A 56,994-nucleotide genomic window follows, 5' to 3' on the forward strand; every position below is an offset into this window, starting at 1 on the left:
GCTGGCCGCGCTACCGGCGACCGGCGGGGGGTTGGGCGCGAAGCTGAGCGCCGCCCGGACGGCTCTGCTGGCCGGTGTGCGGGTCAGGATCGGCTCGGGACTGCGGCCGGCGCCGGCGTCCGCGGCGCTGGCCGGTCACGGAACCGAGGTCGTCCTGGAGCCGGCCGGTTGACCGGCTTGCCGGGCGCGGTAGGCGCGCACCTTCGCGATCGACCCGCAGGCACGACCGCGCGGGCCGACCGCGGTCATGCCGCACCAGCGCTTGGTGGCGCTGCGGGTGTGGTCATAGAACACCCAGCCACAGTCCGGGCAGGCCTTCAGCCGCTGCCACTGGCCGGAGTCCAGCGCGTCGAGCACCGCGGCCAGCACGGTGTCGCGAGCCGGCCGGCGGCCCGGTCCGCCGAGGACCACCTGGGGCCCGTCCGGACCTGCCCGAACCGAGACGGTGAGCGGGTGCCGGCGTAGCTGGGCCTGCAGCCATCGCAGGTCCCGGGTGTCCGGTCGGCCGTTGCCGACCATGCGGCGGATGCCGTCGCGCACCTCGGTCAGCGACCGCAGGGCGGCCCGGTCGGGCGGCCTGCCGAGCAGCGGCAACCGCGCCCGCCACGATCTCCGATCGCGCCACAGCCCGGGCAGCTGGTCCACCGGCAGCCGGGTGCCGTTCGGGATCAGCCAGGTGTTGAGCAGGGCGCGCACCGTCTCAAGCTGAGCGGGCGCGCTCTCGTGCTCGGCCTGGGCCATGATTCAGGTTATCCCAATTGCCGAATTGCACCAGCTGTTACCGTCATCGCCGTGAAGACGGTTAACGCGGCGCTCGCCCGGAACGAGGTGTGGTGGCGGTGGACCGCGGCGGTCGGTTGCGCGCGGCTGCCCCCCGCCATGGCGCCGCTGGCGTCGGTCTTCGCGGGGCGGGAGGTATCGGGCTCCTACGCCTTCGGCGCGCTGCTGGCCGGCACGTACGCGTTGTGCGAATCGCTCGGGGCGCCCTGGCGTGGCCGCGCGCTGGACCGCTGCCCGCCGGCGGTTCGCGGCGTCCGGATGCGCAGGGCGCTGCTGGTGTCCGGGGCAAGCCTGGCCGGCATAGCGGCCGCGGTCTGGACGCACCAGCACCCGTGGGTGCTGGTGCTGCTCACCGCGCTGGCGGCGATCAGCACCTCTGGCGTCCCGGGCGGCTACCGGGCGCTGCTCACCGAGCTGGTGGAACCGTCGCAGATGCTGCCGGCGCTCAGCTGGGACGCGACCCTGCTCGAAGTCGAGTGGTTGATCGGGCCGGTCCTGGTGACTGCCGCGCTGGCCAGCGGCCAGCCCGCCGTGGCGTACCTGGTGATGGCGTGCTGGGCGTTGAGCGGCGCGCTGCTGACCGCGATAGTGCCGACCGGCGGCGTCCGGCCCGAAAAACCGCCAGCCGGACTGGCGCCGCTCGGCGGGGAGGTTCCGGCAGCGAGGCCTTCGACGGCAGCGGTGTCAGCCAGGAGGGCGGTGGAGCCGACGAAGCCGGTCCTGAAACCCGAACACGGCGCCTGGCGCCATCCCGCCGGCTGGCCGTCCTACCTCACTTCCGGCGCGCTCGGCACGGCCGAAGGCGGCTTCATCACCGCTCTTCCGGCCTTGCTGCTCGCGCTGCAGGCCAGCGCGGCCTCGGCCGGCTTGTTCGCCGCCCTGCTGGCGCTGGCCAGCATGATCGGCGGCGTCGGGCTGTCCCTGCTGCAGGCCCGGCTGGGCGCCGAGCCCGGCCCGCTCGCCGACTGGGCGCTGCTGCTGATGTGCGCCTTGCTGCTGCCGGCTGTGCTGGCTCCGTCGGTGTACTGGCTGGTGTTGCCGGTGCTGGCCGGCGGGCTGTTCATCGCGCCCGTGAACGCGCTGCGCAGCAAGGCGCTGGAGCAGGCGCTGCCGGTGTCGTTGCGGGGCGAGGGATTCTCGATCCAGTACGGCGCCAACGGCATCGGGACCGCGCTGGGCTCAGGGCTGATAGCGGCGCTGGTGATGCACAGCATCGACCTGGCGCTGGTGGTGGTGCTGGTGATCCCGGCGCTGATCAGCGCCGGTTCCCTGCTGATCGGGGCGCGCGCCCGGACAGCCGCCCGCTGAACTCACCGTGTTTCTCAAACCCTCACCGTGTTTCTGAAACTCACGGGGTCGAGGTGGGCGAGGCTGCCGACTCTGCCGGGGTGGCCGAAGTTTCCGCCGACGTTTCCGCCGACGAGGGCGACTCGGACGGCGACGCCGACTCCGAAGCCGAGGGCGACTCCGAAGCCGATCCTGATCCGGACGGGCTCGCCGAGTTCTCGACCGGGGCTGTGCTCGCGCCGCCCGACGCTTCGGCCCCCGAGCCGGCGGTGCCCGAGCCGCTGGAGCCGGGGGTGGACAGCGACGGGCTCGGCGACCTGCCGGCGCTGCCGCTGGGCAGCGTCCCGGCCCCTGGCGCGTACCGGGTGACGACCTCGAGCAACCGCCTCTGGTACCCGATCAGCCGGGCGTGGATCTCGGCGTAGGACAGGCCCCGCAACTGCCCGGCGAAGGCCTGGATCTCACGCCAGAGCGCCTCGATGTCGGCGGTCTCGGCCGCGCTGGGCACCGCGGGCATGCTCAGCACCAGCTGCACGGCCAGGGCCTGGGTGACGCACCTCAGGCACTGGTAGGTGACCGCCGCCGAGATGTTCTGGGGCACCACGACCTGGGCGTTGCCGAGGATCAGCAGCACCTGAAAGCTGATCGCGGTGGCCTTGCAGGCGGTGCAGCTGGCGAAGGCGTAGGCCTCGTTCTTGTTCAGCACCGTGTTCTGATCGGCCCACACCAGGGCGAACGCCACGTCATAGACCACCGTGCCGTCGCGGGTGTTCACCGCCAGCGCCTGGTTGTCACCCTCTCCGGGGGCCGGCGGCCGGTTGAACGGAAAGACCCAGGTGGGCGCGGGCTTGCCGTCCGCGGTGTCCGTCCGCGGCACCAGCACCAGCGACAGGGCCGGCTTCTCGGCGCTGGGAAGCGGGCCGGCGTCAGCGGGCCAGATCGTCACCGCCGAACCCTGCCGGCCCTCCGCCACGCCGGCCAGCCCGGTGTGCGAGGCCACCGGCAGCACCTGGCCGAGGGTGCCGCGCTCGTAGGACTGGATCGGGCGGTAGTTGCCCCGAGGCCACCAGACGAACACCAGCGCCAGCAGCACCGCGACCGCGAGCAGCCCCGCCAGGGCTCGGCGGCCCGGGCGTCCCGCGGTCGCCTGCCAGACCTTGCCGGTCAGTTGCCGGACCACCCGGACGAGCAGGTAGCCGATTCCCAGGATGGGCAGCCCCACGGCCACCACGGCCAGCGCCTTGAGCAGCCCGCCGGCCACGTCGAAGGCGCCGAACCGGTCCAGCATGGCGCTGAACTGCCGGTCGAAGCTCACCGCCGCGGTGGCGAGGATGCGGGGCAGGCTGAGCAGCGTGATCAGGACCACCAGGGCCAGCAGCGGGACGACCAGCAACACCCACAGCGTCACCACGGCCCTGGCCCAGGGCTTGAGGACCTTGGACTCCTCGTTGCCCCAGCGGCTGGGCAACAGCCCGAGCAGCGTCGGCTTGATCCGTTGGAACAGGTCCGGCACGCCGGTGATGTCGGCCAGCAGGTGGTAGCCGTCGAAGCGCACCAGCGGCAGCAGCTGCCGGATCATCTGCACCAGTTGGGTGCCGATCACCAGCAGCAGGGCATCCCAGCCGGTCAGGGCCCACAGCCCGAACATCGCCACCGACAGCAACGCGTTGAAGTACAGCCCGCCGAGGTCGGTGCGGATCCGGCCGCCGCGACCGAGCCGGTAGCTGTCGGTGACGTCGGTGTAGAACGCCGGCCACACCAGGTACAGCCCGGCGCCCATCGCGCCCGGGGTCGCGCCGCCGTAGCGAGCTGCCGCGGCGTGCCCGAACTCGTGAAAGCCGGCCGAGGCCACCGTGATCGCGAAGACGGTCAGCAGCAGGCCGGGCCTTTCGAAGGCCTGGTGCGCGGCCAGCGCCAGGCCCCGGTCCAGCAGCAGCCACTTGCACACCAGGACGAAGGCCACCAGCACCGCGAGGACCACCAGCGGGTTGAACAGCCATCCGAACGGCGCGGTGATCCGGCGGGTCACAGACGGGTCGGAGACCACCCACCGAAACCGCAGGCCCAGCAGCGGGTTGGACCTGCGCACCTCCGGTTCCGATCCGTCGGCCCGGCACACCACCCCGAGCGGGCGCAGCTTGGCATCGACCAGCATCCGGGCATCGGCCGCCGTGATCGAGCGGCCCGAGCCGGCGCTGACGTGGGCGGCGATCTCGTCGTAGCCGCGTTGCCCGTCAACCGCTTCCAGGGTCCGGTACAGCAGGTTCGTCAGCTGCAGCATCTGCCCATCGGCGCGGCGTACCAGCGAGGGCGCCTCGCGATAGCCCGAACCCGGCGTCTGCCCGATCAGCTGCAGCCCGGACGCCGGGACCGGCACCTCGATCGAGCCGTCGGACGCCACGGACCCACCGTCGGCCGGCTGACCGGCCGGAGCTTCGGGGCCTCCGCCGGCGGCTCCGCTCACTACGCTCACCCGGTTACCGCGCTCAGCCAGTTACTGCGCTCAGCCGGCGTCAGGACTGCTGGTCGATCGTGGAGTCCTGGTTTGCGTCGGCGGTGGCGTCGCCGGTGATGTCCTGATCGATCACGGCCGACTGTTGCGAGACCGCGACCGCGCTCGAGTCGATCGAACCGATATTGGCCGACACGGCGGCGTTGATCGGCGCCGCGGCATTGACGTTGGCCGCGATCGCGCCGTTGATCGGCGCGGCGATATCGAGGTCGCCGTTGAGGTCGACGTTGACGTTGAGCAGGTCGCCGTCCAGCGCGCCGGAGGGCGTGGGAACCGGAGTCGGGATCGCGGTGTCGGCCGGCTCGGCGCCCTGGTCGATGCTGCTGGTCTGGTCGGAGGCCGCGGCGGCGTCACCGGTGATGCCCTGGTGGATCTCAGCGGCCTGCACCGCCTGGGCGCCGGCCTCGGAACCCACTGACAGCACGTTGGCGCCCACCGACGCGTTGATCGGCGCGGCGATGTTGGCATTGGCCGCCACCGCGAGGTCGATCGGCGCCGCGACGTCCAGTGCCAGATCGAGGTTGGCGTTGAGGTCCAGCAGCGACATGACCTCCTTGTCGGGCAGCGCGGTGGCGCCCTCGGCAGCCAGTTCGTCCTGGGACATGGGGGTCAGTTCGGCCGCCATCATCAGCTCCTCTGCGCGGTCAGCGCGTCGTTTCGCCATTACTTACCTCGGGTTAACGACGCCTGCGCCGAACCGTTACGACCGACGCTCAGCGCAGGCTCTCGAAGTAGGCGGCCGACACCCGCTTGGGAACCGCCAGGGACCAGGCGTCGGGCACCAGCTCGGACAGCTCGTCGAGCTCGATCTCGGTCAGCCGCACCCGCGCCCAGTTGTAACGCAGGTCGGACGGGATCGGCAGCTCGAATTTCGCGGGCTCGGCGGCCACCAGCGCGGCGCGCTCCTCCTTGGGAAAGGCGAAGCCCATCGACAGCTCGTCGGGGGCGACCGACAGGTAGACGATCCGGCCGACCTTGAACTTGATCCGGTCCCGGATCAGCGCCTCGTAGGTGCCCGGCAGCGGCAACGCCAGCCGGCGGACATCCTCCAGCGTGACCATCGGCTCAGGCTAGGCCGGCGGCTGTTCGGCGACCGAGACGCCGCCCGGCGGCAGTTCGGCCGACGGTTGCCCGGACGGCCGCTGCCCTGGTGCCTGCTGGGAAGACGCCTGTTGCCCGGACGCCTGCTGGGCAGAGGCCAGCTGCTCCGACGCCGGTGGCGGGTCAGCGGCGGGCTTGACCGGGGTGCGGATCGCGGCCATTCCCAACGGGGCCGCGACCAGGCCGCCCAGGCCCAGCACCCACCAGACCTGGTGCCCGAGCTGGGTGAACAGCGCGCCGCCGATCATCGGCCCGATCGCCGATCCCATCGCGAACATGAACTGGAAGCTGCCGATGTAGCGGCCCCTCAGGTGCGCGGGGCCGGCCATCGCCGGGTAGGCGAACACCGTCGGCGCGCCGATCACCTCGGCGGTCGTCCAGATCAGGGTGCCGATGATGATGACCGCCGGCCCCAGGGGCAACCCGTAACAGGCGACCCCGACCCCGACCAGTGTGAACGCCAGGCCGATCGTCAGCTTCAGCGGCCATTTCTGCGACAACTTGGTGAGCGGCAACTCGAAGGCGATCACCATGACGCCGTTCAGGGCGACCGCGAAGGTGTACCAGAAGATCGGGACGCCTTCGGCCTGGACGTCCAGCGGCAGCGTGGACAGGTACTGGGTGTAGACGGCGGCGTTGATCAGCGTGGCGAACAGGTACAGCACGTAGCGCCGGTCCCGCAGGACGTCGGTATAACCGCCGGTCGGCTCGGACGCGTCGGCCCCGGCCGCCCGGATGGTCCGGCGGGGCAAGGTCGCCATCGCCAGGCCGGCGTAGATCAGCGCGATCAGCGCCTCGCCCCAGAACAGCAGGGTGAAGCTCTCGTCATCGAGGTGGTAGAGCGCGAACCCGAGCAGCGGGGCGACGGTCGTGCCGACGTTCAGCCCGAACCGGTACATCGCGAAGATCATCACCTGCCGGCTCTCGGGTGTCAGCTCGGAGAGCAGCGTCGCCGAGGCCGGCCGGAAGATCTGGCTGACCAGGCCCACCAACCCGACCGCGATCAGCAGCACCAGGTAGTCGTGCAGGTACAGCAGCGAGGCGATCAGCACTGCCGAGCTGGACATGCTGAGCACGGTGGCGTTGCGGGCGCCCAGCCGGTCGGCGAGCATCCCGCCGATCAGCACGCCGAGCACACCACCGATGCCATAGGCGCCCAACCCCAGCGCGGCCTGGGAGGCGGAGTACCCCTCGGCGATCAGGTAGAGCACCAGGAAGATGTTGAGAAAGCCACCCACCCGGTTGACGAACACGCCGCCGAAGATCGCCTTGACCGCGACCGGTGACTCGTTGAAGGTGGCCCAGATCCCGGCGGTGCCGGCCTGCTCCGACGTCTTTGTCGACATGCCACTCACTTCTCTTCCGGATCCCGGCACCCTGGGTGTGGCGGTTCTCCCCCGCCGCGAGCCAAGGCGTATTAAAGCGGATCCGCCAGCTATGGCGACTTTCAGCCTGGCTGAGAGCGTTTGCGGTGAGGTAGGCGCCCAGGTGGCCTAGGTCCAGTAGAGGATCCGCGCCTGCGGCAACCGGCGGGCCAGCTCGGTGTCGAACCACTGGCGCATCTCGGTCATCACCTCGCGCGGGTAGACGTACTTCACGCCGCCGAACTTCGACCGCTTCTCGCTGCGCTGCTCGGGGTCCATCTCCAGCCGGGTACGGGGGTACCACCGCAGCAGGACGTCCCGGCTCGCGGGGGTGAAGCGGTGGGTGATCAGCTCGACGCTCAGGTCGAGCCCGGCGACGCCTTCGACGGCGGCCGCGGCGGCGTCGAGCAGCTCACCGTAGGCCTGCCGCCAGCCGGGGACGGCCATGATCGGCGCGATGGTCAGCCCCACCCGGTAGCCGGCCTCAGCCATCGCGCGCAACGCAGCCAGCCGGGCCGGCAACCGGGTGGTGCCGCCCTCGAAGCGATCGGCCACCTCGGCGGCGTTGACCGAGAACCGGGCGCGGGTGCGCCGCCCGTGCGGCAGGTCGACCAGTGCGGCCACGTCATCGAACTTGGTGGTGAACCGCAGCTGCACCCCGTCGCCGAACTCGCCCCGCCCGACCCTGCCGATCGCGGCGGCCAGCGACCCGGTGACCGCCTCGATGCCCAGCGGGTCGGTGTAGCAGGACAGCTCGAACGTGGTGCCCTCGTGGCCGCGCTCGACGGTCCCGTTGGTGACGTTGCCACGCCCGGCGTGCGTGCCGATGCCGGCCAGCACCTCGTCGAGGTTGGCATAGACCCGGGTGATCGGCGGGCCGCCGAGCGATCCGGCCAGGTAGCAGTACTGGCAGTGCGCGGGGCAGCCCCGCGCCAGGTCGATCCGCCAGTCGGCGGACGGCGGGATCGGCTGGGGCTTCAACGCGCTCGGCGGCGCCACCACCACCGCGAGGCTGGACTTGGCCAGCGCGTAGGTCTGGCGCTCGGACTCGCCGCGCAACCCGGTGAGCCGGTCGCCGGGCAGCAGCTGGATATCGGTCACGCCGGCCGCCTCGCAGCGCCGGATGATCTCGCCGGTGTGCTCGAGGTCGGCGGCCGACCGGGTGATCAGCACCCGCTTCGGCGTCCAGATCCGGCTTGCGGCAGTGCTGGGTTCAAGGGTCTCGGTCATCTCTGGCATAACAACGTGGGCACCGGAGACGTTCCGGCCGCCGCGACACCGCATGAGCCGGAAAAACGGGCTATCCGTGGCGTTGCCCCCCCGGCAGGTACCTCGCTTCGATGGTGCCCCCTTGTCGTATCCTTCGCGCAGATGGGCGTCTTGACAGCCGTCCAGGGAGCACACAGCCAGGTGACTCTCAGGGAGCGTGACCATGACCGACGACAGCGACCGCTCGAGCCACCGGGGAGAACCCTCCGACGAGGACACCGGAACCAGCGCCGGCCAGGATCGGCTGGCCGAACACCTGAGCGCGCTGGCCAGGACGCTGGAGATGCAGCCGGACCTGCAGACGACCCTGGACGCGGTGGTGCGGGCCGCGGTCGGCACCGTGCCCGGCGTGATGGAGGCGAGCATCTCCGAGATCCAGCGCCGCCGGGATGTCAAGACCCTGGCGGCGACCGGTGAGCTGCCCCGGGCCGTGGACCACGCCCAGTACGACCTCGCCGAAGGCCCGTGCCTGGACTCGCTGTACCAGCAGCGGACGGTCCGGCTGGCCGACCTGAACGCCGAACAGCGCTGGCCCCAGTTCGTGGCCAGGGCTCGCCAGCTGGGCGTCGGCAGCATGCTCGCGGTGCAGCTGTTCGTCGAGGGCGAGAACCTGGGGGCGCTGAACCTGATCAGCCGCGAGGTCAACGCCTTCGACGACGAGTCCGAGCATGTGGCGCTGCTGTTCGCCAGCCACGCCGCGGTCGCCATGTCGGGCGAACGCGCTCGCGATCACCTGCATTCGGCGGTGTCGACCCGAGAGGTGATCGGCCAGGCCCAGGGCATTCTGATGGAACGGTTCAAGATCACCGGCGAGATGGCGTTCCACATGCTGATGCTGGCCAGCCAGGACAGCAACCGCAAGCTGCGTGACATCGCCGAGGAGCTGGTGTCGACCGGTCACCTGCCCGCGGCCTGACCGAGTCGCGGGCTCGCCGCGGCCCAGCGGCTAGGATGGAGCTGGCCAGCTCGCCTTTCGTCAGCAGGGGACGGGTCGGCGCCCCATTGTCGGAGTCGTCATGGCCCAGGTGCCAGGTCCGCACTATCAAGATGCCGCCGCGACCGCCGAGCGCGCCCGACTGATGCGCGAGGACGCCCGATCCGTGCGCGAGCGCAACCAGCAGTTGCTCCGGGCGAACGAGGAGATGCGGGTCCGGTTGCGCTCCCGCCGGCAGGCCCCGGCACCGCAGGTCGGACCCGACCGCTGAGCCGTGCTTGCAATCGGCACCACACCTGCACCGAACGCACCAGGCTTCAACATCAGCTACACTTTCGCCAGGTTTGGATAAGAGCCTCGCGGTCTGACTTCAGTCGCTTGAGGCTGGCCGCAATCCCTCCGATCACTTCGGAGCAATGCCATGACCATGACGTCACCGCACTCGCGCTTTTCCACGGCGCGCGTCACTTCTATAATGTCCTCCTCCACCACCGGCCGGTCAGCTACCGGAGCGCTGACGCCCAGCACCAGCTCGGACTCGGGCACCTTGATCATCGGTGTCGCCGCCCGGCTGGTGCGTTCGGCTGATCCGGAGACCGTGTTTGGCTCGCTGGCCGCCGCCTACGCCGGGCACACCGGCACCGAGTGCACGGTCGAACTGCTCAGCGGCAGCGTGGTGCGCCTGATCCAGGCCTCCGCGGCGCAGACCGCGGAGCCGGCCGTCAGCGAGCAACCGACGCTGTCCCCGGCCGCCCGGCAACTGCTGGCCGGCGACGGCACGCCGTTGTCGGGCCCGGACTGGTTCGCGCTGCCCATCGGCGCCTCAGCCAGCCAGGACACCAGCGCCGACATCCCGGTCGGCGCGTTCCACTGCCGGTTCACCAATCGCCGGGCCGAGCACGATCAGCTGGAGCCGGCCCGGTTCCTGCTCACACTCGCCACCGAGCTGCTGCAGGCCGAGCGCCGGTCGGCCAGGGCGGAGAACCAGGCGGTCAACCTGGAGGTCGCGCTGAACAGCAGCCGTGACATCGGCACCGCGATCGGCATCCTCATGAACGCCCACCTGGTGACCCAGGAGCAGGCATTCGGCATGTTGCGGACCGCGAGCCAGCACGGCCACCGCAAGTTGCGCGAGATCGCCAACGAGGTGATCTTCACCGGCTCGATCCCAGCACCCCCGGTGGGCCGTGCCGGAGCGCTCGCTCAGCCGCGCACGGTGGTGTCCCAGTAGCCGACCGGATGGGCCTGGCCCCGTTCGAGGAAGTGCTCGTTCAGGGCCTGGGCCAGCACGTCGTACTGGTACCGGTCGGCAGTCAGCAGGCCGAAGACGTAAGCCTCGGTCTCCAGGCTGCCGGCCGTGCCCCCGACCGCGACCTGGCGCAGCCAGAGTTCGTTGACCGACATGCCTGACAGGTCCATGCCGTCCCGCAGGCTCAGGTCGGGCCCCGCCGCGCCCGTTGTCATCATTCCTCCGAACCGTGCGATCGAAAATCGTGATGGCCCACCCTCGATAGTGCCCTGCCTGCGCCGCGAGCGCTTGGCGGGATGCGGTCAATGCCAGAACCTGCCATCGCTGAGCCACTGCGAAGTGACTGTCGGGGCGACGCCCGGGAGGGCGGGCGCACGCCGACTTCATGGGCGTTTCGCCCTCCCACCCCCGGTGTCGGTAGGGTCATCTCCTGGAGATGACCGGTGGCCAACAACGTGGGGAGGTGCCAGTGAGCGGGCCTGATGCTCTGATCGCCGGGCGCTACCGGTTGGTGAACCGCATTGCCAGCGGGGGTATGGGAATCGTCTGGCAGGCCTGGGACGAGTTGTTGCAGCGTCCGGTGGCGCTCAAGCAGTTGCGCCCGCAGCCCGGCCTCAGCGACGCCGAGGCCGAGCTGACCAGCCAGCGGGCGATGCGCGAGGCCCGGATCACCGCCCGGTTGCACCATCAGCACGCCGTGCCGGTGTACGACGTCGTCGAGTACGACGGCCTGCCCTGCCTGATCATGCAATACCTGCCCTCGACCAGCCTGCAGACCATCGTCAACGACCGGGGCCCGGTGCCGCCGACCGAGGCCGCCCGGATCGGGGCCGAGGTCGCCTCAGCGCTGGCCGCCGCGCACGCCGTCGGCATCGTGCACCGCGATGTCAAGCCGGGCAACGTCCTGATCACCGAGGACGGCAGCGCCAAGATCACCGACTTCGGCATCTCGCACGCCCTCGGCGACACCACCCTGACCTCTACCGGCATGGTCACCGGCACGCCCGCCTACCTGGCCCCCGAGGTCGCCCGGGGGGCGGAGTCCGGCTTCGCCTCCGACGTCTTCTCCCTCGGCGCCACCCTGTACGCCGCCACCGAGGGCACCCCGCCGTTCGGAACCGACCAGAACCCGATGGCGGTGCTGCACAAGGTCGCCTCCGGGCAGGTGAACCCGCCGCAACGCAGCGGTCACCTGACGTCCCTGCTGCTGCGGATGCTGGCCGCCGAGCCGGCGAACCGGCCGCCGATGATCGACGTCGCGAACACCCTGAAGGCGCTGCACCACGACAGTGCGGCGCCCACCGCGGTGGCGACCCTGCCGCTCAGCTCCCCGCCCCCGATCACGCCGCCGCCACTGAAGCCGCAGGAGCGGGCGGCGGTCAGACCCGGCCCGGCAGCGCCGGCCGCGGTGGCGCCGATCGGGGCCGGGTTGGCAGCAGCCGGCGCGTCGGCCGGCCCCACCCAGCGCATTGAGTCGGGTTCGTCGGCCGGCGGGACCACCGCGCTGCCGACCGGTCCGGTCGGACCTGGCGGACCTGGCGGCCGAGGGCCCATCTTCCCGCCGCGTGACGACGATTCCGAGCCCGAGCGCCGCGGTTCGACCGGCATGCTGATCTTCTTCGCGGTGGCCGCGCTGCTGATCGGGGCCATCATCGCCGGGCTGGTGCTGCTCAACGACGGCGACGGCGACAACACCGCCACCCCGCCGGGCACCACGCGGGCCACCACCAGCCAGCCGGCCACCACGCCGCGGGCCTCCAGCACGCCGCCGCGGACCACGGCGGCAACCTCGTCCCGGCCGGCGACCTCGTCCGCGCCGGCCAGCACGACGGCGACCACGCCGCCGCCATCTCCCTCGCCGACGCCGACACCCTCCCCGAGCGCTACGCAGGTCGGCGGGACGCCGACCTCGGCCCAGCTGGCCCAGGCGATCCGGGACTACTACGGACTGCTGCCGCAGAACACCGACGCGGCCTGGCGGCGCCTGACCCAGTCGTTCCAGAACGGCCGGGCCGGCGGGCGGGAGTCCTATGAGAACTACTGGGACGGGATGCGACGCGTCTCGGTGAGCAACGTCGTCGGCATCCCGCCGAACACCGTCCAGGCGACCGTCAACTACGTGTTCAGCAACGGCACCGAGGCGTCGGAGCGCACCACGTTCGGCATGGTGTCCGAAGAGGGCGTCCTCAAGATCAACTCCCAGAGCTGAGCGGCACATCAGCGAGTGAGCCGAGTGCGAGCATTGCCGGCCGAGCACGGCAGCCTCGACGGCCGTCCGGTGCGGATGCTGGTCGCCGGCGTCCGGACCGACCTGCCTGAGGTGGTGTTGCTGCCAGGGCTGGGCGCGCCGGGCTACCTGGTTCCCTGGGTGCGGCAGATCGCGACCTGGACCCGGGCTACGGTGCTCGACCTGCCCGGCTGGCGCTGGGGCCAGGCCCGGACCTGCCCCGCGACGGTGGCCGATATCGGGACGGCGGCGGCTCACTGGCTGGTGGAGCAGGACCGGCGGGACGTGGTGCTGCTCGGCCACTCCACCGGCGCGCAGGCCGCGGTGCGCACGGCGTCCCTGGTCGGCGACCGGCTGGCCGGGGTGGTGCTCGCCGGCCCGACGTTCGACCCGGCGGCCCGCACCGTGCCGAGGCTGCTTCGCCGGGCGGCGCCCACCTTGGCCCGCGAGCGGCTGGCCGAGCTACCGGCCGTCCTGCCGTCCTACCTGCACAGCGGCGGGCTCAACCTGCTCAGATTTCTGCTGGACGCACTGCGCGACCGTCCTGAGGACCGGGTCGGGCAGCTGCCGGTGCCGGTGCTGGTAGTGACCGGCGAACACGATGGCTTCGCGCCCCCGGCATGGGCGCACCACCTGGCCACCATGGCGGCCGGGCGGTGCGCCATCCTGCCGGGGGCGCACAACGCCTGCTTTCCTCATCCCGTCCAGGCTGACGCCGCGCTGCGCGAGGCCGTGCTGGCCTGGACGGGCCCAGCCGCCCAAGGCGGCTGGGCGCGCACCACTACTTGACGACCGCGTCCAAGGTCTTCTTCATCGCCTTGGGCTGAGCCGGGCTGCGCGGAGCCTTCTCGCGCATCTGCAGCATCCGCTCACCGAGTTCGGCCAGCTGCTTGCGATTCATTCCCTTGCGCACCTCGGGGAACCACTCCTGCTCTTCTTCTTCGATGTGGTGCAGCACGTTCTCTATCAGCACCGTGGTCTTGGCATCGAAGCGCTCGTGGTCAGCGTTCATCGTGCTCAGTTCCATGACCAGCACGTCGGCGACGTGGTGCTCCTCGTAGGACTCCAGGACGTCGTCCTCGAGGTCGGGCAGCTGCCGGCGCACCTCTGGATAGATCAGCTCATTCTCCAGGTAGGTGTGCACGGTGAGGAGCTCGATCATCTTCCTGACGAGTTCACCCTTCTTCTGGGTGTTCTCGCCTGCCTGCTGGAACTGCTTGAAGACAGCCTTGAGTTCCTTGTGGTCAGCCTTCAACAGCACGATTGCATCGCTGGACATGGAGTTCTCTCTGGTCAGGTCGCGGGGCGACTGGCGGGTTCGGACGAGCGGGTCAGCTCAGCTCAGCTGCGGCTGTCCTTGATGGTGTCCTTGGCATCGACTGCCTGGCCCTGGACATCCTGCGCCGAAGCTTGGCCCTCTTCCTTGACCGTCTGGGCGGCGTCGGCAGCGGTCTCCTTGACCGACTCCACTGCCTCCTGCGCGGGCTGCTTGAGGTTGTCCGCGACCTCCTTGACCGCGTCGGTCACCACCGGGGCGGCGGTCTCCTTCACGGTGTCCTTGGCCTGGGTGGCGGCCTGCTTCTCGCGCTCGCTGACCGGCATCAGCGAACCGACCAGCCAGCCGAGGCCGACCGCGACCAGGCCGGCGGCCAACGGGTTGCCCGCTGCCCGGTTCTTGACGGTGGTGGGGGCGCCGGTCACGGCGCTGCCCATGTCGGATGCCTTGTCGGCCACCGTGCCGGTCATGTTGGAAGCCTTGTCCGAGGCGCTGGAGCCGAGGTCGGCAGCGGAGCCCATCACCCGCTCCTTGACACCCACTACGCCGGCGCGGGCCTTGTCGACCTGCCGCTTGGCCACATTGCTGGGAGTGACAGTGTCGGTAAGGGTGTTGACGTCGTTGGACAAGTTCGCCCGGGTCTGCTCGATCTCGGCGCGAATCTGGTCTGGATCGTTGCTCATCGTCATCGGGTCTCCTCGTTTCCTGCGACAGCGCTGGGAATCTTCTTGACGGTGTCCGCGGTCCGCGGGGCACCGTTGACCTTCTTCATCTCCTTGCGGCCCATCGAGTACAGGACGGCGCCGATGATCGCCCAGATGGCGGCGACGATCAGGGCCGACCAGCCGCGGCCGGTCTCGTTGCCGATCCCCCACCAGAGGCAGATCGAGATGAACAGCAGAACAAAGTGGCCCGCGACACCGGCGCCGGCCAGCATGCCGCCGCCCTTGCCGGCCTGCTTGCCCGACTGGGTGAGCTCGGCTTTGGCCAGTGCGACCTCTTGCCGCATCAGGGTGCTGAGGTCGGAGCTGATGTCAGACAGCAGCTCGCCGATCGAGCGATCGGTGGAGCCAGTGCCGGTATTGGCACTAGTGCTCGTGCTGGCGTGGGCGCCGCCGCCTTCGTAGGAAGTGCTCACCGGATGCCGCCAGTGGTGCCGCCGGCGCCGGGGGTGCCGCCGACACCGGGGGTGCCGCCGGTGGTCGGGAAGCCGGTCGGGCCGTCCTCGCTGGAGGCGTAGGGCCGGACCACCTCGATCTCCTCAACCGTTCCGAGCACTACCGTGCCGCTGGTCTCGGCGCCGGTGCCGTACTGCGCGCCCGTGCCGTACTGCGCGCCCGTGCCGTACTGCACACCGGTGCCGTACTGAGTGGGCGTTCCGTACTCGTTGTAGCTGCCGGCCTGTTGGGCTTGGGCCTGGTCACTGGCCACTTCCTTCAGGCCGCGGGTCATCCGGCCGGCCACCAGGCCCGCGCCGGCTGCCAGCAGCAGGAACATGCCGGGACGCCGCCGGGCGAAGGTCTGGACCTCTTGCAGCAGGTCGGCCGGCTCACGCTGCTCAAGCCAGGACGCGAGGTCCTGGACGCGCTGGGCGCCCTGCTTGGCCAGGTCGGCGGCGGGTCCGGAGGCCTGCTCACCGGGCTGGGTCATCTTGCGCAGCTCATCGCTCAGGCCGCGCATGCCCTGGGCCAGCCGCTGCTGCTGGGTGGAGGCCTGCTGACGTGCCTCGGAGCCTGCCTGCGCGAGCAGGTCCTTGGCCTGACGGCCGGCTTCGGCGCCGACGTTGGCGGCCTGCTCCTTGGCCACGCCGGCCACGTGCTGGCCGGCTTCCTTCGCGCCCTGAGCTACCTCAGCCGCCTGGCCCTTGGCCACGTCGGTGGTTCCGCCCTGGGTGCCGGACTCGGTGGCGCCGGTGGTCGCGGGAGTCGAGTAGCCGACCACGGGCGGCGTGGTGCCGGCGACCGGAACAGTGTGCGGGTCGTTGGCCAACGGTGTAGAGGTGTAAGGGGGGGTGTATTCCTCGGTCATGATGAACTCCTCGAGTTCGACAGAGCGAGCGCTGTTTTCTCAGCGCGACGTGCGGCGGAGACGATCCGCCAGCGATCATAGAGACCGCTATCAGACAGCGGACATCGGTCGAGCTTCACGGTGGCCGCTTGCAAGGGGCCAGGTCGCGACGAACGATCAGCAGGCTTGATCCCTGTCCTGGTGGACGGAATCTCCAACACCTAGATTCGCTCATCTTCGTAGCCTGCGGTCTGTACCCAGCTCATAGAAGGCGGTGTTACACAGTAGACGCCCAGCTGAGCATCGAAGGGCTCCTGATTGAGCCGCGCGCAGGCCAAAGGCACTCCACTGGCCATGATTGTACTGGGCGCGCGCTGACCGGCGCAACGCAAGATCAATACTGCCTGTCGGCAGGATCACGACGTGCACCACGAACGCCGCTTGCGATTGCAATCCCTCAACCATAGGAATAGGGTCGAATTCTGGCTCGGCAAGTAGCCGGCGGACGACGTCCCCCGTGAATGCTGCCATCCGGACTTCGCCGCGAACAGTGCCTCAACCCTATGGGGGCAAAGTGACCAGCTCTAACCGCGGTACCGCCGTGGACCGTTCAGACATTCAGAAGGCCGCACTCGCGGTCGGCGCTGTCTTTCTTCTGGTAGGAATCCTGGGATTCGTCCCGGGTATCACCACCGACTACGACCAGATGAGCTTCGCCGGCCACGAGTCGATGGCCATGCTGCTCGGCGTCTTCCAGGTGTCGGTGCTGCACAACATCGTCCACCTGCTGTTCGGGGTCGCCGGCATCGTGGCGGCACGTGCGGCGCGCTCGTCCTACCTGTACCTGGTCGGCGGCGGTGTGATCTATCTCGTGCTGTGGCTCTACGGCCTGATCGTCGACAAGGACTCCGACGGCAACTTCGTGCCGGTCAACAACGCCGACAACTGGCTGCACCTGCTGCTCGGCCTGGGCATGATCGCTCTCGGCGTGCTGCTCAGCCGCCGGACCGCGACCACCACGACCGGTCGTGGCCGCGGCCTGTAGCACCAAGGCGTTATCCAGCAAGGTTTTCTCTGCACGGTTGTATGGCGTGACGGCTGACGATCAGCTGCTCTCAGCAGCTGATCGTCACCCCGGCACCGCCGGCTCGTTACCTCCAGCAGGTCATCCCACCTGCTGGAGGTAGTCGTGCGCCGCGTCGTGCCCTGGGTTCTCACCGCTGCCGCGGTCCTCGCGATCAGCTCGACCGTGGGGGTGCCCACCCGGGCCGCCGGCGCCGCTGAGCCCGGATACCGCACCCAGTCACTGCACTTCGCGGTGACGGTGGGCCCGGCCGGTGACCAGCGGCAGTGCGACATCGTCGGCGATCTCTACACCCCGGCCGGCGTCTCGGCGCAGCAGCCGGCGCCGGCCATTCTCACCACCAACGGCTTCGGCGGCTCGGCCGCCAGCCAGACCCCGTTCGCGCAGCGCTACGCCGCCCGGGGCTACGTGGTGCTGTCCTACTCGGGCCTGGGCTTCGGCGGCTCCGGGTGCAAGATCACCCTGGATGACCCGGACTATGACGGTCTCGCGGCCAGCCAGCTGGTGAGCTTTCTCGGCGGCGCGCCGGGCATCGCCTTCACCGACGCCGAGCACACCGACCCGTTGCCCGCGCTGGACTACGTGCTGCGCGACCCGGTGGACCACCGCGGCGTCGCCCAGCGCCACGATCCCCGGATGGGCATGTGGGGCGGCTCCTACGGCGGCCAGGTCCAGTTCGCCGTCGCCTCGCTCGACGCCCGGGTCGACGTGCTCAACCCGCAGATCACCTGGCACGACCTGAGCTACTCGCTCGGGCCCAACAACGCCGCGCCCGGCGGGGTGACCGGCGCCGGCGGCACGGCCGGCGTCACGAAGCTGACCTGGCCCACCACCTTCTCCGCGATCGGCGTCTTCAACGGCGTCCAGTACGCCCAGCAGGACCCGCAACGCCTGGTCGGCTGCCCCAACTTCGCCGACTTCGTCTGCCCGGCATTGGTCAGCGCCGGCGCCACCGGCTACCTGCGACCGGAGGACATCGCCAAGCTGCGGCACGCCTCGGTGGCCAGCTATCTGCCCCGGATCACCATTCCGGTGCTGCTGATCCAGGGCGAGCTGGACACCCTGTTCAACCTCAACGAGTCGATCGCCACCTATCAGGCGTTGCGCCGCCAGCACACGCCGGTGGCGCTGCTGTGGCGCTACAACGGCCATTCCGGCGGCACCCCGTCGGCGGCCGGGGCCGCGTACGAGGAACGCCGGGTCCAGGACTGGTTCGACCACTACCTCAAGGACGCCGACGTCAGCACCGGCCCGGGCTTCGCCTACTACCAGGACTGGTCGGGCACGGTCGCGACCGCGCCCAGCTACCCGGTCGGCAAGCCGCAGCGGCTCTACCTCTCCGGCGATGACCTGGTCAGCGGCGGGATCCGGCCGGGCTCGCAGTCCTTCAGCACCCCGCCGGCCGGGGCGCCCAGCACCCTGGGCAACCTCGACGTGGTGGGCTCGCAGGTCGAGATGCCGCTGGACAACCCGGATGTGAACCTGCCCGGCACCTTCGCGTCCTGGACCGGCGCGCCGCTCACCGCGCCGGTCACCGTGGTGGGCACGCCCACCCTGGACGTCAAGGTGTCGGCCCCGACCGCCGCGCTCAGCCAGGCCAGCGGTCCCGGCGGCCAGCTGGTGCTGTTCGCCAAGCTCTACGACGTCGACACCGACGGCACCGCCCGGCTGATCAACGGGCTGGTCGCCCCGGTCCGGATCTCGGATGTGACCAGGAGCGTGCGCATCACGCTGCCGGGCATCGCGCACCGGTTCGCCACCGGCCACCGGATCGCGCTGTACCTGGCCGGCGGTGACACCAACTACCGCGGCGGCCTGGCCGCCACCCCGGTCACCGTCAGCACCGGCTCTTCCGGCCAGGTGCTGACGCTGCCGGTGCGCTGAGCGGCCCTGTAAGGGCTGAGCGGCCCGGTAAGGCACGCCGGACCTTGCCTTAAGGCGACGGCGTGGCGGTCCAGTCCGGGCGCCGGCCGAGCAGCGCGACGATCCGGTCCAGGGTCGCCATGCCGTCCTGCGTCGGGTGGACGGGCGCGAACGCCTGCCCTTCGCCCCGGGAGCCCGGATCGTCCGGCACCTGCCTCGCGACCGACAGCGCCACCTCCAGCACCTGCTGGTCGAACTCGACGGGCACCCCGATCGACCTGGCCAGGTCCCAGGCGTGCGCCACCTCGTCGACCAGGTGGAACCCGATCGCCGCGGTGGCCGGAAAGGCGGCCCCGTCCCGGATCTCGGGCAGGTGGAACCTCCGGTCCAGCACGCCGTCCTCGGCGAACGCCTCGGTGACGAGGGCGGCAGCCTGCTGGTAGCGCGCGAGCGGGTCCGCCGTCACCGGGCGGGGCGCGAACGCCTCGACGCCGGTGGGTCGACCCGAGGCAGCCAGGGCAAACCCGTGGTACTGCCCGATGATGTGGGCGAGCAGGTCCCGTACCTGCCAGCCCGCGCACGGCGTCGGAGCATCCAGCTGCTCCGGCGTGATGAGCGCGACGATCCCCGCGGTGACGTCCATGGCACGCCGGTCGAGCTCGCGGATGTTCATCGCGCGTCCTGCCGCTGCTTGCCCAGCTCCTCGAGCAGCCGCAGCCAGACCTCGCTGAGGGTCGGGTAGGACGGCACCACGTGCCGCAGCACTGGCACCGGGATCCGGGCCACCACGGCCATGGTCGCAGAGTGGGTCAGCTCGGCCACGCCGGTGCCGACGAAGGTCGCCCCGACCACCACATCGCGCTGGGAGTCGATCACCAGCTTGGCCCGCCCGTAGTAGTTCTCGCGCAGCACGTAGCTGCCGGCCAGCGCCGCCAGGTCGTACTCGACCGCCTCGACGTCCAGGCCCTGATCGCGGGCCTGCTGCTCGGTCAGGCCCACTGAGCCGATCTCGGGATCGGTGAAGGTCACCTGCGGCACCTGGTTGTGATCGGCCACATCGGTGTGCCGGCCGAACCGGTCGCTGTCCAGCGGCCGGCCGGCGGCCCGGGCGGCGATCACCTCGCCGGCGATCCTGGCCTGGTACTTGCCCATGTGGGTCAGCAGCGCCCGGCCGCACAGGTCCCCGATCGCGTACAGCCAGTCGCCCTCGACACCTTCGACGTTGAGGTGGTCATCGACCGGCAGGTAGCCACCGGCCTTCAGGCCCACCGTCTCCAGCCCGATGTCCTCGCTGTTGGGCTGGCGGCCGGCCGCCACCAGGATCTCGTCGGCGCTGACCTGCTCGCCGGTGTCCAGGGTGACGGTCACCTCGCCGCCGTGCCGGTGCCCCACCGGGGCGTCGTTGACCTCGGCCCGCTGCGCCGAGGTGACCTTGGTGCCCGTCCGGACGGTGATGCCGGCCTCGGCGAACCGGCTCCGGATCATCTCGCCGGCGAACGGCTCGTTCCTGACCAGCAGCCCCGGAGCGCCCTCGATCACGGTGATCTCCTCGACGCCCAGGGCGTGCAGCCAGGTCACCGACTCGCACGCCACCACGCCACCGCCGACCACCACCATCCGGCGGGGCGCCTCGTGCATGTTGGTCACGTCGCGCGAGGTCCAGGGCCGGGCTTCGGCCAGGCCCGGCACCGGCGGGATCGCCGGGACGCTGCCGGTGTCGAGCACCACCGCGTGCCGGGCCGTCAGCACCCGCTCGGCGCCGTCCGGGCCGGTCACCGTCACCTCGCGCACCCCGGACAGCCGGCCGTAACCGCGCACCACGTCGATGCCGACGCCGAGTGCCCACTCGACCTGGGAGCTGTCATCGAGGTGGTTGACCACCTCGTCCCGGCGGGCCAGCACCGCCTGGGCATCGAGCGGGCGGTCACCGAGCAGCGCCTTGACACCGGGCAGGTCCCGTCCGATCGAGAGCACCTCCACCGGACGCAGCAGCGCCTTGCTGGGCATGCAGGCCCAGTAGGAGCACTCACCGCCGAGCAGGTCGGCCTCGACGATCACGGCCTCCAGGCCGGAGAACTGCGTCGCGTACTGCGCGGCGTTCTCACCGGCGGCCCCGCCGCCGATCACGATGACGTCCCACTCCGAACGATCCGGATCGACTGCCGCGCTCATCCGACCTGCCTCCCTGGCGCACCGATGTCCCCGTCCGCGAGACCTGTTGTCGAGGGTATTGGCTGGGTTGTCCCGGCGGTACGGCAGCCAGGGGGCCCACCCGGTCGAACTAGCATCGAATGACCACGGGGAAAGGCGGCACGGCTGTGTCCGGAAGCGAGATCCAGCGCGACATCCAGATCAGCACCGAGATGAGCGGCGCCGAGATGAGCGGCACCCGGAGCCCGGAGCCGAGCAGCACCGAGCCGAACAGCGCCGAGCCGAACAGCACGGAGCCGGGCAGCGTCCAGGCCGATCCGGCGGCGCTGCGCGAGCGGCTGACCGCGATCGCCCGCAGCCTGACACTGGAGCAGCAGGTACGGCTGCTGACCGGCGCGGACATGTGGAGCACCCACGCCGAGCCGGCCGCCGGGCTGCGGTCGATGGTGCTCTCCGACGGGCCGTCCGGGGTGCGCGGTGCGATCTGGGATGAGCGGGACCCCTCGCTCAACCTGCCGTCGGCGGCCGCGCTCAGCGCGTCCTGGGACCCGGAGTTGGCTCATCGCTACGGGGTGATCGTCGCCGGCGAGGCGATTCGCAAGGGCGTCGACGTAGTGCTCGGGCCCACCATCAACCTGCACCGCAGCCCGCTCGGCGGCCGGCACTTCGAGGCGTACTCGGAGGATCCGCTGCTCACCGGCGAGATCGGCGCCGCCTTCGTCCGGGGGGTGCAGTCGGCCGGCATCGCGGCCTGCCCCAAGCACTACATCGCCAACGACTTCGAGACCGAGCGGTTCACCGCCAGCGTGGAGGTCAGCGACCAGGCGCTGCGCGAGGTGTACCTGGCGCCGTTCGAGCGGGCGGTGCGGGACGGCGCCTGGACGGTGATGTCGTCCTACAACGCCGTCCGCGGGGTCACCATGTCCGAGAACGACCTGCTGCGCAGCCCGCTGTGCGAGGAGTGGGGCTTCGACGGGGTGGTCGTCTCGGACTGGACCGCCGTCCGGTCGGTGGCCGCCGCCCGGGCCCGGCAGGACCTGGCGATGCCGGGGCCGGGCGGGCCGTGGGGCGATGCGCTGGTGGCCGCCGTCCGGGCCGGCGAGGTGCCGGCGGCGGCGATCGAGGACAAGGTCTGCCGGCTGCTGCTACTGGCCGCCCGGGTCGGCGCGCTGGGCGCTGAACCGCCGCCGCGGACCCGGCCGGTCATCGACGCCGGCTTCGCCCGGGAGGTCGAGGCCCGGGGCATCGTGCTGGTGCGCAACGCCGAGGGGCTGCTGCCGTTGCGGGCGCCGGCCAGCATCGCGGTCAGCGGCCAGAACGCCGAGCTGCCCCGAACCCAGGGCGGCGGCAGCGCGACGGTGGTGCCCGGTGAGACCGTCTCGCCGCTGACCGGGCTGCGCCAGGCGCTGCCCGCCACCGTCGTCAGCTACCACCTCGGCGCCGTGGTGCAAGAAGGCCTCGCGGAGCTGCCGCTGGACTGCCTGACCGATCCCGAGACCGGCTCGGCCGGGCTGCGGGTGCGCTTTCGCGACCCGGCGGGCGACCTGGTGCTCGACGAGGTCCGGTTCTGCAGCGCGCTGGTCTGGCTGGGCAACGCGCCGGTCGGTGACCTGGCCACCCTGGAGATCCTCACCGACTACCGGCCCACCGTGACCGGGCCGGTCGAGCTGGGCTTCGCGGTGATCGGCCCCACGGTGCTCTCGATCGACGGCGTCAACGTGCTGGGCGCCGACAACAGCGTCGCCGGCCACGACCCGGCCACCGCGGTGCTCTCGCCGCCGGCCAGCACCACCGTCGTCGAACTGGAGGCCGGCCGCAGTTACCGGCTGAGGCTGGAGCACTCGCTGGCCGACACCGTGCGCCAGCCCGGCGCCCTCGGCATCACCCTCGGCTCGCGGCCGGTCATCAGCTCCGAGGACGCGCTGATCGCCGAAGCCGCCGAGGCGGCTCGCGAGGCCGAGGTCGCGGTGGTGGTGGTGGGCACCAACTCCCAGGTCGAGTCCGAGGGCTTCGACCGCGACACGCTGGCGCTGCCCGGCCGGCAGGACGACCTGGTGCGGGCGGTGGCGGCGGCGAATCCGCGGACCGTGGTGGTGGTCAACTCCGGCTCGCCGGTCACCATGCCGTGGCGCTCGCAGGTGCGGGCGGTGTTGCTGACCTGGTTCGGCGGCCAGGAGTACGGCCGGGCACTGGCCGACGTCCTGACCGGAGCCGTCGAGCCGGGCGGCCGGCTGCCGACCAGCTGGCCGGGCGAGCAGGCCGAGGTGCCGGTGCTCGACGTGACACCGGTCCAGGGCGTGCTGCGCTATGACGAGGGAATCCACCTCGGCTACCGGGCCTGGCTGCGCGCGGGCGTCCAGCCTGCCTACCCGTTCGGGTTCGGGCTGGGCTACACCAGCTTCGAGTACGAGTCGATGTCGGTGGCGCCGGGCCCGGACGGCACGGCCGAGGTGAGCATCCGGTTGAGCAACACCGGGGCCCGCACCGGCCGCGAGGTGGCGCAGGTGTACCTGTCCCGGCCCGACTCCGTCCAGGACCGCCCGGTGCGCTGGCTGGCCGGCTTCGCCGGTGTCACGGTGCCGGCCGGTGAGAGCGCGACGGTCGTGATCGCGCTGCCCCGGCGCGCCTTCGAGCACTGGCAGGACGGCTGGGCGCTGGAGCCCGGCAGCTTCACCGTCCAGGCGGGGCCGAACGTGGCTGACCTGCCGCTGCGGGCTGAGCTGACGCCGCGGCCTGACCAGCCGCCGCGGGCTGATCAGCCGCCGCGGCCTGACCAGCCGCGGTGAGGTCCTTGCCCAGGTGGATGGCCAGTTCCCGGTCGGCGTAGTACCCGAACCGCGGCACCGGCTGGTAGCCGCAGGACAGGTACAGCGCGACCGCCTCGGGCTGGCGGCTGCCGGTCTCCAGCAGCAACCAGCGGACGCCGGCCTCGCGCGCGGTGTCCTCCAGGTAGGCCAGCACCGTCCGGGCGTAGCCGCGCCCGCGCGCCGCGGTGCTCACGTACATCCGCTTGACCTCGGCCACCGGCGCCGCCCAGGCCGTCTGCGGATGCTCATCGTCGTGCCTGCGCCAGCCGCCCATCGCGACCGGCTCGGCGCCGAGGTAGCCGACCGCGAACAGGCCCTGGGGCGGTTGGAATTCCATCGGGTCGACCGGCGAGGAGTCCGGGCCGCCATAACGCTGGACGTACTCGGCCTGCACCTCGGCGATCAACCGCCGGGCATCGGGATGGTCATAACCCACATCGTGGACGGACAGGCGGATGGCAGGAGAGCTCATCCCTGCATTATCGAATGCCGCCCGCCGACGGCGCGGGCCGGTGAGGTCCGCCCGGCCAGCAGGTCCGAGGCGGCCTGGACGTCCAGCGGCCGGGACAGCAGGTATCCCTGCGCCCGGCTGCAGCCCAGCGCCCGGACCTGCTGCAGTTGGCGCTCGTCCTCGATGCCCTCGATGGTGGTCTCCAGCGACAGCGCCTCGGCGACCTGGAGCACCGCGCGCAGCAGCGCCGCCCCCCGGAGCTCGCCGGTCAGCCGGTCCACGAAGGACTTGTCGACCTTGACCATGTCCAGCGGAAAGTTCACCAGCTGGCCGAGGGAGGAGTAGCCGACCCCGAAGTCGTCCAGGGCGAGCGCGACACCGAGGCTCTTGAGCTGGTTCAGCACCGTCACCACGTCCACCATGGGGGTGGCCAGGCTGCTCTCGGTGATCTCCAGCACCAGGGCTGAGGCGGGCAGCCCCGCCACCCACAGGGCCCGCTGCACCTCAGAGATCAGGCTCGGGTCCGACAGCTGGCGGGGTGAGACATTGACGCTGACGGTCAGCTCGCGATGGGCCGGAATGCTGCGCCGCCACTGGGCCAGCTGGTTGCAGGCCTGGCGCAGCACCACCGAGCCGAGCCGGTCGATCAGCCGGGACTCCTCGGCCAGCGCGACGAACTCCTCCGGCGAGATCACCCCGCGCTCCGGGTGCTGCCAGCGCACCAGCGCCTCCATCGAGACGATCTGGAAGCTGCGCAGGTCCAGCACCGGCTGGTAGTGCACGATCAGCTCGTCGTGCTCGATGGCGTGCTCGAGGTCGGCCTTGAGGGCCAGCCGGGCCATCGCCTCGACGTGCATCGCCGGGGCGTAGCAATGGCAGCGGCCGCCGCCGTCGCGCTTGGCCGTGTACATCGCCAGGTCGGCGTTGCGCAGCAGGTCTCCGGCGTCCTCGTCCGCCGAGGGCAGCGCGATGCCGATGCTGGCCCGGATAGTCAGCGTCTGGCCCTCCACCACCAGCGGCGCCGACAGCGCGGCCAGCACCCGCTCAGCCGAGTAGACGGCGTCATCGGCGCCGCTGAGCTGGCGCAGCAGCACCACGAACTCGTCACCGCCGAGCCGCGCGGCGACGTCGCCTTCGGCCACGCAGGTCTGCAGCCGTTCGGCGACCGCGATCAGCAGCGCGTCACCGGCGACATGGCCGAGGCTGTCGTTGACCGTCTTGAAGTCGTCCAGGTCCAGCAGCAGGACGGCCATGCTGTCCTCCCGGCGCCGGCTGGAGGCCAGCGCCGCGGTGACCTGCTGGATGAAGTAGGTCCGGTTGGCCAGCGGGGTCAGCGGATCGGTGAACGCCTGGACCCGCAGCTCCTGCTCGAGCTGACGGTGCAGGGTCATGTCCCGGAAGCTCCAGACCCGCCCGACCGAGACGCCCTCGATCCGCTGCGGCTGGGAGTAGCGCTCGAAGAACCGCCCGTCCAGAAACTCGATCTCGTCGTGGCTGCACTCGGCCGGGGTCGCCATCAGCCGGTCGGCCTGCCTGGTGAACTCAGCCGGATCGACCAGCTGGTCCAGCACCGAGGCCCGCAGCTGCGCGTCCTGCCCGGAGGCCAGCACAGCCGGCTCGATCCGCCACATGTCGAGGAACTTCTGGTTGTGGCCCAGGATCCGGCCGCCCGCGTCGATCACCAGGATCCCGTCGGCGGTGGCGTCCAGCGTCGCCTCCAGCAGCGACATGGACAGCGTCACCCGGGCGTGCTCGGCGGCCCGCAGCACGGCCACCGACGCCAGGCTGGCCGCCCAGCCGGCCAGGTCGCCGTCCAGGTCGTGGGCCACCGCCAGATCCGGGTAATGCAGGCTCACCCGTCCCAGCGGGTCGCCGTTGGGAGCGGCGAATTCGGCCTGGTGGCTGGCCGGTCCGAACCGGTTCAGGTCCGCGGCGCCGAGCTCACCGCCGGAGCAGCTGAGGATCGAACGTCCCAACCCGGCGCCGGCCCGGACCTCGATGACGCAGCGCGCGGTGCCGCTGACCATCTCGGTGGCGGTGGCCAGCTCGATCAGGGTGGCCTCCAGCTCATCACCGCGGGCCACCCGCTCGACGATGTCGGCGTGCTCGGCGAGCAGCAACTCGGTGCGCTTTCGGGCCGTGATGTCATAGAGCAGTCCGTGCTGAATCGCGCCCTGCTCGACCTCGTCCAGCAACGCGTCATCGAGTACCCAGATAACCTGGCCGTCGCGGCGGATCATTCGATATTCGACCTGGCAGCGACCATTGCCGTCCAGCATCGCTTCTGAGCGCAACACCCAGTCGCGGTCATCGGGATGCAGTTGTCGGGCCCACAGGCCGGGATCAGAAATCAGGTCTTCGGCGGCGAAACCGAGAATTTCCTGAATCTGCGGACTGGCATATATCCATTGCCCGTCCGCGCCGGACTCGGCGGCATAAATAGCCGCCGGCAGCCGGTCGACCAATCCGGCCAGTAGCAACTCACGCAGCTGAGCGCCACCGGTCTTGGGCCCTCCGGGCTCTGGACCGGACGCCTGCATCGCATACATCGCCCTACCGCCATCTTGTCGTGGGGGTCCCCCCGGCCCCGGCCAAATCGACCACACAGCAAAATCACGATCCCATGTAATGCGCGCGTCCGCACCATGGATAGTTCCGGTCGAGAACCGAATTCCCGGTCTCGACGCGCCGCGACCAGCTGTTATTTGGCTACTGGCTGGTAATCGGCACTTTCATTGCGCTGTTTCCCAGTAGGGCGAGCTGTTCTTTCTCACGCGCGAACCCGCGCTGAAAGCACTCGGCAATTGACGCGCATGATAAGGAATAGTCAATCTTTTACGGCAAAACGCTCCGGGCATATCGCTGCCCTCGAAGTGTGGCCGGACCCGACCGGGCCGACAAGGCACGGTGGCACCGGTGTCATCGAGGGTTACCGGCGCTGGAGGGGCCAACCGGAACGTGCCCGGCGCCGGCGGGCTGAGACCCGGCAGCGGCTGGGATTGCCAGCTCTGTAGACATTCGCCGAAATTTCGGGGCGCAGTATTCTACATCAAACGGACATTCATTGACAGTACATAGGCCAAAATATACGATCCGGCGCGTAGACAGGGGGCACACTGCCCGTTTCTGAGAAGGAGTTGGTGTGACCACTTCCGCTCTGCTGGATAGTGACGTCGAGCGGGCCTTTCCGACAGATCTCGCGACCGTCCCCGACCGGGATGCCAAGCTGATCTGCCTGCGCGAGCTGCACTCGCACTACATGGACTTCTTCGTTCCGCCCGAGCGCAGCGCGCAACTCGGCGAGTGGAGCACCCCGGCCCGGGTGGCCGCCATCGAGGCGGCCTGGAACTCCTACGAGGAGGCGCGGGTGCTGGCCGGCCCTGCTCTGCCGACCGCCGCGGCCGACTTTCGGGACTGGTATTTCGACTTCGCCTCCCAGCACGAGTACCACGACCTCTGCGACTACGTGCGCCACCAGGGGACGCTGCTCGACGTCGGAATGTTCATGCTGGCCGAGGAGAAGGTCGACGGCCGCTTCGACGACATCATCGCGCTGTCGCAGGTAGGCACCACGGGCGTCACCAAGATGACGATCGCGGAGAACTTCTGGGACGAGATGGGCAACGGCGACCCGGCCGGCGTGCACACCGACATGTTCGACCACTCCACCAGCTGGTTCCGCCGCGAAGTGGTGGAGCCGCGCGGGGTAGACCTCAGCGTGCTGGAGCAGCCGGAGGTCTACAACAACGCGGTCAACCTGCTGATGTACGGGCTGCGCCGGCGTTACGCGCTGCGCAGCCTGGCCGGCATCGGCCTGCTGGAGCAGACCGCGCCGGCTCGGTTCGGGGCCACGGTCGAGGCCTGCCGCCGGCTGGGAGTGCCCCAGGACGTGGTCCGCTACCAGGAAGTGCACGTGCACGTCGACGAGGACCACGGCCGCGAGTGGTTCGATCACGTCTTCACGCCGATCCTGGACCGCGCCCCGGAGACGGTGCACGAGATCGCCCTCGGTGTCGCCATTCGCGGCAACGTGGCCAGCGAGTTCTACCGCCGGGTCCGAGATGTCCTCTTCGGTCTCGGCTGACGGGGCCTCGGCAGCTGACGCGCAGCCGCCGCTGCGGGGGGAGGACCTCTTCGGCCCGGAATCCCGCCAGTTGCAGGAGCAGTTCGACACCCGGCGGCTCGCCGACCGGTTGGTGCAGCACTTCGTCCGGCCGGGTCTCTCGCCCGAGCAGGCGAAGTTCATCTCAGGCTGCCGGATGGTCTTTCTCGCCACCGTGGACGCCGCCGGCCGGCCCGAGTGCACCTACAAGGGCGGTCGCCCGGGCTTCATCCGGGTGCTCGACGACCGGACGCTGACGCTGCCGTTCTACGACGGCAACGGGTTGTTCTCGACCCTGGGCAACATCCGGGCGACCGGACGGGTTGGGTTGTTCTTCATCGACTTCGAGGAGCAGTACCGGCTGCGGGTGAACGGCACGGCGCAGGTGGCCGAGCCCGATCCCGACGCCGACCCTGGAGCGCTGGTGCTGGTCACGGTGACCAGCGAAGTGGTCTATGACCTGTGTGAGCGGTACGTGCATACTATGCAGTTCGTACAGGAGTCCGAGTACTGTCCGGCGCCCGGCTACCAGCCGCCGCCGGCTCCCTACCTGGCCAAGCCGCTCTACGACGGGGTACGGCCCGGCCAGCCGCCGGGTGACCCGATCGCAGACAGCGGCGAGAGGAGCCCGTGACATGTCCAGCGTGACCGGAAGCACCAGCGACCAGTCCGCGTCGGCGGCGGGCAGTCCTGCGCAAGACCCCTCCCGCCGTCGCTCGAGCACCCGGTCGATGTCGCTGCTGACGATCGCGGCGGTCGCGTTCAGCATCCTGTCCTGGTCGGCGGCGTTCGTCGGCGTGCGCGACGCGGTGCGGCACTTCTCGCCCGGCTCGCTCGCCCTGTTCCGGTACCTGATCGCCTCGCTGGTGCTGGGCGCGATGCTGGCGGCCTTCCGGTTGCCGCTGCCCCAACGCCGGGACCTGCCGCAGCTGGCGCTGGTCGGCCTGTTCGGCGTCGCGACCTACAACCTCACCCTGAACTTCGGCTCCCAGTACATCAAGGCCGGCTCGGCCGCGTTCCTGGTCCAGACCGCGCCGCTGTTCACCGCCATCTTCGCCGTGCTGCTGTTGAAGGAGCGGGTCACCTCGATCGCGTTCGTCGGCATGGGGATCGGTTTCGCCGGCGCGCTGATGATCTTCTTCGGTGAGGGCAAGGAGGTGTCGCTGGAGCCGGCGGCGCTGCTCCTGCTGCTCGCGGCGTTGGCGTTCAGCCTCTTCTTCATCTGCCAGAAACCGCTGCTGGCCCGCTACAGCGCGATCCAGGTGATCACCGTCGCCGTCTGGCTGGGCACGCTGATGATGATCCCGTTCGGCCTGGACATCGGTTCGGAGGTGGCCGACGCGCCGGCCTCCGCGATCTGGATGGTGGTCTTCCTCGGCGTCTTCCCCGCCGCGCTGGCCTACGCCTCCTGGGCCTATGCCCTGTCCCGGATCCCGGCGTCAAAGGCGGGCAGCTTCCTCTACATCGGCGGGCCCACCACCGTGGTGATCGCCTGGCTCTGGCTCGATGAGGTTCCCTCCCTGCTGTCGCTGATCGGCGGCCTGGTGGCGCTGACCGGCGTGGTGATCGTCAACACCTGGGGACGGGTCTCGGCGAAGCAGGCCACCGCGAGGCAGGCCGAGGCGCAGCAGACCACGGCGCTGGAGACCGAAGCGTTGGAGACCGCAGCGACGCCGACCGAGCCGAAGCGGGCCGGTGACCTCCCGAGCCGGTGATTTCCGCGGCCCGTGACCTCCCGGGCCGGTGACCTCCCGAGCCGGTGACCTCCCGGGCCGGTGACCTTCCGGGCCGGTGAATGCGGCTGGGTGCGGCGCTACCGGTGCGCGTCGGCGAGCACCCGGAGCAGGTTCTCCCCGGTCAGCGCCGCCAGCTCGGCTTCGGACCAGCCGCGCTCCAGCAACTCGGCGATCAGCGCCGGATAGCCGCTGACATCCTCCAAGCCGACCGGCAGCCGGTCACAGCCGTCGTAGTCCCCGCCGATGCCGACATGGGCCAGGCCCGCGACCTCGCGGACGTGCTCGATGTGGTCGGCGACCTGGGCGATGGTCGCGGTGGGCCGCGGCCGGCTATCGGCGGCGTAGCGGGCGGTGGCCGCCATCCGCGACTGCCAGTCCCGGATGTTCTCGCCCCGCTCCACCATCTGCGCGCTCACCTCCTCGTCGAAGGCCCGGCAGTCCTCGCTGACGAAGGACGGCACGAAGGTCACCATGCAGAGGCCGCCGTTGCCGGCCAGCGTGCTCAGCACGTCGTCGGGCACGTTGCGCACGTGATCGCAGACCGCCCGGGCCGAGGAGTGGCTGAAGATCACCGGCGAGCTGGTCACCGCCAGCGCGTCGCGCATGGTGCCGGGCGAGACGTGTGACAGGTCGACCAGCATGCCCAGCCGGTTCAGCTCGGCGACGACCTCGCGGCCGAAGTCGTTCAACCCGCCCAGCACCGGCTCGTCGGTGGCCGAGTCCGCCCACGGGACGTTGTCGTTGTGGGTCAGCGTCAGGTACTTCACGCCCAGGCTGCCCATCACCCGCAACACCGCCAGCGAGCAGTCGATCGAGTGGCCGCCCTCGGCACCCATCAGGCTGGCCAGCTTGCCCTGGCTCCAGGCCTGCCGGACGTCGGCCGCGGTGTTGGCCAGCACCATCCGGTCCGGGTAGCGGGCCACCATCCTGAGCACCACGTCGATCTGCTCGAAGGTGGCGGTGACCGCCCGCTCGCCGGCCCAGCCGGCCGGCACGAACACCGACCAGAACTGCCCGCCGACGCCGCCCTCGGCCAGCCGTACCAGGTCGGTGTGGGTGCGGCTCTGCCGCTGGCCGATGTCGTAGGCGTCGAGGTCGTAGTTGACCTGTTCCCTCAGCTCGAAGGGCAGGTCGTTGTGCCCGTCGATGATCGGGTGCCGGGCCAGCAGTTCCCGGGCAGCGGCGAGTGAGTCCACAGCACTTGTCATAGCTGGACGCTTTCGCCGGCGTCCAGGTGCTTGAAGCGGGTCACGCCGTAGAGCTCGCCGACCCGGCTGAGCTGCCTCTCGTAGAGTCCGAGCCCGGTGCTGTTGAGCAGGCCGTCATGGATCTGGAAGGCCCGGGGGGCCCGCACCGAGATGGTGAAGTCCAGCGCCTCGGCCACCTTCGCCCACGGTGCGTTGATCGGCACCAGCAGCGCCTCGACGATCGCGTTGGGCACCGTGAAGGAGTCACCGGGGTGATAGACCGCGTCGCCCACCAGGTAGGCGACGTTGGCGACCACCGGGATCGAGGAGTGGATCAGCGCGTGCTGCCCGCCGTAGGTGCGCACCTGCAGGCCGCCGGCCGTGAAGGACTGCGCCGGCCCGACGGCGGTGACCCGCTCGCTCAACACCTGGTTGCCGGCCAGTTGGTCAGCGACCGCCAGCGGCGCCCAGACCTTCAGCGCCGGGTTGGCGGTGGCCGCCGCGGTCAGCTTGTCCACGTCGAGGTGGTCGGCGTGCTCGTGGGTGATCAGCACCGCGTCGATATCGGTGAGCGCCTCGGAGACCTCGCTCCAGGTGCCCGGGTCGATGACCAGCCGCCGGTCGCCGTCGGCGATCCGGACGCAGGCATGGCCGAACTTGGTCAGCTCCATGGGAGGTACTTCACCACATCAGGCGGCAAACGCATACCGTCGAAAGCGTGCCCGCTGTGATGTGGTTCCGCCGCGACCTGCGACTTCTGGACAACCCGGCGCTGATCGCGGCGGCCGAGGCCGGCGGTGGCTCGGTGCTGGGCGTGTTCGTGCTGGACCCGGCCCTGCTCGCCCCGTCCGGCGCTGCCCGGCTGGCGGTTCTGTACCGGAGCCTGCGGTCCCTGGACGCCCAGCTGGGCGGCGACCTGGTGGTCCGCCACGGCCGGCCGGCGACCGTGCTGGGCGAGCTGTGCCGCGAAGTGGCCGCCGACTCGGTGCACTGCGCCGCCGACTTCGGCCCGTACGGAGCGGCCCGGGACGAGGCGGTGGCGCAGGCGTTACCGGCGCCGCTGGTGCGGACCGGCTCGCCCTACGCGGTGCCGCCCGGCCGGCTCGTCAACGCCTCGGGCGCCGGCTTTCAGGTGTACTCGGCCTTCTACCGCGCCTGGCTCGCGCGCGGCTGGCCCGAGCCCGCGCCGGCCGCCCGGACCCAGTGGCTGCCGGCCGACCAGGTGCGCCGCGACGGCATTCCCGCCGACCCGCGACTGCCCTCGCAGCTGCGGCTGCCCGAGGTCGGCGAGTCAGCCGCCCGCCAGGCCTGGCAGTCCTTTCGCGACGGCCCGATCGAGCGGTACCGCCAGGACCGCAGCCGGCCGGACCTGGCCGGCACCTCGCGGATGTCGGTGCACCTGAAATGGGGCACGGTGCATCCCCGGACCCTGCTGGCCGACCTGCGGCCGCAGCACGAGGTGTACCGTAAGGAGCTGGCCTGGCGGGAGTTCTACGCCGACGTCCTGCACCGCCGGCCGGACTCCGCGCGCGAGCACTACCGCACCGAGCTCGCCGACCTGCCGCACCCGACCGGCGAGCTCGCCCGGCAGCGGCTGGCCGCCTGGGCCGCCGGCCGGACCGGCTACCCGATAGTCGACGCCGGCATGCGCCAGCTGCTGGCCGAGGGCTGGATGCACAACCGGGTGCGGATGATCGTGGCCTCGTTCCTGGTCAAGGACCTGCACCTGGAATGGCAGGCCGGAGCCCGGCACTTCATGGCGCACCTGGTGGACGGCGACCTGGCCAGCAACGTCCACGGCTGGCAGTGGGTGGCCGGCACCGGGACCGACCCGGCGCCGTACTTCCGGATCTTCAACCCGAGCCTGCAAGGGCAGAAGTTCGATCCGGACGGCGCTTACGTCCGTCGCTACGTGCCCGAGCTGGCCGGGCTTCCGGCCGACCGCATCCACGAGCCGTGGCGCGCGCCGGGCGGCCTGCCGCCGGGCTATCCGGACCGGATCGTCGACCACGCGGCCGAGCGGGCCAAAGCCCTGGCCGACTACGAGTCGGTCCGCGCGGTGCGCCGCTGACAGCTCCCGGCCTTTTTCGGCTCGGTTCGCGCGAATCGTCGTTTATTCGGCGTGAGGTGACTTAAGGTAACGACAGGAAAAGGCCCAGCCTGGTGAGGAGGACTCGATGAGACGCGCTCTGTCTGCGAAGGACGAGGCGCGCGCCGGCGCGCGTTCGGACACCGAGTCACCCGCCTCCGACACCGTGGAGGCCGCGCCGGTCCGGCGTACGGTCGGCCTCAGCGGCCTGGCCGTCGCCCCCAGCGCCGCCGCCGGCCCTGTCGCCAACGGCCCGGTCGGGCCAGCAGCCGACCTGGGAGCGCTGCGCCGCCAGGCCGCCCAGCACGGCGGTCCGACCATCCGCCGGATGACCGTCGGCGGGGCCCCGGCAGCCACGTCGGTGTCCGGGGCGACCCACACCAAGCACGTGATGGCCGTGGCCGGCCAGGCCGCCGACGCCACGGCCGGTTACGGGTCGCGCACCTTCGTGACCGACGATGCGACGCTCATCGGGGCGGTGAACGCCGACGCCACGGACTTCGCGGCCGGACCGGCCCGGTCGGCCCGGGTCGACGTCAACGCCATGGTCCCGATCTACCAGTACGACAAGACCAACGCCCCGCCGGCCGGCCTGGCGGCCGGGCAGCCGGTCAACAGGACGATCAACGGCGTGGCGACGAACTGCGAGATCGGCGCGGTCAAGACCGGCGCCGGCGACATCTCCATCACGCACTTCAAGAGGGCCTGACATGACACCGCGCGTCGAAACCCGCCCGTACGCCGTGCTCGACCATCCGTGGGCCGAGAAGTTCCTCGCTCGCCGCCGGTCCTGGGACTGGCACGGACCGGCCGAGATCGACGTCTTCGACGCCGGCGGCGTGATCACTGACCTGCTCGAGGACTGGCGGACGGCGATCTTCCACGTCGCCGACGGCAACCACACGCTGCAGGAGTTCATCTCCAGCATGGCCGACCAGTACGGCGACCCGGCGGCGGTGCCGGCCGAGCTTGCTCAGCTGCTGCTGGCCGAAACCCGCGCGCTGGTCGAGGACCGCCAGGTCATCGAGCTGTGGGACCGGGCCGCGGACCTGGCTGACGACTTCGACCTGCCCCGCTCGCAGCGCCACCTGCTGACCCCCGGCGACGAGACTGCCGGCTGATCGGCACACAGATCGGCCGGCCATCAGCAACCGGTGACCATCCGGACGGCTGGCTGCGCCCGGATCTCGTCCGCCTTCGGTGCTCGCAGCAGCCCGCTGGCCACGTAGAGGCGCGCCAACCGGTCGGCGCGAACCAGCCGCAGCGAACCCGACCGCAGGTTCGTCGCCACGAACGCGCGGATGGTGGCGTCGAAGCTGGTGCGGCAACGGGGCTGCCCGATCAGGACGGTGTCGATGCCGTGCAGGGCCTCGGGCAACCGCACGTGCACGGGGGCTGACCCGGTGAACGTCGACACCTCGACCCGCAGGAATCCGGTCGTCAACACCGCGCCGTGCAGTCCGAGCCGGGTGCGGATCTCGGGGAGCGCGACCGCGCCGTCCCGCTGCAGCCGCGCGACCTGGTCGAGCTGCCCGATCGACGGGATCGCGATCGCTGCCAGCGCGCAGGCCGCCGCCAGACCTGCGCCGCCACGCGCCAGCCGGCGGCGCAGGTCTGGCGGCCAGTCGGCGGACCGCGCTCGCCCGCCCCGCCACATGAACTCCCAGCAGCCCAGCGATGAGAGCGCCACCGCGGCCGGAAGCCAGAGCGTCCAGTAGAAGGGCAGCACCACCCCGGCCAGCCAGCAGTGAAAGGCCAGCGGCCCGACCAGCGCGGCGACCAGCCAGCCGACCAATCGGTCCCGGCGCAGCACGACAGCCGCCAGCATCGTCAGCGGAATCGTCCAGCTCAGGATCGGACCGATCCCGTGAGCGGCGAACCACAGGTTCGTCCACCAGGGCGGGTGAGTGGACAGCTGCCCGTCGAATCCGACGAGGTGCCCGTCGCGGGAGTGCCGGGATTGGAAGCGGTACAGGTAGCCGATCCGCCCAACCGGGTCACCGAAGGGCAGGTAGCAGCAGAGGAAAGTGCCCGCCGCCGCGGCCACCGCGCCGAGCGACTGCAGCAGCCGGACCAGCAGCGCGGTCAGCGGACGCAGCGACCACGCCAGGCCGACAGCTATCGGCGCCACCAGGCCGAGAAAGCCGTTCTCCTTGCTGGCGCTGGCCAAACCGGTGCTGATACCCGCGCCGATCGCCAGCACCCAGGCCCGCCGACCGGAATACCGGAACCAGTACCACCCCAGCGCGAGCGAGCCGACCATGAAGAACCCGGCGACCGGGTCGAGCATCGCGGTCCGGCCGAAGCGGGTGACCTGCGGGGCCACGCTCATCGGAATCAGCGCCAGCGTGCTGCCGGCCAGCAGTCCCACCCACCTGTTGACCGCCGCGCCCAGCCAGAGGCACAGGATCAGCGCGGCGCCCACCGTGCACGAAGCGCTGACGGCACGCGCGGCGCCGATATCCGGCTGCCCCTGAACGAGTTCGGCGACGCCGAAGAGCACTTTGGCCAGAGGTGGATGCTCGAAGTTGTTCAGCGCCGAGGACCGTTGCGCGGCGGTGAGTGAGTCCCAGTGCAGGTATCGCCACGAGACATTCGCGTACAGGGCCTCATCGACCTGGATCGGCGCCCGCGAGAGCCGGTAGAAGTTCTGGAAGACCGCCGCGGCGGCAGCGAGGGTCGACGCGAGGAGAAAGGCCGGCGTCCAGGGGTTGAGCCGCTTGCTGGACATGACACGCTCCTAGGCAAGGCAAGGCGATCCGGCCTATTGGCCGGTTACGCCCTTACTGCCTAGACACCTGATGCCCGCAATCCGTTGCCTGCCAGCCGACATCGCGGCCCCGCGTCTCGCGGTCGCCCAACCCCGAGCACGCCATTGTGCGGCCGGAAACGTCGTGGCCAAGGCCGTTCGAGCGACGTTTCGGGCCGCACAATGCGTGTGGACGCGCCGCTAGCAGTCCCACCCGGTGGAGCCCCTGGCCCTCGACTCCGTGGAAGACTCTCCGGAAACCCACCCCTTACCCCCAGACGTCGGAGCAACCATGACCAACCTCGCGAACGTCGACCACTTCTTCGTCAAGCAGAAGATCACCATGATGGTGAACCGCTACGAGATCCGTGCCGCCCTGCCGGACGGCTCCGAGGGCGAAGTGCTGGCCGTCGCGCAGCAGAAGCGGATGGCGTTCAAGGAGCAGGTCACGTTCTACGCCGACGAGAAGCGCTCCGTGCCGGTGTTCAGCTTCAAGGCGCGCAAGCGGATCGACCTGGCCGCCACGTACGACGTGCTGGACGCCGAGGGTCAGCCGATCGGCAGCTTCCGCAAGGAGTTCGCCAAGTCCCTGCTGCGGTCCTCGTGGGAGCTCACCTGGGCGGCAGGCCTCGCCAGCGGGACCGAACGCAGTCAGGGCGTCGCCATCGCCCGGCGCCTGTGGGAGCGCCTGCCCTTCGTCGGCGACCTGCCGTCGCCGTTCCTCTTCCACTTCGACTTCACCGACGCGCAGGGGAACGTCGTCCTCTCCTCGGTGCGCAAGCGCTCGCTGCGGGACCGGTACGAGGTCACCGTCCCGGGCGGTCGGGTCGACGGCCGCGTGGCGGCGGCGATGGCGGTCGCGCTGGACGCGCTGCAGTCCCGCTGAGTCGGGCCACCCCGGCGGGCCAGCTGCCGCTCAGACCAGCCGGACGCCCCAGCTGCCGGTCCACTGCTGCCCTGGCTCCAGCCGGATCAGCCCCTCGCCGGAGTTGAAGGCGTTGGCCGGGCAGCTCATCGGCTCGATCGCCACCGCGTTGCGCCCGGGCGTGATGAACGGCGGCGTGAACACCTGCAGGTAACCGAAGGCGGCGTCCCAGCGGATCTCGACGCTGCGCTGCTCGGTGCGCAGCAGCGCCGCCGAGCCGGTCAGCTCGGTGAAGCCGTGGTCCAGCCGCAGGCCGCCGATCGGCCGGATCGTCCTGAGGTCGTGCGGGGTGCCTTCGACGCGATGGCGCCCGGTCGGGATCTGGCGGTCATCGGCCTCGATCACCGCCCCGGCCGGCACCAGCAGCTCGGCGGTGTCCAGCTCGTGCCCGGCCAGGTCCAGGTAGGGGTGAAAGCCGGCCCCGAACGGCGCGGCGGACCGGCCGGTGTTGGTGACGACCGCGCTCACCCGCAGTCCGGCGTCGGCGTCGAGGCGGTAGTCCAGCTGAAGGCGCAGCTCGAACGGGTAGCCGGTCTGGGGCGCCAGCTCGTGGGTCAGCGTCACCGACGAGCGGTCCTGGCGCTCGGCGCTCCACCGGACCCACTTCACCAGGCCATGGCTGGCGTTGAGCCGCGCGGGCTCGGTGAGCGGCAGCTGGTAGTCCTCGCCGTCGAAGCGGTAGCGGCCGCCGGCGATCCGGTTCGGCCACGGCAGCAGCACCGCGCCGCTGGACTTGGGCGGCAGGGCCCGCGTCGGGTTCTCCACGGTGATCGGCGTGCCGTCGTGCCACAGCCCCGCCAGGCAGGCCCCGACCTCGGCCAGGGTCGCCCGGTAACCGCCGGCGGCGATCTCGTAGCGCCTGCCGTCAAAGCTCATAGCGCCCTGCCGTCACACGTCATAGCGCCTGGCCGTCGAAGATCATGCGCTCGACGGTAGCGAGTCCGGCTCAACCGGGGGCTGGTGGGCGTCGTACTGCCAGAACGACCGGACGGCCCGAGCCGCGATCAGCACCGCGCCGGCGCACAGCAGGCCACCGCCCACCCACGACACCGTGACCGAGGTGAGCGAGGCGGTGGCGCCGGCCCGCAGGTCGCCCAGCCGGGGCCCGCCCGCCACCACCACCACGAAGACCCCCTGCATCCGCCCGCGCATCACATCGGGGGCGTAGGTCTGCAGGATGGTCTGGCGGTACACGGCGCTGACTAGGTCGGCCGCGCCGGCCACCGCCAGCAGCAGCACCGCAAGCCACAGCTGGTGGGCCAGGCCCGCCACCGCCACGGCCAACCCCCAGACCACGATCGCCGAGGTCAGGCTGACCCCCTGCCGGCGGACCCGGGCGATCCAACCGCCGGACAGCCCGGCCAGCACCGAGCCGATCGCGATCGCGGCGTACAGCGGGCCCACCTGACCGTGCCAGCGGTCATCGGCCACCTGCGGGTACAGCGCCCGGGGCATCGCGAACACCATCGCCACGATGTCGACCACGAAGGACATCAGCAGCACCGGATGCCCGCTGATGAACCGCAGCCCGTCCAGCACCGAGCGCAGCCCGGCCCGCGGGGACGAGCCGTCCGGCGGGATGCGGGGCAGCCGCACGTTGGCGTACATGGCCAGGGTGAACAGCGCGGCGTCCACGGCGTAGGCGTAGGCGAAGCCGTGCTGCCGGGTGACCAGCACCCCGGCGATCAGCGGGCCGATCACCTGGCCGACATTGCCCACTGTGAACGTCATGGTGTTGGCGGCCGGCACCAGTTCCAGCGGCACGATCCTGGGGATGATCGCCCCGCGCGCCGACGAGGCGACGCCGAAGAAGCCGGACTGGGCGGCGACCAGGGCCAGGATCAGCGGCACGCTGCGCAGGTCGGCCAGGGTCTGCAGCAGCAGCCCGACCGTGCACGCCCAGGTTCCCAGCGAGCTGATCAGCAGCAGCGTGCGGCGGTCGATGGCGTCGGCGATGGCCCCGCCGTACAGGCCGAAGACCACCAGCGGGATCAGCCCGGCCAGGCCCACCAAGCCGACCTGCAGGGACGAGCGCGACAGCTGGTAGACCTGCACCGGGACGGCCACCGCGGTCAGCATCGCCCCGATGAACGAGGTGCCCTGCCCCATCACCTGCCGCCGGAACGGGGCGATCCTCAGCGGCGCGGTGTCGATGGCGTGCCTGCGCAACCAGCCGGCCTCGGGCTCGGCCTCGGACTCGAGCGCTGCTTCCGGCCCGGGCGTGCCGTCCTGGGTCACGGGCCGAGCCGCTCGACCAGCCACTCCTCGCCGCCGGCCGCGCTCGTCTCGTCCGCCACGCCGTCGGCAAAGTCGGTCCTGCCGTCGGCGAAGCCGGCCGCCAGCCGGTAGCGCAGCCGGTCGTGCAACCGGAACTCCCGGCCCTGCCAGAACTCCGCCTCGGTCACCGTGATCCGGTAGCCGCCCCAGTGCGGCGGCGGCGGGATCTCACCCTCGCCGAAGCGTTCGGTGACCTCGGCCAGCCGCCGCTCCAGCTCGGCCCGGTTCGCGATCGACTCGGACTGCGGCGAGGCCCAGGCCGCCAGCTGTGCCCCGCGCGGGCGGGACGCGAAGTAGCGGGCGGTCTCGGCCGGGTCGACCTTGGCCACCGGGCCGCGCAGGCGCACCTGGCGCTCCAGCGGCAGCCACGAGAACAGCGCGGCGGCCACCGGGTTGGCGGTGAGCTGGCGGCCCTTGGCGGACTGGTAGTTGGTGTAGAAGACCACGCCGGCGGCGTCGAAGCCCCGCGCCAGCACGGTCCGCAGGTCCGGCCGGCCGGCCTCGTCGACCGTGGCCACCTGCATGGCGTTGGGCTCGTGGACCCGGTCATCGGCCACCGCCTGGACGAACCACAGCCGCAGCTGCTCCAGCCAGGTCGGCGCCAGCAGGTCCTCGCTCAGCTCGCCGGCGCCGTAGGAGCGGCGCAGGCTGACCAGCCTCGCCAGCGGATCGGTGGAGTCGGTCCCAGAGACGGTCACCCGGCCCATTCTTCCAGCCCGGCGAAGGCGCGTGACTGCGCCGCCGAAGGATAGGTAACAATGGACTCGTCGGGTGCATCGCCATCGCGCCCACAGCTCAGCGAGCCTTCCGCGCGGCTCCGCCAGACGGACGGTGAGCTGACCAAGCGATCGGAGTCAGTTGCATGTCAGACGATTTCAGCCCCGGCCTCGAGGGCGTCATCGCGTTCGAAACCGAGATCGCCGAACCTGACAAGGACGGTGGCGCGCTGCGTTACCGCGGCGTCGACATCGAGGAACTGGTCGGCCACGTCACGTTCGGCAATGTCTGGGCGCTGCTGGTGGACGGCAAGTTCGGGCCCGGCCTGCCGCCGGCGGAGCCGTTCCCGATCCCGGTGCACACCGGTGACGTCCGGGTGGACGTGCAGGCCGCGCTGGCGATGCTCTCCCCCATCTGGGGCTACCGGCCGTTGCTGGACATCAGTGACGACGAGGCCCGCGAGCAGGCCGCCCGGGCCTCGGTGATGGCGCTGTCCTACGTGGCCCAGTCGGCCCGCGGGGTCGGCGCGCCGGCCGTTCCGCAGTCGCGCATCGACCAGTCCCGCACCATCGTCGAGCGGTTCATGACGCGCTGGCGCGGCGAGCCGGATCCGCGCCACGTGGACGCCGTCGACGCCTACTTCGTCTCGGCCGCCGAGCACGGCATGAACGCCTCGACCTTCACCGCCCGGGTGATCGCCTCGACCGGCGCGGACGTCGCCGCCGCGATCTCCGGCGCCATCGGCGCGATGTCGGGTCCGCTGCACGGCGGCGCCCCGGCCCGGGTGCTGCCGATGCTCGAGGCGGTGGAGCGCTCCGGTGACGCCCGCAAGGTGGTCACCGACATCCTGGACCGCAAGGAACGGATGATGGGCTTCGGCCACCGGGTGTACCGGGCCGAGGACCCGCGCGCCCGCGTGCTGCGCCGCACCTGCAAGGAGCTGAACGCGCCCCGCTACGAGGTCGCCGCCGCTCTGGAGCAGGCCGCGTTGAAGGAGCTGCGCGAGCGCCGCCCGGACCACCCGATCGAGACCAACGTCGAGTTCTGGGCCGCGGTCATCCTGGACTTCGCCGAGGTGCCGCCGCACATGATGCCGGCGCTGTTCAGCTGCGCCCGCACCGCCGGCTGGGCCGCGCACATCATGGAGCAGAAGAAGACCGGCCGGCTGGTCCGCCCGTCGGCCCGCTACATCGGCCCGGATCCGCGCAGCCCGAAGGACGTCGAGGGCTGGGACAACATCGCGCACTCGTAGCGGCTGCTACCTGGGTGTGAAGCGGCGCGCCACATCCGTCGATCCGGCGTGCTCACGGCGGCCGAGGGTCCTATAGTCCCCAGGATATGGCGAGACAGGGCTCAGGCAGCTGGCGCAACTGGGCGGGCACCTATTCGGTGACGCCGGCCCGGCTCCAGTACCCATGCTCGCCGGACGAGGTGGCGGCCGAGGTGTGCCGCGCCGCCCAGGACGAGCTGTCGGTGAAGGCGGTCGGCGCCGGCTACAGCTTCACCGACATCGCGGTGACCCGGGGCGTGATGCTCGACCTGTCCGGGATGACCGGGGTGCTGGCCGCCGACAAGCAGACCGGCCTGGTGACCGTCGCCGCCGGGACCACGTTGCGGGAGCTGAACGAGCAGCTGTGGAAGCTCGGCCTGTCGATCAGCTGCCTGGGCAATCTCGATGCCGCCACCATCGCCGGCGCCATCGCCACCGGCACCCACGGCACCGGCCGGCGTTACGCCGGCCTGTGCAGCCAGGTACGGGCCCTGCAACTGGTCACCGCCGACGGGCAGCTGCTGGAATGCTCGGCCGAGCAGCATCCCGAGCTGTTCGCCGCGGCCCGGCTCAGCCTCGGCGCCCTGGGCATCATCACCGCGGTGACCCTGCAGTGCGAGCCGGCCTTCGCCCTGCATTCGGTCGAGGCGCCGGCCGACTACGACGACCTGCTCGAGGTGCTGGCCAAGCTGGAGCTTCGGGATCACTTCGAGTTCCTCTGGTTCCCGCACACCCGGCGGGTGCTGACCAAGGTGCAGACCCGGCTGCCGGCCGACGCCCCGCTGCACCCGCGTGGCGCGCTGCGCAGCTGGCGCGACGAGCGGTTCCTGGGCGATGTGGTCTACGAGGGCATCAACCGGCTGACCGCCACCTGGCCCAGGCTGACCGCCAGGGTGAACCGGCTCACCACCCGGGCGCTGCCCGAACGCAGCTACACCGACCGGGCCTACCGGATCGTGCCGAGCCAGGGCTCGCTGCTGTACCGCACGATGGAGTACGCGATTCCCCGGGCGTCGCTGCCGCACGTCCTGGACGAGCTCGACGACTGGGTGCAGCGTTCCGGGGAAGATGTCGTGTTTCCGGTCGAGGTCCGGCTGACGGCTGCCGACAACATCCCGCTGTCGCCGGCCTTCGGTCGCGAGACCTGCTATGTCGCGGTGTACCAGTACCACCGGCGTTCCTATGACCAGTGGTTCGCCGCCGTCGAGGCGATCGCCCGTGAGGCCGACGGCCGGCCGCACTGGGCCAAGCTGCACTACCGCTCGGCCGAGGACCTGGCGCCGGCCTACCCGCTGTTCGATGAGTTCCTCGCGGTGCGCGACACCTACGACCCGAACCGCCGGTTCAGCAACGACTACCTGCGCCGGGTGCTCGGCAGCTGATCGGGCTTGCGGGCGGCGGCTCGGGTCAGCTCGGCTCGGCTCGGGTCAGCTCGGCAGGTGAGGAGAGGCTGGGCAGCCCGGCGGCGCAATAGCGTCGCGGCATGGCCAGGACCCCGACCCAGCCGAGCCGAGCAGGCACCGTCGATTGGCCGGATGAGGTCGTCGCCCGCTATGTGGCCGAGGGCCATTGGGAGGGCCGCACCCTCACCGAGCCGATCTACGCCGCCGCCGACGCCGCCCCGGACGCGATCGCGGTCGTCGACGGCCCGCAGCGGTTGAGCTATCGCGCGCTCGTCGAGCGGGCCGACGGCGCGGCGCTGCGGCTGCGGGCGCTGGGGCTGCGCCCGGATGACCGGATCGTGCTGCAGCTGCCCAACTGCTGGGAGTTCGTCGTCCTGACGCTGGCGTGCCTGCGGCTCGGCGTGATCCCGGTGATGGGGTTGACGGCGCATCGCAGGCACGAGCTGTCGTTCCTGGCCGAGCACTCCGAGGCCCGGGCGATAGCGGCGCCCGACGTGATGCGCGACTTCGACCACCAGGCGCTGGCGCACGAGGTCGCCGCGGGCAGCGCCACCATCGAGCACGTGCTGGTGCTCGGCGAGCAGGTGCTGCCCGGCAGCGTGGACCTGCGGGCGCTGTGCCGGCCCGCCGAGGACCCGGCCGGCGCCCGCGCCCAGCTGGACGAGGCGGCGCCGGACAGCCGGTCGATCGCGCTGATGCTGCTCTCCGGCGGCACCACGGGGCTGCCCAAGCTGATCGCCCGGGCGCATGACGACTACGGCTGCTACGTCCGCAACACCATGCAGATCTGCCGGTTCGACGCCGGGACGGTGTCGCTGGTGCTGCTGCCGCTGGGCCACAGCATGCCGCTGGGCACCAACCTGGCCGTGCTGCGAGCCGGCGGGCGGCTGGTGATCGCCGCGTCACCGGCGCCGCCGGGGGTCTTCGACGTGATCGCCGACGAAGGGGTGACGGTCAGCGCGGCGGTGCCGGCGGTCCTGCAGCGCTGGCTGGAGCATCGCGAATCAGACACCAGCCACGACCTCAGCTCGATGCGGATGCTGCTGGTCGGGGGCTCCCGGCCGGCCGACCACCTGGCCCGCAGCATCGCCCCGGTGCTGGCGCGGGTGCTGCAGCAGGGCTATGGGATGGCCGAGGGCCTGGTGTGCCTCACCCGGCCGGATGACCCGGTGGAGGTGGCCCTGAACAGCCAGGGCCGGCCGATCACCACCGCCGACGAGCTGCTGGTGGTGGATGAAGCCGGCGACCCGGTGCCGCTGGGTGAGACCGGCGTGCTGCTGACCCGCGGGCCGTGCACGCCGCGCGGCTACTACCGGGCGCCGGAGCAGAACGCGCTCGCGTTCGTCGGTGACGGCTGGCTGCGCACCGGAGACATCGTGCGGGTGCGTCCGGACGGCAACGTGGTGATCGAGGGCCGGGACAAGGACATGATCAACCGCGGTGGTGAGAAGGTCTCGGCCGAGGAGGTGGAGAGCTTCGCCTACCGGGTGCCGGGGGTGCGGCTCGCGGCCGCGGTGGCGATGCCCGGCGGCGAGCTGGGCGAGCGGGTCTGCCTCTACGTGGTGCCCCGGGCCGGGGTCACGGTGGAGCTGGCCGACGTGCAGGACGTGATGCGCGCCGAGGGGGTGGCCCGGTTCAAGCTGCCGGAGCGGCTGGTGCTGGTGGACTCGCTGCCGAGCACCAACATCGGCAAGATCGACAAGAAGGCGCTGCGGGCCGACATCACCGATCGGTTGGCCGCCGAGCAGGCGTTGGACGTCCCCGCGGCCTGAGCGCCGGGCGCGGTTGAGATCTGAGACCCCGTTGCATCCGAACGGCTGGCTACCGTTACATGTGACAAGCGGAGGTGTTCTGGTGGCCGACCCAACGACTCGCGACCTGGTTAAGGCCGATCGTGCTCGCTTGCGGTCGCAGGCCTGCGTCCTATCCAGATCTGGGTGTCTGACGTGACTGCCGCCGGGTTCGCCGAGGAGGCGCACCGGCAGTCACGTGCTGTCGCGGCGAGTCAAGAAGCCGAAGCGGATCAGGCATTCGTAGATTCGGTCTCGGCCTGGCCTGAGGATTGAGACGGGCGAAATCTGGACCGTCGCCGATGTAGGTGACTACGCCGGCGAACCGCGGCTGGCCCTGATCCTGCAAGACCATCACACTTCGACACGGGCTCGGTCACGGTGTGCCTCCGCGTTGGCCGTCGTGCCGGAGCTGGTGAGTGCCGCCCGTGGCTTAGTTAACCCCCTAGCTGGTCACGGGTTGTAGACCAGCAGGTTCCCGGGGTAGCAGTCGAGCCCTGGTCCAGGGTAGACCGACCAACCTCGGCAACCTCGCTAGTCCTTAACCCTCCCTCATCCTCTCTCACGTGATGATGAGAGAATGTAGGTATGCGAGTGCTTAGCCTTGACTGTGAGCTAGGAGTCGATGAAGACCATTTTCAGTTCGGTTCATCCGTCTCCCTCTACGACTACGATGTCGTGTTTTGGAAGCCATCAGAGACGTTACGGATCTATTCGACGTACTCCGGCACCTTCAAAGGAAAAGACTCTCTTTCCGAACACCAGTCCGCCCGTCTAATAAGCGATGTTGAACGTAGACGTGCAGAGTTCCTGGAGTTCGTTGAAATGGGTCGCTGCCTTGTAGTGATTCTTCCAGGTGATACCGAAGTCTACGTAGACACTGGCGAGCGCACTTACTCGGGCACGGGAAGGAACAGGACAACCAACCAGATCGTTAAAAAGTTCGATCTGATGAGCGCTATACCTACTAACATTGAGCGAACATACGGTACCGGCGTTGAAATGACTTCCGCCAATGACTTAATGGCATCCTTGTTCCGCAAGACAAGGGCCTACTGGGCATACCGGTGCGTGCTTAAGAACGACAAGACGATCAGACCGCTGCTCCATGTCAAGGGAACCAAGAAGAGTGTTGCCGGGCTCATCAAAACAAAGTCTGGCGGGTTACTAATCTTGCTACCTGATTTATTACTTCCCTTCGCCGATGACGAAGAGCACGAGGATGACGCGGACTCCAGCGATGGTACCGGTGATGTCGAATCAAAGGGTGAGGCTGTAGACGAGCAAGATGATGAAGCGTGGCCTGCCGACCTTTTGCTCTCGTGGATCGAATCTATGGTCGTTGAACCTGATTCATCACTTCCCTCGTGGACTGCGAATTATCGATTCCCTTCCGAGGTGGAGCGCGCGGCGAAGCAGATCGAGCTAGAGAGGGAGCTAGCCGAAGTTCAGCACAGACTGGACATAGTGAAGGCAGAGCAAGCGCAGGATGAACGGTGGAAGACGCTTATTACAGGTTCAGGCCCGGCACTTGAGCGGCGTGTGCGAGAGGCTTTAGAGTTGTTTGGATTTGCCTTAGAGGAAGGTGATGCGGGTCGCACCGACCTAAGAGGAGAATATAAGGGTCAGCGGATCGTGGTCGAGGTCAAAGGGGTAACGAAGAGCGCCGCCGAAAAAAATGCTGCTCAACTCGAAAAATGGATTTCTGAAGAAATCGCAGACGGCGCGCATGCAAAGGGGATTCTTGTCGTCAACACTTGGCGCGATACGCCTCTTCGGAACCGAACCGAGGGTGACTTTCCCGATCAGATGTTGCGGTACTGCATCCAGCGCGAGCATTGCCTAGTAACCGGCTTGCAGTTGCTTGCAATGGCACGCGCTTGTCATGAGGATGGAAGCCGCAAGGCAGAAATCGCAGAACTGCTCATGACTACCGTCGGCCCGATCGAAAACTGGACAGATCTCCCCGGAATCTTCGCAGCCGAGACTGCAACCGAGGTCACAGATGTACCACCTGAAAATGAGCGGGCCGCTCAAGTTGGGACGGCAGAAGCGCCATCGAATAGGCGAGCTACCACTTGACTTGAAATAGCAACATAACTCGGGCTGCTAGGGCTGCCTTGAGCAGCAGTTCACCGTCATGGAGCAGAGCGAGCTGAGACGTCGCGGTCGAGTTCGTCGGCTTGGTCCGCGGCCACGATGAGAGCGGCGGCTAGTTGGCGGGCTGTCCCGGACGGTAGGAGCGTTACGGATCGCGCGGCGACGGCCGGGGGTTCTGCGATGACCCGCACCAGCCGGTGACCATCGCCGTCTGAACGTCGGACGGCGAGGTCGACAGTGAGATCGACGGGCCTGCCAGCTTCGTTGATGGCGACGGCCCTGCGAGCTACGGGGCGGGATACGCAGAACGGCCCATGGTCGCGGCCGGGCGGCAGGTCGCAGAAGGTGGCGTGGGGACGTGGCATGGCGCTCGACCTTCGGTGGGCGGTTACGGCCTCATCAGAATAGTCAACGAACCTGTACTGCAGTCAAGGTTCGTTGACTGCAGTCTGGACGAGTGTCGCGCCCACCCGAGCCCAACCATGAGGCGCTGCGACACGAGCTGTCCCGACTGCGGGCCGAAAAGCGCCTCACCTACGACAAGCTCGCGGAGCTGACCGGACTGTCCCGCACGGTGCTAATCAACCTGGAGCACGGCACCACCCGCGGCTCACTGGACACCTGGCACCGGGTCGCCCACGGGCTCGGCGTGCCACTCGGCAGCCTGATAGACCAGCTGTGCCGAGGGCACCGCCCACCGTCCTAACCGCGCGATGCTTGCAGGCAGCCCACCGACCTCACCGTCAGCCGTGGTAACCGCCGCGAGGGCGCTCTCAGCCGATCCGGGCAGGCATCGCCTTGACAGCGTTGACGAAGTTCGACTCCAGCCGCACCACCGGCCCGGTCAGCTCCAGCCGCGGCAGGTGCGGCCGGATCGCGGTCAGCAGCGCCGCGAGCTCCAGCCGGGCCAGGTGGGCGCCGAGGCAGAAGTGCGGGCCGATGCCGAACGACAGGTGCGGGTTCGGGTCGCGGCTCAGGTCGAGCCGCTGCGGGTCGGAGAACACCGCCGCGTCCCGGTTCGCCGAGATGTAGAACAGCACCACCTTCTCGCCTGCGGCGATCGGCTGCCCGCAGAGCTCGGTGTCCTGCACGGCCGTCCGGCGGAACTGCATGATCGGGGTGATCCAGCGCAGCAGCTCCTCGACCGCCGCCGACACCGGCGCGGCCCCCGAGACCAGCGCGTCCCGCTGCTCCGGGTGCTCCACCAGCGCCTGCAGCGAGCCCGCGGTCAGGTGCCGGGTGGTCTCGTTGCCGGCCACCACCAGCAACAGCCAGAAGTTGCAGAACTCCCTATCCGACAACCGTTCGCCGTCGACTTCGGCGTTGGCGAGCAGGCTGATCAGGTCACCGGTCGGGTGCTCGCGGCGCTGCATCCCCAGCTTCAGCGCATAAGAGAACGCCTCGGCCATGGTGGTCCGGTAGGCGTCGACATCGCCGCCGCCGTACTCGGGATCATCAAATCCCACCAGGTGATTGCTCCACCGGTACAGCTGGTGCCGGTCCTCGGCCGGCATGCCCAGCAGGTCCGAGAGCACCAGCAACGGCAGCTCGCTGGCCAGGTCGGTCACCACGTCGAAGTCCCCGGCCCGCACCACCTTCTCGACCAGCGCCTCGGCGTGCGCGGTGACGCTGCCGGCCAGCTCGCGCACCGCCCGCGGCGTGAACACCGAGGTCACCAGCTTGCGGATCCGGCCGTGCTGCGGAGCGTCCATGTTCACCAGCAACTGCCGGGTCAAACGCAGGTCACCCGGCGTCCGCGGGTCGGTCAGAAAGACACCCTTGGCGGCCGAGGAGAAATCCTGCGAGCGGCGAGAGGCCGACAGCACCGCCTCATGCGTGGTCGCCGCCCAGAATCCCGAGCCCTGCGAGGCGATCCGGCCGCCGGTGCTGTGCCGCCACAGCAGCGGCTCGGGCACCCAGGCCACCGGCTCGTGCTCGCGGCGGCGGCTGAACTCCTCGTGCGGCACGCCGACGGCATAGGTGCCGGGATGGGCGATGTCGGGATAGCCCGGCGCGTCCACGCTGGCTGAGGTCATCGGGGCGCCCTGTCTATAGGAGAAGATCTGTCTGCTGGAGAAGACCTGTCTGAGAATGGTCCGGCTGCTGGGGACGGTCCGGCCGGCGAGGTCAGCAGCGCTGAATACGCTTCTCGCAACGGCTCTTTGCGGATCTTGCCGGTCGCCTCGCGGGGCAGCTCGTCGACGAAGTGGTACGCGCGCGGCGCCTTGAACCCGGCCAGTGACCGGCGGCAGTGCCGGGTGAGCTCGGCGGCCAGCTCCGCGGGCGCGCCCGGCTCGGCGACCACGATGCCGACCACCCGCTCACCGAACTCGTCATCGGCCACCCCGATCACCGCGGCATCGCGCACCGCGGGATGGTCCAGCAGCACCGCCTCGACCTCGGCCGGGTAGACGTTCACCCCGCCGGAGACGATCAGATCCTGCGCCCGGCCGGTGAGGTACAGAAAGCCGGCCTCGTCCAGGTAGCCGACCTCGCCGTAGGTGAAGGTGTCCGAGCCCAGATAAGCCGAACGGGTCTTGTCCGGCGCGTTGTGGTAGCGGAACCGCTCGCCGGCGCGGCGGCGGACGAAGATCCGTCCCGGCTCGCCGACCGGCACCGGGGCGCCGTCCTCGCCGACGATCACGATCTGGCACGGCGGCACCGCCTGCCCCACGCTGCCCGGCCGGCGCAACCAGTCCTCGGAGCCGATCAGCGTCACCACGCCGCCTTCGGTGGCGCCGTAGTACTCCACCAGGATCGGCCCCCACCACTGGATCATCTCCCGCTTGACCTCTGCCGGGCACGGGCCGCCGCCGTGCCAGACCCGGCGCAGGCTCGCGCCGGAGAACGCCGCCCGGGCCGCCGGGTCGACCCGCAGCAACCGGATGAACTGGGTGGGCACCAGGTGGGTGGCGGTGATCTGCTCCTGGTCGATGATCCGCAGCGTCACCACCGGATCGAAGGACGGCCGGATCACCAGCACCGAACCCTGCAGCAGCGCCAGCAACGCGAAGAACAGCTGCGAGGAGTGATACCACGGCCCGTCCAGCAGCACCCTGCCGCGGGCCGGCACCTCCAGCACCACCCGGGCGTAGCGGGCCAGCTTGGCCACCCGGGAGAACGGCGCGTCCACCACGAACAGCCCGTTGACCACGCCCTTGGGCGCGCCGGTGGTGCCCGAGGTGTAGAGCATCGTCGAGCCGCAGCGCTGATCGGCAGGTTCCGCGGGGCTCGCCGCGGCAAGCAGCGGCTCGACCGCCTGGCAGCCTTCAAGATCCTCGCCGCCCAGCACCAGCCGCAGGGCGCAGTCGGTGGCCGAGCGCGCCGCGGCGCCGGCCGCCACGGCGAAGGCCTGCTCGGTGACCAGCGCCCGGCTGCCGGAGTCGGACAGGATGTAGCTGATCTCGGGCTCGGTCAGGTGCCAGTTGACCGGCACCACCGTCACGCCGGTGTGCAGGCAGGCCAGCAGCACCTCCAACGTCTCGCGCCGGTTGCCCAGCACGCAGGCCAGCCGGTCACCCGACCCGAGCCCCTGGCTGGTCAGCAGGTCGACCCACCGGTTCACCCGCTCACCCAGCTGACGCCAGCTCAGCGTGACGCCGTCGTCCACGATCGCGGGCGCGTCGGCGTCGTGGTCGATGTGGTCGTTCAGCAGCGTGGCCATCAGCCGGGCTGCTCCTCTCTACCAGGCTCTCGCGGGGCTTCCCGCAAAGGCTCGGCCCGACCCGTCACTCGAGCAGGTCGGGTTGGGCCCGCACGATGTCGGCGTACAGCGGACGGAAGTTGAGCCGCCCCATGCCCGGCGTGCCCATCGTCTCGGCGGTCGCCCGGGCCACCCGGTCAGAGATCGGCACCGGTGAGCCGGCGGCCTCGGCCAGCAGTTGCACCTGGCAGGACCGGTCCATGCTGATGAACCACCAGGCCGCCTCCTGCACCGAGCCGCCGACGGTGAGCAGGCCGTGGTTGCGCAGGATCACCGCCTTGTTGCCGCCGAGCCGTTCGGCGATCCGCTTGCCCTCCTCCGAGTCGAGCACCACGCCCTCGAAGCCGTCGAACACCTCATGGTCGGCGTAGAAGGCGCAGGCGTCCTGGGTGAGCGGGTCCAGCCGCCGGCCGAGCGTCGCCCAGGCCCGGCCGTAGGTCGAATGGGTGTGCACGGCGGCCACCACGTCCGGCCTGGCCGTGTGGATCTGGGAGTGGATGATGAACCCGGCCGGGTTGATCCGGCCCGAGCCCGACACCACCTCGCCGTCGGCGTCCACCAGCAGCAGGTCACTGACCCGGACGTGGCCGAACGGCATGCCGAACGGGTTTATCCAGAACCGCTCGGGGTCTTCCGGATCGCGGGCGGTGAAGTGACCGCCCGCGCCGTCGTCGAAGCCGAACCTGGCGAACAGTCGCAGGGCAGCCGCCAGCCGCTGCTGGCGGTAGCGCCGCTCCTGCTCGACCGTGCGTGGCGGGGCGGCAGTCACCCGCAACCGCCCGCGGTGTCCGGGTCGTAGGGGCGGCTGGCGTCCAGCAACTCCGGCGGAATGCCGTGCCAGGGGTTGTCGGCGTCATCAAGAACCGGGACGTCGTGCCGGGCATCGGCATCGGCCTCGGCATCGACGTCCGCGGCAGTCGACTGCTCGCTCATCAGCTTCCTCCTTGCGGTGCGGGTTGCCAGGCGTCGAGAAAGGCGTCCACCCGGTCCAGACCCCAGAACCGGTGCGGCCCGAACTTGAGGTACGGGATGCCGAACACGTCGTCGAGATAAGCCTGATAGAGGCAGCCCACCGCCTCGGCCCGGATCTCGGGGTCATCGCCGGCCAGCACCGCCAGGTCCGGATCGACGCCGGCCTGCTCGGCGGCGGCCCGGACCACCTCCGGAGTGCAGATGTCGTCGCCGCGGCCCCACCGGGCCTCGGCGATGGCTTCGTAGAACTGCCATTCCCGGCCCACCCGCCGGGCCTGCAACCAGGCCAGGTGCGGCAGCTCCCACCACGAGTCGACGTCCACCGGCCACGCCATCGCGATCCCGCGCTGCTGGGCCAACCGCTTGGTGTCCATCAGCATGTACAGGTGCTTGGCCCGGCTCATCTGGACGTAGTGGAACTCCCCGCCACGCTCGGCCAGCGCGGCGCCGGTCTTCTCATCCGGATCCCAGTACGGAACGCAGTCCATCACCTCGCTGAGGTTCGGCTCCACCTCGCGCAACCGCTGGACGGTCAGCCAGCTGTACGGGCTGCGGAAGGAGAAGTACAGCCGCGGCCGGCGAACCCGGCTCATGGCCGGTCACCGGTCAGCGCGCGGACCACCTCGTCGTCCAGGGTGGCCATGCCGCCGGCGCCCTCACCGGCCGCGATCGCGTAGCCGTGCAGGATCTGGGCGGTGGCGACCGGAACCAGCTCGTCGCCGCGCTGGACGAAGCAGTCCATCCGGCCGTCGAAGATCACCCCGCGCAGGATGTCGACCACGGTGAACACCGTGTGGATGGTCTCCTCCATGTGGGCCGCCTCGATCAGCTGCACCCGGGCCCGGGACACCACCGGAATCCAGGACCGCTCGGTGAGCAGCCGGCCGACCGAGATGCCGCGCTCGGCCAGGAACCGGTCGACCACCTCTTCCAGCGCCCGGACGTAACCCGAGTGCTGAACCCGGTCGGAGAAGTGGCAGTAGAAGTAAGGGGCCCGCCAGGACCACAGGAACGAGCCGGGCTCTGCGGTCAGCACCGACTCGGCGGACTCGCCCTCAGCCAGCCGACGCCGGGCCGGGTTGGCCACGGTGCTCGCCTGGACCAGCTCGCCGACCTCCAGCCCGGCCAGCTGGGACGGAGCCGGCCGGTGCTCGGCCGCGCTGCGCTCCCGCACCAGCGCCACGCTCACCTTGCCGCGCAGCACGGTCACCTCCTCACCGTCGCGCACCACCGACAGCGTCACGGCGAGCTTGTCGCCCCGGCCGGGGCTGACCTGCACACGGACATCGTCGTCGATCTCCAGGACGGCCGGCAGCTGCACCGAGCAGTCGATGACCTCGAAGCCCAGGCCGTGCTCGAGGTAGAGGTCCCGAGCGCTGCTGCCCTGATCGCGCAGCCACTGCAACAGCCCCTGCTCGACCAGGTACATGAAGTGCTTGAAGCCGATCCAGGTGCGGATGTTGGCGCCTTCGTAGGCCGGCCGGCCGTACAGCACGCTGGGCTCGGCCTGGGTGGTCAGCGCGGTCATCGAAACTCTCCTACGGTTGGGGTTAACGTGCCGGCGACGTATTCGGTGATGTTCGCCGCGACGCCGGACACTTGCCGGATATGGCAGAAGTGGTCGTAGTCCTCGTGGATCTGAAGCTCGGCGCCGGCGATCCGGTCGGCCAGCGCGGTCGCCGCCTCTGACGACAGCAGCGCGTCCGAGCCGCCGGCAAGCACCAGCGTGGGCATCTCCACCTTCTCCAGCACGAGGTCGGCGCTGGCGATGAACTGCTGGAACACCGTGACGAAACCGGACGGCCCCACCCGGTCCAGCGCGAGAACGGTCATGGTTTGCAGCACATCCGGTTCCATCGTCAGCAGCCGGGCGCCCAGCCGGGCCCGCAGTCCCTCCCCGATGTGCTCGGTGAACGCGGTCCGGGCCCGGTCGAACATCCGCCAGGTGACCAGGTGCCGGGGCTGGCGGTAGAGCGGGCAGAGCAGCAGCAGCGCCCGCATCGACCGGTCGTCCCCGTCGCACAGCAGGTTCAGCGCGGCGTTGGCGGCGTAGGAATGGGTGATCAGGACGTCCGGGCGGTCCTCCAGCAGGTCCAGCGCGTCGCCCAGCCACTCCGCGGACGTCCGGTCACGCCACCGATAGTCGTTGCCCGAGCGCCAGGGCAGGTCCAGCGCGACCAGTCGCCAGTCCGGGTTCAGCTCGGCCGCCAGCGCCGCCCAGCTGGTCCACCGGTCCTCCAGGCCGTGCGCCAGGACGATCAGCGGCCCGCCGGGCGCGCCGGGTGCCAGCGTGTGCGCCGCCACCTCCGCCCGGCTCATGACCGGCTCCCCACCGTGCTGAGCAGGACCTGCCGGGCCTGACCATCGGAGCCGCGGACGCCGACCTGTTGCCGGCCCTCGGTGACGGCCAGCTCGGCCGCCAGGGCCAGCGCCACCACGTCCCGCGCGCCGTAGAAGTCCCCCCAGTGCCGCGCCGGGTCGAAACCGCCAGGCCCGATCACGGTGTCGGGCAGCTGGCTGTCGCCGGTGAACCGCACCAGCAGGCCAGCGTCGGACGCCTCGCCGGGCCGGGCCCGCTCCAGCACCACGCAGGCCGCGCCGGCCCGCAACGCCGGCTGGCCGGCGGCGGCGGCGAACAGCTCGGTGGCGACCGGATCGGCCGGTTCGACGCCGACCAGGACCACCCGGTCGGCGCGACCGGCTCGCACCAGCAGGTCAGCCAGCGCCAGGCCGTCCAGCCCGGAGCCCGCGCCGGAGCAGATCATCAGGTTCGCGGCGCCGAAGCCGAACCACAGCGCGACGGTGCTGGCGATGACGTTGCTGGAGACGTTCGGCGCGTCCAGCACGCTGACCGCCGAACCACCCTCGGCCTCGATCGTGCGGGTCACCCGAGCGACCGTCTCGACATTGCCGAGATTGCTGGCGACCACCACCGCGGTGCCGGGGGCCGGTGACCAGCCGGGCCGCTGGCCGGCCGGCACGCCGAAGACCCGGTGCACCGCGCACAGCGCCATCCGGGTGGCCGGTTCCTTGTAGAGCATCCCCTTGCGACCCAGCACGGTCGCGGCCTTGTCCGGCGGGACGGCCTCGTGCCGCGCCCAGTCCCCGGGCCGGCCGAACCGCTCGGTGAGCGCCGGCTCGAGGTCGATCCCGGGCAGGTGCAGGCTCCAGGCGGTGGCCACCAGCGATGCGGGCCCGTTCACACGGCCTCCAACAAGGTCACGGCGTTGACCCCGCCGAAGCCGAAGGCGTTCACCTGCACCAGGCCGGGACGCAGCGGCACCGGCTCCCCCACCGCGAAGCGCAGCCCGTCGGCTTCGGGCAGGACGGTGCGCAGCCCGGTGATCGGCGGCACCTGCCCACCGGCCAGGCAGCGCAGCGCCACGTCGAGATTCACCAGGGACGCGCTGCCCGAAGTGTGGCCGGTCGAGCCCTTGACCGCGGTCACCAGCGGATCGCCGCCGGCGCTGAGCAGCACCTTGCGCAGCGCCTGGCTCTCGGCCGAGTCGTTGAGGGCGGTGCCGGTGCCGTGCGCCACCACCAGGTCCACCGCCGCCGGCTCGCGGCCGGCCCGGTCGAAGGCGTCGCGCATCGACCGGCTGATCCCCTCGATGTCGGGCGCGGTCTCGTGGTGGGCGTCGCAGGACAGCCCGGTCGCGGCCAGCCGGCCCAGCGCCGGGCCGGTCCAGGACGGCCCGACGACGGCCACCGCGGCAGCGCCCTCGCCGAGCAGCACGCCGTCACGGTCGCGGTCGAACGGGCGCACCTGGGTGGTCGGCTCCGGGGCCACCCGTCCGATCATGGCCAGCATCGACTGGGTCATGGTGTCCGCGCCGCAGGCGAGCACCACGTCGGCCTCGCCGAACTCCACCAGGTCCTGGGCCAGCGCCAGCGCGTGGCCGCTCGCGCTGCAGGCGTTGGAGATGGTGATCACCTCGGCGACGCCCGGCAGCGCCTGCCGGACCACCTCGCCGAAGTGCAGCTGCTCGACGTCGAAGCCGGCGCCCGTCAGCGCCCACCGCTCCACCGCGGACAGCTCGCGCAGGCCGGTCCCGATCAGCACCACCACCCGCATCCGCGACGTGTCCACCGCGGCCTCGCGGGCGACGTCGGCCAGGCACTGAGCCAGGAACTCCCCGGCCCGGAACGGCCGGTGCGGATCGTCGGTTCCGGCGTGGTGAGCGCAGGAGACGTTCAGCTTGGCGGTCTCGCCCTGGCGCAGCGGGACGACGCCGCTGTCGCCGCGCAGCAACGCGGCGAAGGTCTGCGCGCCGTCGCCGAAGCAGGTGCGGATCGCGCTGGCCGCGATCAGTGCCGACATCTGCCTACCCCCGCACGATCGCGGCGCCGACGGCGCCGTCGGGCCCGCGGCCGGTGATCAGGCCCAGCCCGGACCGGACGCTGCTGTCACTGGTTCGCGGGGCCAGGAAGACTGCCAGCGCCACCGCGCCGGACGCGGCGTCGCACTCGCCGAGCAGCCGCTTGGCCAGCACCCGCCGGGGCCGGTGGCCCAGCGCACGCGCCACCGGGCCGTACTCGCGGTCCTCGCTGTCCTCGGCCTCACCGGTCAACACCGTCTCGATGTCCGCCGGATCGATCCCGGCCTGCCGCACCGCCCGCTGGACGCAGCCGGCCAGCGCCTGCTCGGCCTGCTCCTCGCCGCCCGGGCCGAACCCGGTGCTGACCGACATGATCCGCGCCTCGTTGCCGGTCGACATGTCAATCGGCGCCGGCCGGGACAGCACGAACACCCCGGCTGCCTCGCCGGCCGCCACCGCGGCGGTGGCGCCGGTCAGGTGCGAGGCCCAGGCCCGGTGCGGGGTGTACTCCTCGACCGCGCCGGCCAGCATCACGTCGGCGTAGCCCCGGTCAAGGGTGTTGCAGGCGTAGCGCACCGCGTTGAGGAAGGCCAGCGTGCCACCGGCGATGGTGGCGTTGACGCCGCGCAGGCCGAACCGGATCGCCACCTGCCCGGCCGCGCAGTTCATCACCGAGTTCGGAAACAGCACCGGGTTGACCAGGTAGGGCTTGTCTTGCACCAGCGTCTCGCGGCTGTAGTCGCTGGTGGACTTGAAGCTGCCCAGGCTGGTGCCCAGCGCCACCCCCACCCGGGTCCGCGAGCTGTCGTCCAGCTCCAGCGCCGCCGAGCGCAGCGCCTCCTGGCAGCACACCACGGCCAGGGCGGTGGTCCGGTCGAACGAGCTGGTGCCCTTGCGGCCCAGTTCGGCGCGGGCGTTGAAGTCGGCCAGGGCGTGCCCGGTCGGCGACGGCAGCGGCTCCTCGTAGAGCTGGCTGACAGCCACTCCGGAACTGGCCCGCGTCGAACCGTGGTCCACGCCGGCCAGGTGCTCGGCCAGCGCGTCGGCGCCGATGCCGGCCGAGGTCAGCGCGCTCCACCCGGTGATGACGACTTCGCTCACGCCACCGCTCCCAGAATGACGATGGCGTTGTTGCCACCGAAGGCGAACCCGTCGTTCTGCGCGACCCGGACCCTGGCCGGGCGGGCCTCGTTCGGCACCGGGTCGATGCCGGTGAGTTCCGGATCCGGGTTGACCCAGTTCATCGTCGGCGGCAGGAAGCCCTGGTCGATGGCGGTCACCGCCGCGATCGCG

53 protein-coding genes (1 of these 53 only partly in view) are annotated in these 56,994 nt (G+C 70.6%); 21 read left to right on the forward strand and 32 right to left on the reverse strand.

Annotated features, from left to right (window positions below; all coding sequences use genetic code 11):
- Positions 1-135: 135 nt before the first annotated feature.
- Positions 136-741 (reverse strand): CGNR zinc finger domain-containing protein, encoded by a 606-nt coding sequence (locus VF557_00790; GenBank protein ID HEX8078724.1) that lies wholly within the window; start codon positions 739-741, stop codon positions 136-138.
- A gap of 51 nt (positions 742-792) precedes the next feature.
- Here VF557_00790 and VF557_00795 point away from each other — a divergent pair, with 51 nt between their 5' ends.
- Positions 793-2,088: an MFS transporter gene (locus tag VF557_00795; GenBank protein HEX8078725.1), complete on the forward strand. Its 1,296-nt coding sequence runs from the start codon at positions 793-795 to the stop codon at positions 2,086-2,088.
- A 40-nt stretch (positions 2,089-2,128) separates the two neighbouring features.
- Here the strand turns inward: VF557_00795 and VF557_00800 are convergent, their stop codons facing one another.
- The 5 genes from VF557_00800 to VF557_00820 form a co-directional block, all read right to left on the reverse strand.
- The gene (locus tag VF557_00800; protein ID HEX8078726.1) at positions 2,129-4,468 is read right to left on the reverse strand and encodes a hypothetical protein; all 2,340 of its coding nucleotides are present in this window, start codon (positions 4,466-4,468) and stop codon (positions 2,129-2,131) included.
- A 112-nt stretch (positions 4,469-4,580) separates the two neighbouring features.
- The gene (locus VF557_00805) at positions 4,581-5,204 is read right to left on the reverse strand and encodes a hypothetical protein (GenBank protein ID HEX8078727.1); all 624 of its coding nucleotides are present in this window, start codon (positions 5,202-5,204) and stop codon (positions 4,581-4,583) included.
- A gap of 88 nt (positions 5,205-5,292) precedes the next feature.
- A complete protein-coding gene (locus VF557_00810) occupies positions 5,293-5,640 on the reverse strand; it encodes an MmcQ/YjbR family DNA-binding protein (protein HEX8078728.1) in 348 nt (115 codons plus the stop codon).
- Positions 5,641-5,649: 9 nt separating this feature from the next.
- The gene (locus tag VF557_00815; GenBank protein ID HEX8078729.1) at positions 5,650-7,026 is read right to left on the reverse strand and encodes an MFS transporter; all 1,377 of its coding nucleotides are present in this window, start codon (positions 7,024-7,026) and stop codon (positions 5,650-5,652) included.
- A gap of 147 nt (positions 7,027-7,173) precedes the next feature.
- A complete protein-coding gene (locus tag VF557_00820) occupies positions 7,174-8,274 on the reverse strand; it encodes a hypothetical protein (GenBank protein HEX8078730.1) in 1,101 nt (366 codons plus the stop codon).
- Positions 8,275-8,476: 202 nt separating this feature from the next.
- Between VF557_00820 and VF557_00825 the strand changes: the two genes are divergently transcribed.
- The 3 genes from VF557_00825 (at position 8,477) to VF557_00835 (ending at position 10,478) form a co-directional block, all read left to right on the forward strand.
- Positions 8,477-9,229, forward strand: a complete 753-nt coding sequence (locus VF557_00825; protein HEX8078731.1) for a GAF and ANTAR domain-containing protein — start codon at positions 8,477-8,479, stop codon at positions 9,227-9,229.
- Between the two features lie 100 nt (positions 9,230-9,329).
- Complete coding sequence (locus VF557_00830; GenBank protein HEX8078732.1) at positions 9,330-9,518, forward strand: hypothetical protein; 189 nt, start codon at positions 9,330-9,332, stop codon at positions 9,516-9,518.
- 150 nt (positions 9,519-9,668) lie between these two features.
- Positions 9,669-10,478: an ANTAR domain-containing protein gene (locus VF557_00835; protein HEX8078733.1), complete on the forward strand. Its 810-nt coding sequence runs from the start codon at positions 9,669-9,671 to the stop codon at positions 10,476-10,478.
- Here the strand turns inward: VF557_00835 and VF557_00840 are convergent.
- Positions 10,451-10,711: a hypothetical protein gene (locus VF557_00840; protein ID HEX8078734.1), complete on the reverse strand. Its 261-nt coding sequence runs from the start codon at positions 10,709-10,711 to the stop codon at positions 10,451-10,453. The genes VF557_00835 and VF557_00840 overlap by 28 nt on opposite strands.
- Before the next feature lie 254 nt (positions 10,712-10,965).
- On the opposite strand from VF557_00840, the gene VF557_00845 reads away from it, so the two are divergent.
- Together VF557_00845 and VF557_00850 are read left to right on the forward strand one after the other, a co-directional pair.
- Positions 10,966-12,705: a serine/threonine-protein kinase gene (locus VF557_00845; GenBank protein HEX8078735.1), complete on the forward strand. Its 1,740-nt coding sequence runs from the start codon at positions 10,966-10,968 to the stop codon at positions 12,703-12,705.
- Between the two features lie 15 nt (positions 12,706-12,720).
- A complete protein-coding gene (locus VF557_00850; GenBank protein ID HEX8078736.1) occupies positions 12,721-13,512 on the forward strand; it encodes an alpha/beta fold hydrolase in 792 nt (263 codons plus the stop codon).
- Here VF557_00850 and VF557_00855 read toward each other — a convergent pair.
- The 4 genes from VF557_00855 to VF557_00870 all read right to left on the reverse strand — a co-directional run bounded on the left by VF557_00855 (position 13,505) and on the right by VF557_00870 (position 16,027).
- Positions 13,505-14,002 (reverse strand): hemerythrin domain-containing protein, encoded by a 498-nt coding sequence (locus VF557_00855; protein HEX8078737.1) that lies wholly within the window; start codon positions 14,000-14,002, stop codon positions 13,505-13,507. The genes VF557_00850 and VF557_00855 overlap by 8 nt on opposite strands.
- Positions 14,003-14,064: 62 nt before the next feature.
- Entirely contained in the window at positions 14,065-14,682 is a 618-nt protein-coding gene (locus VF557_00860; GenBank protein ID HEX8078738.1) for a DUF3618 domain-containing protein, read from the reverse strand.
- A gap of 2 nt (positions 14,683-14,684) precedes the next feature.
- Complete coding sequence (locus tag VF557_00865) at positions 14,685-15,137, reverse strand: phage holin family protein (GenBank protein HEX8078739.1); 453 nt, start codon at positions 15,135-15,137, stop codon at positions 14,685-14,687.
- Complete coding sequence (locus VF557_00870; GenBank protein ID HEX8078740.1) at positions 15,134-16,027, reverse strand: hypothetical protein; 894 nt, start codon at positions 16,025-16,027, stop codon at positions 15,134-15,136. Before VF557_00870 ends, VF557_00865 begins: the two co-directional genes overlap by 4 nt.
- Positions 16,028-16,580: 553 nt before the next feature.
- Between VF557_00870 and VF557_00875 the strand changes: the two genes are divergently transcribed.
- The gene (locus VF557_00875; GenBank protein ID HEX8078741.1) at positions 16,581-17,051 is read left to right on the forward strand and encodes a DUF4383 domain-containing protein; all 471 of its coding nucleotides are present in this window, start codon (positions 16,581-16,583) and stop codon (positions 17,049-17,051) included.
- A 144-nt stretch (positions 17,052-17,195) separates the two neighbouring features.
- A complete protein-coding gene (locus tag VF557_00880) occupies positions 17,196-18,974 on the forward strand; it encodes a CocE/NonD family hydrolase (GenBank protein ID HEX8078742.1) in 1,779 nt (592 codons plus the stop codon).
- A 49-nt stretch (positions 18,975-19,023) separates the two neighbouring features.
- Here VF557_00880 and VF557_00885 read toward each other — a convergent pair whose 3' ends face one another.
- Positions 19,024-19,626: a TIGR03086 family metal-binding protein gene (locus VF557_00885; GenBank protein ID HEX8078743.1), complete on the reverse strand. Its 603-nt coding sequence runs from the start codon at positions 19,624-19,626 to the stop codon at positions 19,024-19,026.
- Positions 19,623-21,125, reverse strand: a complete 1,503-nt coding sequence (locus tag VF557_00890) for an NAD(P)/FAD-dependent oxidoreductase (GenBank protein HEX8078744.1) — start codon at positions 21,123-21,125, stop codon at positions 19,623-19,625. The genes VF557_00885 and VF557_00890 overlap by 4 nt, the downstream gene beginning before the upstream one ends.
- Before the next feature lie 146 nt (positions 21,126-21,271).
- Between VF557_00890 and VF557_00895 the strand changes: the two genes are divergently transcribed.
- Entirely contained in the window at positions 21,272-23,890 is a 2,619-nt protein-coding gene (locus VF557_00895) for a glycoside hydrolase family 3 C-terminal domain-containing protein (GenBank protein ID HEX8078745.1), read from the forward strand.
- On the opposite strand, the gene VF557_00900 is transcribed toward VF557_00895, so the two are convergent.
- Both VF557_00900 and VF557_00905 read right to left on the reverse strand, forming a co-directional pair.
- Complete coding sequence (locus VF557_00900) at positions 23,775-24,383, reverse strand: GNAT family N-acetyltransferase (protein ID HEX8078746.1); 609 nt, start codon at positions 24,381-24,383, stop codon at positions 23,775-23,777. The genes VF557_00895 and VF557_00900 overlap by 116 nt on opposite strands.
- Positions 24,380-26,911 carry an EAL domain-containing protein gene (locus VF557_00905; protein HEX8078747.1) on the reverse strand — a complete coding sequence of 844 codons (2,532 nt, stop codon included), beginning with the start codon at positions 26,909-26,911 and terminating at the stop codon, positions 24,380-24,382. The genes VF557_00900 and VF557_00905 overlap by 4 nt, the downstream gene beginning before the upstream one ends.
- A 593-nt stretch (positions 26,912-27,504) precedes the next feature.
- Between VF557_00905 and VF557_00910 the strand changes: the two genes are divergently transcribed.
- From VF557_00910 to VF557_00920, 3 genes are read left to right on the forward strand one after another with little or no spacing between them, the layout of a single operon-like run.
- Positions 27,505-28,446 (forward strand): iron-containing redox enzyme family protein, encoded by a 942-nt coding sequence (locus tag VF557_00910; GenBank protein HEX8078748.1) that lies wholly within the window; start codon positions 27,505-27,507, stop codon positions 28,444-28,446.
- Positions 28,424-29,098 (forward strand): pyridoxamine 5'-phosphate oxidase family protein, encoded by a 675-nt coding sequence (locus VF557_00915; protein HEX8078749.1) that lies wholly within the window; start codon positions 28,424-28,426, stop codon positions 29,096-29,098. Before VF557_00910 ends, VF557_00915 begins: the two co-directional genes overlap by 23 nt.
- Position 29,099: 1 nt before the next feature.
- The gene (locus VF557_00920) at positions 29,100-30,179 is read left to right on the forward strand and encodes a DMT family transporter (GenBank protein ID HEX8078750.1); all 1,080 of its coding nucleotides are present in this window, start codon (positions 29,100-29,102) and stop codon (positions 30,177-30,179) included.
- A gap of 98 nt (positions 30,180-30,277) precedes the next feature.
- On the opposite strand, the gene VF557_00925 is transcribed toward VF557_00920, so the two are convergent.
- Together VF557_00925 and VF557_00930 are read right to left on the reverse strand one after the other, a co-directional pair.
- The gene (locus VF557_00925; protein ID HEX8078751.1) at positions 30,278-31,408 is read right to left on the reverse strand and encodes a dipeptidase; all 1,131 of its coding nucleotides are present in this window, start codon (positions 31,406-31,408) and stop codon (positions 30,278-30,280) included.
- Positions 31,405-32,058 (reverse strand): MBL fold metallo-hydrolase, encoded by a 654-nt coding sequence (locus VF557_00930; GenBank protein HEX8078752.1) that lies wholly within the window; start codon positions 32,056-32,058, stop codon positions 31,405-31,407. The genes VF557_00925 and VF557_00930 overlap by 4 nt, the downstream gene beginning before the upstream one ends.
- A 47-nt stretch (positions 32,059-32,105) precedes the next feature.
- Here VF557_00930 and VF557_00935 point away from each other — a divergent pair, with 47 nt between their 5' ends.
- The 3 genes from VF557_00935 to VF557_00945 all read left to right on the forward strand — a co-directional run bounded on the left by VF557_00935 (position 32,106) and on the right by VF557_00945 (position 34,597).
- Positions 32,106-33,458 (forward strand): deoxyribodipyrimidine photo-lyase, encoded by a 1,353-nt coding sequence (locus VF557_00935; GenBank protein ID HEX8078753.1) that lies wholly within the window; start codon positions 32,106-32,108, stop codon positions 33,456-33,458.
- A 106-nt stretch (positions 33,459-33,564) separates the two neighbouring features.
- Positions 33,565-34,185: a hypothetical protein gene (locus VF557_00940; GenBank protein ID HEX8078754.1), complete on the forward strand. Its 621-nt coding sequence runs from the start codon at positions 33,565-33,567 to the stop codon at positions 34,183-34,185.
- A 1-nt stretch (position 34,186) separates the two neighbouring features.
- Positions 34,187-34,597 carry a hypothetical protein gene (locus tag VF557_00945; GenBank protein ID HEX8078755.1) on the forward strand — a complete coding sequence of 137 codons (411 nt, stop codon included), beginning with the start codon at positions 34,187-34,189 and terminating at the stop codon, positions 34,595-34,597.
- Between the two features lie 23 nt (positions 34,598-34,620).
- Here VF557_00945 and VF557_00950 read toward each other — a convergent pair whose 3' ends face one another.
- Positions 34,621-36,207 (reverse strand): phospholipid carrier-dependent glycosyltransferase, encoded by a 1,587-nt coding sequence (locus VF557_00950; protein HEX8078756.1) that lies wholly within the window; start codon positions 36,205-36,207, stop codon positions 34,621-34,623.
- A 310-nt stretch (positions 36,208-36,517) separates the two neighbouring features.
- Between VF557_00950 and VF557_00955 the strand changes: the two genes are divergently transcribed.
- Positions 36,518-37,111: a hypothetical protein gene (locus VF557_00955; GenBank protein HEX8078757.1), complete on the forward strand. Its 594-nt coding sequence runs from the start codon at positions 36,518-36,520 to the stop codon at positions 37,109-37,111.
- Between the two features lie 30 nt (positions 37,112-37,141).
- Here VF557_00955 and VF557_00960 read toward each other — a convergent pair whose 3' ends face one another.
- From VF557_00960 to pdxH, 3 genes are read right to left on the reverse strand one after another with little or no spacing between them, the layout of a single operon-like run.
- Positions 37,142-38,026 (reverse strand): aldose 1-epimerase family protein, encoded by an 885-nt coding sequence (locus tag VF557_00960; GenBank protein ID HEX8078758.1) that lies wholly within the window; start codon positions 38,024-38,026, stop codon positions 37,142-37,144.
- 42 nt (positions 38,027-38,068) lie between these two features.
- A complete protein-coding gene (locus tag VF557_00965; GenBank protein HEX8078759.1) occupies positions 38,069-39,388 on the reverse strand; it encodes an MFS transporter in 1,320 nt (439 codons plus the stop codon).
- Positions 39,385-40,125, reverse strand: coding sequence for a pyridoxamine 5'-phosphate oxidase (gene pdxH, locus VF557_00970; GenBank protein ID HEX8078760.1), 741 nt, complete (start codon positions 40,123-40,125; stop codon positions 39,385-39,387). Before pdxH ends, VF557_00965 begins: the two co-directional genes overlap by 4 nt.
- A 164-nt stretch (positions 40,126-40,289) precedes the next feature.
- Here pdxH and VF557_00975 point away from each other — a divergent pair, with 164 nt between their 5' ends.
- The 5 genes from VF557_00975 to VF557_00995 all read left to right on the forward strand — a co-directional run bounded on the left by VF557_00975 (position 40,290) and on the right by VF557_00995 (position 47,413).
- Positions 40,290-41,396: a citrate synthase 2 gene (locus VF557_00975; GenBank protein ID HEX8078761.1), complete on the forward strand. Its 1,107-nt coding sequence runs from the start codon at positions 40,290-40,292 to the stop codon at positions 41,394-41,396.
- An 86-nt stretch (positions 41,397-41,482) separates the two neighbouring features.
- The gene (locus tag VF557_00980; protein ID HEX8078762.1) at positions 41,483-42,796 is read left to right on the forward strand and encodes a D-arabinono-1,4-lactone oxidase; all 1,314 of its coding nucleotides are present in this window, start codon (positions 41,483-41,485) and stop codon (positions 42,794-42,796) included.
- 101 nt (positions 42,797-42,897) lie between these two features.
- The gene (locus tag VF557_00985) at positions 42,898-44,589 is read left to right on the forward strand and encodes an AMP-binding protein (protein HEX8078763.1); all 1,692 of its coding nucleotides are present in this window, start codon (positions 42,898-42,900) and stop codon (positions 44,587-44,589) included.
- A 612-nt stretch (positions 44,590-45,201) separates the two neighbouring features.
- Positions 45,202-46,689, forward strand: a complete 1,488-nt coding sequence (locus VF557_00990; protein ID HEX8078764.1) for a hypothetical protein — start codon at positions 45,202-45,204, stop codon at positions 46,687-46,689.
- Between the two features lie 475 nt (positions 46,690-47,164).
- Positions 47,165-47,413: a helix-turn-helix transcriptional regulator gene (locus VF557_00995; protein HEX8078765.1), complete on the forward strand. Its 249-nt coding sequence runs from the start codon at positions 47,165-47,167 to the stop codon at positions 47,411-47,413.
- A gap of 67 nt (positions 47,414-47,480) precedes the next feature.
- On the opposite strand, the gene VF557_01000 is transcribed toward VF557_00995, so the two are convergent.
- The 11 genes from VF557_01000 to VF557_01050 all read right to left on the reverse strand — a co-directional run.
- Positions 47,481-48,743, reverse strand: coding sequence for a cytochrome P450 (locus tag VF557_01000; protein ID HEX8078766.1), 1,263 nt, complete (start codon positions 48,741-48,743; stop codon positions 47,481-47,483).
- Positions 48,740-50,371, reverse strand: coding sequence for an AMP-binding protein (locus tag VF557_01005; GenBank protein ID HEX8078767.1), 1,632 nt, complete (start codon positions 50,369-50,371; stop codon positions 48,740-48,742). The genes VF557_01000 and VF557_01005 overlap by 4 nt, the downstream gene beginning before the upstream one ends.
- 64 nt (positions 50,372-50,435) lie before the next feature.
- Positions 50,436-51,179, reverse strand: a complete 744-nt coding sequence (locus VF557_01010; GenBank protein ID HEX8078768.1) for a class II aldolase/adducin family protein — start codon at positions 51,177-51,179, stop codon at positions 50,436-50,438.
- Positions 51,176-51,343: a hypothetical protein gene (locus tag VF557_01015; GenBank protein HEX8078769.1), complete on the reverse strand. Its 168-nt coding sequence runs from the start codon at positions 51,341-51,343 to the stop codon at positions 51,176-51,178. The genes VF557_01010 and VF557_01015 overlap by 4 nt, the downstream gene beginning before the upstream one ends.
- Positions 51,343-51,975, reverse strand: a complete 633-nt coding sequence (locus VF557_01020; GenBank protein HEX8078770.1) for a DsbA family protein — start codon at positions 51,973-51,975, stop codon at positions 51,343-51,345. The genes VF557_01015 and VF557_01020 overlap by 1 nt, the downstream gene beginning before the upstream one ends.
- Positions 51,972-52,910, reverse strand: coding sequence for a thioesterase family protein (locus VF557_01025; GenBank protein HEX8078771.1), 939 nt, complete (start codon positions 52,908-52,910; stop codon positions 51,972-51,974). Before VF557_01025 ends, VF557_01020 begins: the two co-directional genes overlap by 4 nt.
- A complete protein-coding gene (locus VF557_01030) occupies positions 52,907-53,701 on the reverse strand; it encodes an alpha/beta hydrolase (protein ID HEX8078772.1) in 795 nt (264 codons plus the stop codon). Before VF557_01030 ends, VF557_01025 begins: the two co-directional genes overlap by 4 nt.
- On the reverse strand, positions 53,698-54,585 hold the full coding sequence (locus VF557_01035; GenBank protein HEX8078773.1) for a beta-ketoacyl synthase N-terminal-like domain-containing protein: 888 nt from the start codon (positions 54,583-54,585) through the stop codon (positions 53,698-53,700). The genes VF557_01030 and VF557_01035 overlap by 4 nt, the downstream gene beginning before the upstream one ends.
- Positions 54,582-55,703, reverse strand: a complete 1,122-nt coding sequence (locus tag VF557_01040; GenBank protein ID HEX8078774.1) for a beta-ketoacyl synthase N-terminal-like domain-containing protein — start codon at positions 55,701-55,703, stop codon at positions 54,582-54,584. The genes VF557_01035 and VF557_01040 overlap by 4 nt, the downstream gene beginning before the upstream one ends.
- Positions 55,704-55,707: 4 nt before the next feature.
- Complete coding sequence (locus tag VF557_01045) at positions 55,708-56,802, reverse strand: beta-ketoacyl synthase N-terminal-like domain-containing protein (protein HEX8078775.1); 1,095 nt, start codon at positions 56,800-56,802, stop codon at positions 55,708-55,710.
- Positions 56,799-56,994, reverse strand: partial view of a beta-ketoacyl-[acyl-carrier-protein] synthase family protein gene (locus VF557_01050; protein ID HEX8078776.1) — the end only. It continues 1,010 nt past the right edge of the window; 196 of the gene's 1,206 nt are visible here — the last part of the coding sequence; its start codon lies off the right edge, out of view; it ends in the stop codon at positions 56,799-56,801. The genes VF557_01045 and VF557_01050 overlap by 4 nt, the downstream gene beginning before the upstream one ends.

Source organism: Jatrophihabitans sp. (genome assembly GCA_036389035.1).
Taxonomy (GTDB): Bacteria; Actinomycetota; Actinomycetes; order Mycobacteriales; family Jatrophihabitantaceae; genus Jatrophihabitans_A.

Bases quoted from the DNA above. Each gene is read 5' to 3' on its own strand.
- VF557_00920 (HEX8078750.1), top strand. From the start codon at position 29,100: ATGTCCAGCGTGACCGGAAGCACCAGCGACCAGTCCGCGTCGGCGGCG.
- VF557_01000 (HEX8078766.1), bottom strand. From the start codon at position 48,743: ATGACCTCAGCCAGCGTGGACGCGCCGGGCTATCCCGACATCGCCCAT.
- VF557_00940 (HEX8078754.1), top strand. From the start codon at position 33,565: ATGAGACGCGCTCTGTCTGCGAAGGACGAGGCGCGCGCCGGCGCGCGT.
- VF557_00890 (HEX8078744.1), bottom strand. From the start codon at position 21,125: ATGAGCGCGGCAGTCGATCCGGATCGTTCGGAGTGGGACGTCATCGTG.
- VF557_01025 (HEX8078771.1), bottom strand. From the start codon at position 52,910: ATGACCGCGCTGACCACCCAGGCCGAGCCCAGCGTGCTGTACGGCCGG.
- VF557_00985 (HEX8078763.1), top strand. From the start codon at position 42,898: ATGGCCAGGACCCCGACCCAGCCGAGCCGAGCAGGCACCGTCGATTGG.
- VF557_00925 (HEX8078751.1), bottom strand. From the start codon at position 31,408: ATGACAAGTGCTGTGGACTCACTCGCCGCTGCCCGGGAACTGCTGGCC.
- VF557_00960 (HEX8078758.1), bottom strand. From the start codon at position 38,026: ATGAGCTTTGACGGCAGGCGCTACGAGATCGCCGCCGGCGGTTACCGG.
- VF557_00980 (HEX8078762.1), top strand. From the start codon at position 41,483: ATGGCGAGACAGGGCTCAGGCAGCTGGCGCAACTGGGCGGGCACCTAT.
- VF557_00820 (HEX8078730.1), bottom strand. From the start codon at position 8,274: ATGACCGAGACCCTTGAACCCAGCACTGCCGCAAGCCGGATCTGGACG.
- VF557_00790 (HEX8078724.1), bottom strand. From the start codon at position 741: ATGGCCCAGGCCGAGCACGAGAGCGCGCCCGCTCAGCTTGAGACGGTG.
- VF557_00840 (HEX8078734.1), bottom strand. From the start codon at position 10,711: ATGACAACGGGCGCGGCGGGGCCCGACCTGAGCCTGCGGGACGGCATG.
- VF557_01020 (HEX8078770.1), bottom strand. From the start codon at position 51,975: ATGAGCCGGGTTCGCCGGCCGCGGCTGTACTTCTCCTTCCGCAGCCCG.
- VF557_00855 (HEX8078737.1), bottom strand. From the start codon at position 14,002: ATGTCCAGCGATGCAATCGTGCTGTTGAAGGCTGACCACAAGGAACTC.
- VF557_00950 (HEX8078756.1), bottom strand. From the start codon at position 36,207: ATGTCCAGCAAGCGGCTCAACCCCTGGACGCCGGCCTTTCTCCTCGCG.
- VF557_01015 (HEX8078769.1), bottom strand. From the start codon at position 51,343: ATGAGCGAGCAGTCGACTGCCGCGGACGTCGATGCCGAGGCCGATGCC.
- VF557_00885 (HEX8078743.1), bottom strand. From the start codon at position 19,626: ATGAACATCCGCGAGCTCGACCGGCGTGCCATGGACGTCACCGCGGGG.
- VF557_00835 (HEX8078733.1), top strand. From the start codon at position 9,669: ATGACCATGACGTCACCGCACTCGCGCTTTTCCACGGCGCGCGTCACT.
- VF557_00915 (HEX8078749.1), top strand. From the start codon at position 28,424: ATGTCCTCTTCGGTCTCGGCTGACGGGGCCTCGGCAGCTGACGCGCAG.
- VF557_00905 (HEX8078747.1), bottom strand. From the start codon at position 26,911: ATGTATGCGATGCAGGCGTCCGGTCCAGAGCCCGGAGGGCCCAAGACC.
- VF557_00810 (HEX8078728.1), bottom strand. From the start codon at position 5,640: ATGGTCACGCTGGAGGATGTCCGCCGGCTGGCGTTGCCGCTGCCGGGC.
- VF557_00825 (HEX8078731.1), top strand. From the start codon at position 8,477: ATGACCGACGACAGCGACCGCTCGAGCCACCGGGGAGAACCCTCCGAC.
- VF557_01030 (HEX8078772.1), bottom strand. From the start codon at position 53,701: ATGAGCCGGGCGGAGGTGGCGGCGCACACGCTGGCACCCGGCGCGCCC.
- VF557_00830 (HEX8078732.1), top strand. From the start codon at position 9,330: ATGGCCCAGGTGCCAGGTCCGCACTATCAAGATGCCGCCGCGACCGCC.
- VF557_00945 (HEX8078755.1), top strand. From the start codon at position 34,187: ATGACACCGCGCGTCGAAACCCGCCCGTACGCCGTGCTCGACCATCCG.
- VF557_00900 (HEX8078746.1), bottom strand. From the start codon at position 24,383: ATGAGCTCTCCTGCCATCCGCCTGTCCGTCCACGATGTGGGTTATGAC.
- VF557_00870 (HEX8078740.1), bottom strand. From the start codon at position 16,027: ATGACCGAGGAATACACCCCCCCTTACACCTCTACACCGTTGGCCAAC.
- VF557_01005 (HEX8078767.1), bottom strand. From the start codon at position 50,371: ATGGCCACGCTGCTGAACGACCACATCGACCACGACGCCGACGCGCCC.
- VF557_00930 (HEX8078752.1), bottom strand. From the start codon at position 32,058: ATGGAGCTGACCAAGTTCGGCCATGCCTGCGTCCGGATCGCCGACGGC.
- VF557_00860 (HEX8078738.1), bottom strand. From the start codon at position 14,682: ATGAGCAACGATCCAGACCAGATTCGCGCCGAGATCGAGCAGACCCGG.
- VF557_00805 (HEX8078727.1), bottom strand. From the start codon at position 5,204: ATGGCGGCCGAACTGACCCCCATGTCCCAGGACGAACTGGCTGCCGAG.
- VF557_00815 (HEX8078729.1), bottom strand. From the start codon at position 7,026: ATGTCGACAAAGACGTCGGAGCAGGCCGGCACCGCCGGGATCTGGGCC.
- VF557_00975 (HEX8078761.1), top strand. From the start codon at position 40,290: ATGTCAGACGATTTCAGCCCCGGCCTCGAGGGCGTCATCGCGTTCGAA.
- VF557_00955 (HEX8078757.1), top strand. From the start codon at position 36,518: ATGACCAACCTCGCGAACGTCGACCACTTCTTCGTCAAGCAGAAGATC.
- VF557_01040 (HEX8078774.1), bottom strand. From the start codon at position 55,703: ATGTCGGCACTGATCGCGGCCAGCGCGATCCGCACCTGCTTCGGCGAC.